Origin of the sequence: Cryobacterium zhongshanensis, from assembly GCF_022760445.1 — a bacterium.
GTDB classification, from domain to species: Bacteria; Actinomycetota; Actinomycetes; order Actinomycetales; family Microbacteriaceae; genus Cryobacterium; species Cryobacterium algoricola.
The window spans coordinates 467309-523237 of sequence record NZ_JALGAR010000002.1; the positions used below are offsets into that span (position 1 = coordinate 467309).

54 protein-coding genes, 2 tRNA genes and 1 pseudogene (1 of these 57 running past the window's edge) are annotated in these 55929 nt (G+C 68.3%); 35 read left to right on the forward strand and 22 right to left on the reverse strand.

Annotated features, from left to right (window positions below; all coding sequences use genetic code 11):
* Positions 1-1417, reverse strand: a 1417-nt coding sequence (locus MQH31_RS10580; protein WP_243012009.1) for a cell wall-binding repeat-containing protein, incomplete at its 3' end; no start/stop codon positions are given.
* 662 nt (positions 1418-2079) lie between these two features.
* A complete protein-coding gene (gene galU / locus MQH31_RS10585) occupies positions 2080-2973 on the reverse strand; it encodes a UTP--glucose-1-phosphate uridylyltransferase GalU (RefSeq protein ID WP_243012010.1) in 894 nt (297 codons plus the stop codon).
* 218 nt (positions 2974-3191) lie between these two features.
* On the opposite strand from galU, the gene MQH31_RS10590 reads away from it, so the two are divergent.
* The gene (locus tag MQH31_RS10590; RefSeq protein ID WP_243012011.1) at positions 3192-4217 is read left to right on the forward strand and encodes an LCP family protein; all 1026 of its coding nucleotides are present in this window, start codon (positions 3192-3194) and stop codon (positions 4215-4217) included.
* Positions 4218-4242: 25 nt separating this feature from the next.
* Here MQH31_RS10590 and MQH31_RS10595 read toward each other — a convergent pair whose 3' ends face one another.
* Entirely contained in the window at positions 4243-4770 is a 528-nt protein-coding gene (locus MQH31_RS10595; RefSeq protein WP_243012012.1) for a VanZ family protein, read from the reverse strand.
* Positions 4771-5026: 256 nt separating this feature from the next.
* On the opposite strand from MQH31_RS10595, the gene MQH31_RS10600 reads away from it, so the two are divergent.
* Complete coding sequence (locus MQH31_RS10600) at positions 5027-7159, forward strand: O-antigen ligase family protein (RefSeq protein ID WP_243012013.1); 2133 nt, start codon at positions 5027-5029, stop codon at positions 7157-7159.
* A 17-nt stretch (positions 7160-7176) separates the two neighbouring features.
* Here the strand turns inward: MQH31_RS10600 and MQH31_RS10605 are convergent, their stop codons facing one another.
* Entirely contained in the window at positions 7177-8196 is a 1020-nt protein-coding gene (locus MQH31_RS10605; protein ID WP_243012014.1) for an ATP-binding cassette domain-containing protein, read from the reverse strand.
* A gap of 223 nt (positions 8197-8419) precedes the next feature.
* Here MQH31_RS10605 and MQH31_RS10610 point away from each other — a divergent pair, with 223 nt between their 5' ends.
* The 3 genes from MQH31_RS10610 to MQH31_RS10620 all read left to right on the forward strand — a co-directional run bounded on the left by MQH31_RS10610 (position 8420) and on the right by MQH31_RS10620 (position 11588).
* Positions 8420-9448 carry an LLM class flavin-dependent oxidoreductase gene (locus MQH31_RS10610; protein ID WP_243012015.1) on the forward strand — a complete coding sequence of 343 codons (1029 nt, stop codon included), beginning with the start codon at positions 8420-8422 and terminating at the stop codon, positions 9446-9448.
* Between the two features lie 272 nt (positions 9449-9720).
* On the forward strand, positions 9721-10620 hold the full coding sequence (locus MQH31_RS10615) for a hypothetical protein (RefSeq protein ID WP_243012016.1): 900 nt from the start codon (positions 9721-9723) through the stop codon (positions 10618-10620).
* Between the two features lie 158 nt (positions 10621-10778).
* Positions 10779-11588 (forward strand): hypothetical protein, encoded by an 810-nt coding sequence (locus tag MQH31_RS10620; protein WP_243012017.1) that lies wholly within the window; start codon positions 10779-10781, stop codon positions 11586-11588.
* 156 nt (positions 11589-11744) lie between these two features.
* Here MQH31_RS10620 and MQH31_RS10625 read toward each other — a convergent pair whose 3' ends face one another.
* From MQH31_RS10625 to MQH31_RS10645, 5 genes are all read right to left on the reverse strand, one after another.
* Positions 11745-13265, reverse strand: coding sequence for a DHA2 family efflux MFS transporter permease subunit (locus MQH31_RS10625; protein ID WP_243012018.1), 1521 nt, complete (start codon positions 13263-13265; stop codon positions 11745-11747).
* Between the two features lie 2 nt (positions 13266-13267).
* Positions 13268-13831, reverse strand: a complete 564-nt coding sequence (locus MQH31_RS10630) for a PadR family transcriptional regulator (protein ID WP_243012019.1) — start codon at positions 13829-13831, stop codon at positions 13268-13270.
* 134 nt (positions 13832-13965) lie between these two features.
* A tRNA-Pro gene (locus MQH31_RS10635) sits at positions 13966-14039 on the reverse strand.
* Positions 14040-14255: 216 nt separating this feature from the next.
* On the reverse strand, positions 14256-15242 hold the full coding sequence (locus MQH31_RS10640; RefSeq protein WP_243012020.1) for a metallophosphoesterase: 987 nt from the start codon (positions 15240-15242) through the stop codon (positions 14256-14258).
* Positions 15239-17737, reverse strand: a complete 2499-nt coding sequence (locus MQH31_RS10645) for a transglycosylase domain-containing protein (RefSeq protein WP_243012021.1) — start codon at positions 17735-17737, stop codon at positions 15239-15241. Before MQH31_RS10645 ends, MQH31_RS10640 begins: the two co-directional genes overlap by 4 nt.
* A 110-nt stretch (positions 17738-17847) precedes the next feature.
* On the opposite strand from MQH31_RS10645, the gene sp36 reads away from it, so the two are divergent.
* Together sp36 and MQH31_RS10655 are read left to right on the forward strand one after the other, a co-directional pair.
* Positions 17848-18009, forward strand: coding sequence for a Sp36 family protein (gene sp36, locus MQH31_RS10650; RefSeq protein WP_166787392.1), 162 nt, complete (start codon positions 17848-17850; stop codon positions 18007-18009).
* A 2-nt stretch (positions 18010-18011) separates the two neighbouring features.
* Positions 18012-18482, forward strand: coding sequence for a RidA family protein (locus MQH31_RS10655; protein ID WP_243012022.1), 471 nt, complete (start codon positions 18012-18014; stop codon positions 18480-18482).
* Here the strand turns inward: MQH31_RS10655 and MQH31_RS10660 are convergent.
* Positions 18479-19762, reverse strand: a complete 1284-nt coding sequence (locus MQH31_RS10660) for an acyltransferase family protein (RefSeq protein ID WP_243012023.1) — start codon at positions 19760-19762, stop codon at positions 18479-18481. The two genes, MQH31_RS10655 and MQH31_RS10660, sit on opposite strands and share 4 nt — an antisense overlap.
* A 63-nt stretch (positions 19763-19825) precedes the next feature.
* Entirely contained in the window at positions 19826-21781 is a 1956-nt protein-coding gene (gene acs / locus MQH31_RS10665; protein WP_243012024.1) for an acetate--CoA ligase, read from the reverse strand.
* Between the two features lie 451 nt (positions 21782-22232).
* Between acs and MQH31_RS10670 the strand changes: the two genes are divergently transcribed.
* The 5 genes and pseudogenes from MQH31_RS10670 to MQH31_RS20995 form a co-directional block, all read left to right on the forward strand.
* Positions 22233-23309, forward strand: a complete 1077-nt coding sequence (locus tag MQH31_RS10670; protein ID WP_372488149.1) for a TadA family conjugal transfer-associated ATPase — start codon at positions 22233-22235, stop codon at positions 23307-23309.
* Positions 23309-24559 (forward strand): pilus assembly protein, encoded by a 1251-nt coding sequence (locus MQH31_RS10675; protein ID WP_243012169.1) that lies wholly within the window; start codon positions 23309-23311, stop codon positions 24557-24559. The genes MQH31_RS10670 and MQH31_RS10675 overlap by 1 nt, the downstream gene beginning before the upstream one ends.
* 658 nt (positions 24560-25217) lie before the next feature.
* Complete coding sequence (locus tag MQH31_RS10680) at positions 25218-25457, forward strand: DUF4244 domain-containing protein (protein ID WP_134535283.1); 240 nt, start codon at positions 25218-25220, stop codon at positions 25455-25457.
* Positions 25438-25857, forward strand: a complete 420-nt coding sequence (locus MQH31_RS10685; RefSeq protein ID WP_243012026.1) for a TadE family type IV pilus minor pilin — start codon at positions 25438-25440, stop codon at positions 25855-25857. The genes MQH31_RS10680 and MQH31_RS10685 overlap by 20 nt, the downstream gene beginning before the upstream one ends.
* Before the next feature lie 59 nt (positions 25858-25916).
* A pseudogene (locus MQH31_RS20995) lies at positions 25917-26123 on the forward strand (Rv3654c family TadE-like protein); the annotation flags it as partial.
* Positions 26124-26240: 117 nt separating this feature from the next.
* On the opposite strand, the gene MQH31_RS10695 reads toward MQH31_RS20995, so the two are convergent.
* Entirely contained in the window at positions 26241-26483 is a 243-nt protein-coding gene (locus MQH31_RS10695; protein WP_134535327.1) for a hypothetical protein, read from the reverse strand.
* Between the two features lie 141 nt (positions 26484-26624).
* Here MQH31_RS10695 and topA point away from each other — a divergent pair, with 141 nt between their 5' ends.
* From topA to MQH31_RS10725, 6 genes are all read left to right on the forward strand, one after another.
* Positions 26625-29663, forward strand: a complete 3039-nt coding sequence (gene topA / locus MQH31_RS10700) for a type I DNA topoisomerase (protein WP_243012028.1) — start codon at positions 26625-26627, stop codon at positions 29661-29663.
* A gap of 50 nt (positions 29664-29713) precedes the next feature.
* Positions 29714-30367: a dTMP kinase gene (gene tmk / locus MQH31_RS10705; protein ID WP_243012170.1), complete on the forward strand. Its 654-nt coding sequence runs from the start codon at positions 29714-29716 to the stop codon at positions 30365-30367.
* Positions 30368-30544: 177 nt separating this feature from the next.
* On the forward strand, positions 30545-31786 hold the full coding sequence (locus MQH31_RS10710; RefSeq protein ID WP_243012029.1) for a DNA polymerase III subunit delta': 1242 nt from the start codon (positions 30545-30547) through the stop codon (positions 31784-31786).
* A 99-nt stretch (positions 31787-31885) separates the two neighbouring features.
* A complete protein-coding gene (locus tag MQH31_RS10715) occupies positions 31886-33466 on the forward strand; it encodes an alpha/beta hydrolase (protein WP_243012030.1) in 1581 nt (526 codons plus the stop codon).
* Between the two features lie 75 nt (positions 33467-33541).
* Positions 33542-34180: a TetR/AcrR family transcriptional regulator gene (locus MQH31_RS10720; RefSeq protein ID WP_134535280.1), complete on the forward strand. Its 639-nt coding sequence runs from the start codon at positions 33542-33544 to the stop codon at positions 34178-34180.
* A gap of 52 nt (positions 34181-34232) precedes the next feature.
* Positions 34233-34308 (forward strand) — tRNA-Thr (locus MQH31_RS10725).
* A 15-nt stretch (positions 34309-34323) separates the two neighbouring features.
* Here the strand turns inward: MQH31_RS10725 and MQH31_RS10730 are convergent.
* Entirely contained in the window at positions 34324-35481 is a 1158-nt protein-coding gene (locus tag MQH31_RS10730) for a site-specific integrase (protein WP_243012031.1), read from the reverse strand.
* A 683-nt stretch (positions 35482-36164) separates the two neighbouring features.
* On the opposite strand from MQH31_RS10730, the gene MQH31_RS10735 reads away from it, so the two are divergent.
* The gene (locus MQH31_RS10735; RefSeq protein WP_243012032.1) at positions 36165-36857 is read left to right on the forward strand and encodes a hypothetical protein; all 693 of its coding nucleotides are present in this window, start codon (positions 36165-36167) and stop codon (positions 36855-36857) included.
* A 318-nt stretch (positions 36858-37175) separates the two neighbouring features.
* Here MQH31_RS10735 and MQH31_RS10740 read toward each other — a convergent pair whose 3' ends face one another.
* The gene (locus tag MQH31_RS10740) at positions 37176-37637 is read right to left on the reverse strand and encodes a DUF6278 family protein (RefSeq protein WP_243012033.1); all 462 of its coding nucleotides are present in this window, start codon (positions 37635-37637) and stop codon (positions 37176-37178) included.
* A gap of 97 nt (positions 37638-37734) precedes the next feature.
* Here MQH31_RS10740 and MQH31_RS10745 point away from each other — a divergent pair, with 97 nt between their 5' ends.
* The 6 genes from MQH31_RS10745 to MQH31_RS10770 all read left to right on the forward strand — a co-directional run bounded on the left by MQH31_RS10745 (position 37735) and on the right by MQH31_RS10770 (position 41108).
* Positions 37735-38028: a hypothetical protein gene (locus tag MQH31_RS10745; RefSeq protein WP_243012034.1), complete on the forward strand. Its 294-nt coding sequence runs from the start codon at positions 37735-37737 to the stop codon at positions 38026-38028.
* A 599-nt stretch (positions 38029-38627) separates the two neighbouring features.
* Positions 38628-38990, forward strand: coding sequence for a PadR family transcriptional regulator (locus MQH31_RS10750; RefSeq protein WP_243012035.1), 363 nt, complete (start codon positions 38628-38630; stop codon positions 38988-38990).
* Positions 38987-39805, forward strand: a complete 819-nt coding sequence (locus tag MQH31_RS10755) for a hypothetical protein (RefSeq protein ID WP_243012036.1) — start codon at positions 38987-38989, stop codon at positions 39803-39805. The genes MQH31_RS10750 and MQH31_RS10755 overlap by 4 nt, the downstream gene beginning before the upstream one ends.
* Before the next feature lie 141 nt (positions 39806-39946).
* Positions 39947-40168 (forward strand): type II toxin-antitoxin system RelB family antitoxin, encoded by a 222-nt coding sequence (gene relB / locus MQH31_RS10760; RefSeq protein WP_134535271.1) that lies wholly within the window; start codon positions 39947-39949, stop codon positions 40166-40168.
* Positions 40165-40431, forward strand: a complete 267-nt coding sequence (locus MQH31_RS10765; RefSeq protein ID WP_243012037.1) for a type II toxin-antitoxin system RelE family toxin — start codon at positions 40165-40167, stop codon at positions 40429-40431. Before relB ends, MQH31_RS10765 begins: the two co-directional genes overlap by 4 nt.
* 386 nt (positions 40432-40817) lie before the next feature.
* Positions 40818-41108, forward strand: a complete 291-nt coding sequence (locus MQH31_RS10770; protein WP_243012038.1) for a hypothetical protein — start codon at positions 40818-40820, stop codon at positions 41106-41108.
* 86 nt (positions 41109-41194) lie between these two features.
* On the opposite strand, the gene MQH31_RS10775 is transcribed toward MQH31_RS10770, so the two are convergent.
* Together MQH31_RS10775 and MQH31_RS10780 are read right to left on the reverse strand one after the other, a co-directional pair.
* Complete coding sequence (locus MQH31_RS10775) at positions 41195-41701, reverse strand: DUF6278 family protein (RefSeq protein ID WP_243012039.1); 507 nt, start codon at positions 41699-41701, stop codon at positions 41195-41197.
* A 21-nt stretch (positions 41702-41722) separates the two neighbouring features.
* Positions 41723-42409, reverse strand: coding sequence for a hypothetical protein (locus MQH31_RS10780; RefSeq protein ID WP_134535269.1), 687 nt, complete (start codon positions 42407-42409; stop codon positions 41723-41725).
* Positions 42410-42531: 122 nt separating this feature from the next.
* Between MQH31_RS10780 and MQH31_RS10785 the strand changes: the two genes are divergently transcribed.
* Positions 42532-42789 (forward strand): hypothetical protein, encoded by a 258-nt coding sequence (locus MQH31_RS10785; RefSeq protein ID WP_134535268.1) that lies wholly within the window; start codon positions 42532-42534, stop codon positions 42787-42789.
* A gap of 72 nt (positions 42790-42861) precedes the next feature.
* Here the strand turns inward: MQH31_RS10785 and MQH31_RS10790 are convergent, their stop codons facing one another.
* Genes MQH31_RS10790 through MQH31_RS10800 form a run of 3 tightly spaced genes read right to left on the reverse strand, consistent with a single transcriptional unit; the run spans position 42862 to position 44623 of the window.
* A complete protein-coding gene (locus MQH31_RS10790; protein WP_243012040.1) occupies positions 42862-43824 on the reverse strand; it encodes a hypothetical protein in 963 nt (320 codons plus the stop codon).
* A 2-nt stretch (positions 43825-43826) separates the two neighbouring features.
* Positions 43827-44174 carry a GntR family transcriptional regulator gene (locus MQH31_RS10795; protein ID WP_134535266.1) on the reverse strand — a complete coding sequence of 116 codons (348 nt, stop codon included), beginning with the start codon at positions 44172-44174 and terminating at the stop codon, positions 43827-43829.
* A gap of 50 nt (positions 44175-44224) precedes the next feature.
* Positions 44225-44623: a MerR family transcriptional regulator gene (locus MQH31_RS10800; RefSeq protein WP_243012041.1), complete on the reverse strand. Its 399-nt coding sequence runs from the start codon at positions 44621-44623 to the stop codon at positions 44225-44227.
* 49 nt (positions 44624-44672) lie between these two features.
* Here MQH31_RS10800 and MQH31_RS10805 point away from each other — a divergent pair, with 49 nt between their 5' ends.
* The 4 genes from MQH31_RS10805 (at position 44673) to MQH31_RS10820 (ending at position 47383) form a co-directional block, all read left to right on the forward strand.
* Positions 44673-45656, forward strand: coding sequence for an oxidoreductase (locus tag MQH31_RS10805; protein ID WP_243012042.1), 984 nt, complete (start codon positions 44673-44675; stop codon positions 45654-45656).
* 278 nt (positions 45657-45934) lie between these two features.
* Positions 45935-46195 carry a hypothetical protein gene (locus tag MQH31_RS10810; RefSeq protein ID WP_243012043.1) on the forward strand — a complete coding sequence of 87 codons (261 nt, stop codon included), beginning with the start codon at positions 45935-45937 and terminating at the stop codon, positions 46193-46195.
* Positions 46196-46266: 71 nt separating this feature from the next.
* Positions 46267-46488 carry a hypothetical protein gene (locus tag MQH31_RS10815; protein ID WP_243012044.1) on the forward strand — a complete coding sequence of 74 codons (222 nt, stop codon included), beginning with the start codon at positions 46267-46269 and terminating at the stop codon, positions 46486-46488.
* An 82-nt stretch (positions 46489-46570) separates the two neighbouring features.
* Complete coding sequence (locus tag MQH31_RS10820; RefSeq protein ID WP_243012045.1) at positions 46571-47383, forward strand: alpha/beta fold hydrolase; 813 nt, start codon at positions 46571-46573, stop codon at positions 47381-47383.
* A 1-nt stretch (position 47384) separates the two neighbouring features.
* On the opposite strand, the gene MQH31_RS10825 is transcribed toward MQH31_RS10820, so the two are convergent.
* Positions 47385-48017, reverse strand: coding sequence for a TetR/AcrR family transcriptional regulator (locus MQH31_RS10825; protein ID WP_243012046.1), 633 nt, complete (start codon positions 48015-48017; stop codon positions 47385-47387).
* A gap of 74 nt (positions 48018-48091) precedes the next feature.
* On the opposite strand from MQH31_RS10825, the gene MQH31_RS10830 reads away from it, so the two are divergent.
* A complete protein-coding gene (locus MQH31_RS10830; protein WP_243012047.1) occupies positions 48092-49507 on the forward strand; it encodes an MDR family MFS transporter in 1416 nt (471 codons plus the stop codon).
* Here the strand turns inward: MQH31_RS10830 and MQH31_RS10835 are convergent.
* Entirely contained in the window at positions 49504-49998 is a 495-nt protein-coding gene (locus MQH31_RS10835; RefSeq protein ID WP_243012048.1) for a 2'-5' RNA ligase family protein, read from the reverse strand. The two genes, MQH31_RS10830 and MQH31_RS10835, sit on opposite strands and share 4 nt — an antisense overlap.
* Positions 49999-50021: 23 nt before the next feature.
* Positions 50022-50927, reverse strand: a complete 906-nt coding sequence (locus MQH31_RS10840; RefSeq protein ID WP_241976320.1) for a LysR family transcriptional regulator — start codon at positions 50925-50927, stop codon at positions 50022-50024.
* Between the two features lie 116 nt (positions 50928-51043).
* Between MQH31_RS10840 and alsS the strand changes: the two genes are divergently transcribed.
* The 4 genes from alsS to MQH31_RS10860 all read left to right on the forward strand — a co-directional run.
* Entirely contained in the window at positions 51044-52819 is a 1776-nt protein-coding gene (alsS, locus tag MQH31_RS10845) for an acetolactate synthase AlsS (protein ID WP_243012049.1), read from the forward strand.
* The gene (budA, locus tag MQH31_RS10850) at positions 52816-53550 is read left to right on the forward strand and encodes an acetolactate decarboxylase (protein WP_243012050.1); all 735 of its coding nucleotides are present in this window, start codon (positions 52816-52818) and stop codon (positions 53548-53550) included. Before alsS ends, budA begins: the two co-directional genes overlap by 4 nt.
* A gap of 151 nt (positions 53551-53701) precedes the next feature.
* Complete coding sequence (gene hemG / locus MQH31_RS10855; RefSeq protein ID WP_243012051.1) at positions 53702-55255, forward strand: protoporphyrinogen oxidase; 1554 nt, start codon at positions 53702-53704, stop codon at positions 55253-55255.
* On the forward strand, positions 55252-55929 hold the 5' portion of the coding sequence (locus MQH31_RS10860) for a TIGR04053 family radical SAM/SPASM domain-containing protein (protein ID WP_243012052.1). 615 nt of this gene lie beyond the right edge of the window; 678 of the gene's 1293 nt are visible here — the first part of the coding sequence; the start codon lies at positions 55252-55254; its stop codon lies off the right edge, out of view. Before hemG ends, MQH31_RS10860 begins: the two co-directional genes overlap by 4 nt.

A 55929-nucleotide genomic window follows, 5' to 3' on the forward strand; every position in this document is an offset into this window, starting at 1 on the left:
GTGCTGCCGACAGGGCGTCGGGGAAGTTGTACCCGTTGGCGATGTAGACGACGGGCACGCCGGGAGTGAACGCGGTCTGGGAGATCGCGGCGGATGTGCCGAACCGGTCGGCGCCGAAGGTGCGTGTGACTGTTCCTCCCGTGTACGTCTTCAACGACTCGGCGACGGCATCCGAGACGGAGCTGGCGCTGCCGAGGACGACGATGCTTTTGGGCTTGAGCCGGAGGAGTTCCGTTTGCACGGCCGGGGGTATTGTTTCGGGCAGGACCAGGAGAACAGGGGACTTGTCTTTTCCGGCGACCGGGGCTGCGGAGAGCGCGTCGGGGAAGTTGGCTCCGCTGGCGATGTAGACGACGTCGACCCCGGGGTCGAAGTTGTTGGCTGAGATCGCCGACGAGGTGGCGAAACGATCCTCACCCGCCAGACGCTCAGCCGGGGTCGAGACGATCGGCTGGTTACTGATCTCGCCGTTGATGTCGCCGACGGTCGTTCCGCTTCCCACTATGATCGTCCTCGCTGATGCGATGTCTGCCACGTTGTCGAAGTACTCGGGGAGGTAGCTCAAGGATGACCCCGAGCCGTATTGGTTGAAGCCGACCTTGTAGGTGCCGGCCATCAGAGACCCGAGGGAGAACGTCCCATCGGCGTTGGCGGCCTCGGCACCCACATAGCTGCCGTCGTCCGCCGCGTAAATTGACACCGGGAGACCAGCAGCAGGCGTGACGACATCGCCGACATTCTTGGTCATGGTTCCAGTGACGAAACTTGCCTCTTCGAGATTCACGTTGATGTCGGCTGTGATCGTATTATCACCCACAGGGACGAGAACGGCGGCCGAGGCACGTGCGGCATTCGGATAGTACTTGGAAACGGTGCCCTTATCGATCGAGACGAACTCGATCGTGTAACTACCGGCGAAGAGACCGTCGAGGACGTAGCGACCCGCAGCGTCCGAAACGGCGGACGCGTAACCCATCCCTCCGACGGTCGACGCCCAGACTCGGATGCCAGGTGCAGGCGCAGTGTTCACTCCGAGGTCTTTGGTCACGGTGCCGGTGATTGAGGAAGCGAATCCGAGTAGCGCGTCGATGCTTGTGACCGTGGCTCCAGCGGCGACGACGACTGGTTTCGCAGACATGAAATTACTGGCGTTGTCGTAGAACTCTCGATAGGAGTTCCCGTCGTGTTGCATAGTGAAGCTGAGGTAGTAGGTACCGGCCGGCAGCGAACCGATCGAATAGTGTCCGGATGAGTCCGACACAGCGCTCCCGGAGACGGAGCCCATCAGGAGCTGCACGCTTGCTCCGACTGCCGGCACGTTCAGGCCGCCGACGGTTTGGGTCAGCGTGCCGCTGATTGAGCCTGTTCCCGGATCAGCAACCGCACTGGCCGGTGCGGCTCCGGCGAGTGTTCCCATAGCGAGTACTGCGGTGGTGACCAACGCGAGAGCAAATCTGCTTGCCCTCGTTCGATGAAAAGAGTTCCCCATTGCTACCTTCGACTGTTCCAACGCGCCGGAACGGCATGGATGCCGCCGTGTGCGCGCGGAGGTATTCCCCCGGTTCGAGCCTATTGGGGGGTGCGGCGGGAGAATTCCGACTTCCGGCCGCTGACCATACCCAAAACCGGTGCCGCCAGAACAGGGGGTACCTGCTTGAGCAGCAGCAGTGGACCGAAGCGACACGATACGTCTGGATGAGGCTCAGTCCCGCTGATCCGCAGCTAGGCGGCACGGTGCCAGACGTTGGCGCAGTTGCAGACTTCGGTGTGGTCTACGAGTGCGTCCTGCTCAACGTCGACGTGACAGCACCGGGTCAGGCGCTGCTTAGTGAAGGGCCACACCCAGGAACCGCGCGTCACGCGAGCGTCGACGTTGACGTGATCGCAGATCGGGCAGCGGGGCATCTTCCGAACGCTACGCCGGTGGACTGGCCCTCTCCGCCGCTGTGGTACCCCAGTTCAAGTGCCCCCCGAATCACCACGCCCGGAGAAGTTAACGGGTCTGGTCGGGGTTCACGCGGGCGAAGGGGAGCCGCGCTGTCCCGATCAGCCGCGGTGAGAGCGGAGTGCGTTTGACTGCTAGTCGAGGGTCGCGGCGAACTCCTGCAGCCAGACGCGGAGGTCCGGGCCGAGGTCGGGGCGGTCGACCGCGAGCTGCACGATGGCCTTGATGTAGTCGAGCCGGTCGCCGGTGTCGTAGCGGCGACCGCGGAAGATGACGCCGTAGACGCCGCCGGTGAACTGCGGGTTGACCGCCATCACCTGGAGGGCGTCGGTGAGCTGGATCTCGTTGCCCTTGCCGGGCTTGGTGTTCTGCAGAACCTCGAAGATCTCGGGGCGGAGCACGTAGCGACCGATAATGGCCAGGTTCGACGGGGCATCCGCTGCGGAGGGCTTCTCGACGAGGCCGGTCACCTTCACCACGTCGGGGTCGTCCGTGGTCTCGACGGCGGCGCAACCGTAGAGGTGAATGGCCTCCGGCTCGACCTCCATCAGGGCGATGATCGTGGCGTTGCGCTTGCCCTGCTCGGTGAGCATCTTGGACAGCAGCACGTCGCGGTCGTCGATGATGTCGTCGCCCAGAAGCACGGCGAAGGGCTCGTGGCCGATGTGCATCTTTGCACGCAATACGGCGTGGCCGAGGCCGAGCGGGTCGCCCTGGCGCACGTAGTGCACGTCGGCGAGGCCGGTGGCGAAACGCACCTTGGCGAGGCGGTCCTGGTCGCCCTTCTTCTCGAGCAGGTCCTCGAGCTCGGTCATCCGGTCGAAGTGGTTCTCGAGCGCGTTCTTGTTGCGGCCCGTGATCATCAGCACGTCGGTGAGGCCGGCGGCGACGGCTTCCTCCACGACGTACTGGATCGCGGGCTTGTCCACAACCGGGAGCATCTCCTTGGGCATGGCCTTGGTGGCTGGCAGGAAGCGCGTGCCCAACCCGGCTGCGGGGATGACGGCTTTCGTTATCTTCGTGGTCATGCCACTCAGGGTATTGAACAAAGGTTACGGCGTCATTACGCGGTGATAGACGGCGTGTCGTCCCCCGTTTACGGGTGTTTTTGGGCCTTCGGTCCCCGGGACAGGGCTTGCGGCCCGAGCTATATTGTTTCCACCTGAAACGCACCGTTCTTGCACCGCGACTGCTGGAGGCCCACCGTGTCGAACCCGAATCGAGAATCGTGACGGAGGCGGCCGCTGTGCGCCAGCCGTCGGGGGTGTGGCGGGTCACCTCCATTGTGATCGTGCTCGTCCTCGCGGCGGCGGCGGGCGTTGCGAGCATCGGATCCATCGTCGGGCGCCTCTTCGACCTCAAGCTGAATACCCTTTCCGACCCGTTTCCGGCGGAAGCCGCCCGGCCACCGGCATCGACCGGGCTCGCTGCCGGTGCGCAGAACATCCTCCTGCTGGGCTCCGACACCTGGGACGAGGTCAATGGTTCGCTCGTGAATATCAGCAAACAGCGCTCCGACACCATCATGGTTGTACACATTCCCGCGGACCGGCATCACGTTTACGTGATGTCGATCCTGCGGGACAGCTGGCTCGACCTACCGGGCCACGGCCCGGACAAGATCAACGCCGCGCTCTCCTATGGAGGCGTGCCGCTCGCCGTGCAGACGATCGAGGGACTCATCGGAACACGAATCGACCACGTCGCCCTCGTCGACTACGCCGGATACAAGGGGCTCACCGACACGCTCGGCGGGGTGGACATCCTGAACCCGGTCGGGTTCCAGTCCTCCGCGAGCGACCACTATTACCCGGCGGGGAAGCAGCACCTCACCGGTGATGAGACTCTCGCCTTCGCGCGGGAGTGGCGCGCGTTCCCCGATGGGGACTTCCAGCGGGTGCGTAACCAGCAACTGGTGATGCGCGCCACGCTCACCAAAGCGATGCAGCCGGAGACGCTCACCGACCCCGGCAAGGTATCCGCGTTGCTGTCTGCGGTGCGCCCGTTCATTGCGGTGGACGAAGGCCTCAACGTGGACTACCTGACGGTGCTCGCGGGGTCGCTGGCCAGCATCCGCTCGACGGACTTCACTTTTTTCACCGCCCCGACGAAGGGCATCGGGGTATCGAGTGACGGGCAGTCGATCGTGAACCTCGACCTGCAGAAGTTCCAGACGGTGCAGCACGCGTTCCAGACCGACGCTCTCGACACCTTCGAACCCGAGTATCAGACTATGCAGACGGTGGCGCCGGTGCCGGTGCCGGTGCCGTAGCCGCTGCTGTGGAGGTCTGAAGCGCTCAGCGCGGGATCGGTGCCGGGAATTCCGCGGGTGGGCTTGTCGGTTCGAGGCTGTCGGAGGCCAGGTGCAGCACCAGCAGACCGAGCAGCACGCCGATGACGGAGCCGCTCGTGTTGGCCAGGACATCGTTCAGCGTGGCGAACCGCGCCGGCAGGAAGATCAACTGGCCGAGTTCGATCGTGCAGCTCGCGGCGAAGCCGGCCGCGATGCCCAGCCACCAACGGGATTTCCCGGCCAGGACCACGATGAACAGTCCCACCGGGATGAAGAGAGCGATGTTCGCCGTGAATTCGACCAGGCTGTAGCTCAGCCAGTGCGGGGCGCCGTGAGCGTGCACCCACCTGAGTAGCTGGCTGAGGGTGCCTTCCAGGCTGCCATCCACCGGCGTCGGCCAGAACGCGATGAGCGTGAGGAACAGTAGGTAAGCGGCGGCGAGGCCGATCATCCAGTGGCGCAGGCGGGGATGCCGGTGGGCGTTCCGATCGAGGTCTTGTCGTCCTCGGCGTTCAGCGACCGTGTCCAACATCAGAGCACCTCCCGGACACGAGCGGGTGAGCGACCGGTCCGACGGCGTCGGGTTGTGGACCACGTCACCATCGATCCGTCCACTGTATTCCTCCTCGCTGGTAACGCGCTGCCCGGCCGGGCGCGGGTTTGCGGGCCATCGGGGCAGCGGATACGGTGGGCAGGTCAGAATTGCTCAGGCCGGGGGCCCGAGATCGCGATTTCTGAGGGGTCCACGTGTGAGCGTGGCGGTGCGCGAGCACCGGAGGACTAGGTACATGAGCCGATCCGGCCGCGCCCGCGAACGGCTGGGCGCACTCTCGATCTGGCTGCTCGTGCTCGCCTCGATCGTGCTCTGGCCGGACGCGTTCGTGCGTTGGTTCCTGCCCAAGGACGCCCTCGCCGCCATTGCGGTCGTCTGCGCCGCGTTGTCCGGCGCGCGCGGACGACTTCCGCGCTGGTTCGTCGCCGCGAGCGCGGCGACGGCGGCCCTCGCACTGATCGCCGTGCTCCTGTCGGCAGCACCGGCCTCCCAGCTCTGGGGACGGTGGCCGCGCTACGAGGGCCTCGTTACCCTCCCCGTCTACTTCGGTGCGGTCTGGGCCGGGGCGCGGTTGTTGGGCCCTGGGCCCGACTCGGCGGTCGCAGACCGTGCTGGCGCCGGGGTCGAGGCGTCGGGGAGGCCTGTGAACCGGTCCCTTCCGGCTCGTGCGGCCGACGTGGCTCGTGCCGCGGCGCTGCTCGGGGCGTCGCGAACCCGCACGCTTGTGCGCGCAGTGGCCGGTGCGGCCCTGTTGCTGGGTATCGTCTCGGTGCTCGAGGCGTGGGGCGCCCGGCCGTTCTCCTCCGACCTCGCCCGCCCCGGAGCCCTGACCGGCAACGCAACGGACCAAGGTGTCCTGGGCGCCCTGTTCCTCGCGCTGCTCGCGCTTCCTGTACTGCGGGCGTGGATGCCGCATGGCGTTTCTTTGATCGGCGGCGCGGCATCCGCTGCCCGAACCAGGGTCGTGGCGACCGCCGTGAGCGCGCGCGAGCGTGCCGTGCTGAGCGTGGCCCTGGTCTTGGCGCTGGCGACAGTCGTTCTATCGGCGTCGCGTGCGGGACTCGTCGCCGCGGCCGTCGTGCTCGTCACTCTCGCGGTACTGGAACTCGCCCGACTGCGTCTTGCCCGGACCCGAATCGATTCGACGGAGTCTGCGGGCAGGGCGGGCAAGAACAGCCTTCCCGCGCGGGTTTCGGGCAAGAAGTCCGTCGGGTTGATTCACCCGGATCGTGGCGCGGGGCGCAGCGGAGGCCGCGGGCGGGGACTTCGCATTGTCATCGTGGCGGGCGGCGCCGTGGTGTTCCTCATGGGCGGGGCCCTTGCCGTGCCGTTCACCCGCGATCGCCTGCTCGGTGCGAGCCCGCTCTCCGGGTCCTCCCTCGCCGCCCGGTTCGCGTATTGGCAGCAGAGCCTCGACGCGATCGCTGGGCGGCCGTTCGGTGTGGGCGCGAGCGGGTTCCTGAATGCGAACGCCACCGCCTCGACAGGGGCGGACACTCTCGATTCCCCGCACAACTGGATCTTCCAGGTTCTGATGGCCGGTGGCGTCCCCTTGCTTCTGGTCGTACTGGCCATTTTGGTCTCGGTGGGCGTTGTCGGGGTCCGGGCCTGGCGTCGGGCCGCGACCGGGCTGGCGGATGCCGCCCGCGCCGACGTTCTCGCCGCCGCCGGCGCCGGTCTGGCCGGCTACGGGGTGGCGCTGCTGACCCACTTCACGGCACCGTCGACGACCCTCGTCGCCGCTCTGCTGCTCGGAATCCTGGTGTCACAGGCGCCCAGGGTGCGGGTGCCGTCTCCGTCCGCAGGCGCGGGCGCAGGCGCAGCACTGGGGCGAGGTGCCGCGAGCATTCGCTCGGTGCTGCTGGTCGCCTGGGCGGTGTGGCTGGTCGTGCTCGTCGGTTCGGATGTTCCGCTCGCCGCGGGGGTGAGCGCCGCCTCTCGCGGTGACGTCGCCGGCGCCGCGGCATCGTTCGAGCGGGCGCAGGCGCTGCGGCCGTGGGACGGCGATCTGGCGAGCATCGCGGCGCAGTCGTTCGCGGCGGAGGCCGACGCGCAGGTGGCGGGTGCCGCCGGGATGGCCGTGGCGTGGGCGGAGCGATCGCGCGCCCTGTTGCCGGGCACGGTCGCAACCGAGCGGGCGCTCGCGGTCGGGCAGGTCGGCATGGGGGATCTCACCGGCGCGCAGGCAACGCTGGCGGACCTCTCCGCCCGGGCCCCGAACGATGTCGCGGTCGCCGTGCAGCACGCGGTCGCCCTGTATCTGGGCGGCGACGCGGACGCGAGCGGCCGCGAAGTGCGTCGAGCCCTCACGCTCGACCCGGCAGACCCTGCCGCGCTCACGGTGCGCGACTTCCTCGCCGCGCACTGACGCTGCGGTCCCTGGTGTCACCCGGTGAGGGCGTCCACACCGGGGTAGAACGCCGAGGCGCCGATGGAGTGCAGCGCGACGACGAGCGGTACGCCGGCGCCGAGCGCCGGGTGTTCGGGGCCGAAGCTGTATGGCTGGCGGGCGTCGAGCATCCGCTGGGTGTGCGGATGCTGCGGGGACGCGAACAGCTCGTCGACCGCGCCCTGTTCGACGATGCGCCCGGCCTGCAGCACCGCGATGCGTTCGCAGCACTCAGCGGCGATGCCGACGTCATCTGTGACGAGGATGAGCGCGAACTGGTGCTTGCTCTGCAGGGCCCGTACGAGGCGGAGCAGGTCAGCGAGGGGACGTGCGTGCGCGGGGTCGGCGGGGATCGTGGCGATCAGGAGCTCGGGGTCGAAGGACAGCGCCGCGGCGACCGCGACCCGCTGCACGACGACGGGGGAGAGGTCGCCCGGGTAGGAGAGGGCGACGACGTCGGAATTGTCGAGGCCGACCCGGGCGAGGGCCTTCAGGGCGCGCTCCCGGGCGGCGGGGCGATCGAGCCCGAGACGTCGCCGGAGCGGGGTTGCGAGCTGGCTGAGGATGGTGCGGGTGGGGTCGAGAGACCCCAGCAGGTCGGGTGGGAGGTATCCAATGTTGGCGCCGAGGAGCCGGGCCTGGGCGCGGCGGTTCAGGCCGACGAGCTCCTGGCCGTTGAACAGGATCGACCCGTTCGTCACGGTTTTGCCCGGGGGCAGCAGGCCGGCGATGGCGAGGGCCGTCGCGGTCATGCCGCTGCCGGACTCGCCGACGAGGGCGAGCGACTCGCCCTGCATGAGGGTGAGCGCGACCGCGGACACCTCTGGTTCAGCGGCCGTTACGATGCGGCCGCGTCCGCTCGGACTGGTGGCGGCCACGGTGAGTCCGCGCGCATCGAGCAGGGCCATCGCCCGGAACGCGTGGGAGGGCACGGGGTCCTGGTCGGCGCGTTCGCACTGCGGAGTAGCGGACTTGGTTCCGGCATCCCTGACGGTGTGGTCACGTAAATGGTTCATGGCCGGGCCTATCGTGTTGCGTTGGTGATTTACTGTATCCAATTGACCGCAGATCTCACCGGTTCTAGAGAGATTCTCAGGAACGGCATAACTCCTGCAGATTCTGCCGAAACGGGTCGAAAACGTGCCCAGTGCGGGGTTTTCCGGAAATTTGCAGGAGTTATGCTCCGTGGAAGGCCGGAAAGCGGGAATCAGGCATGGTCGAACGAGGTTGGAACAGACGATGAAGACTTTGCCGATCAGCGTGCTCGACCTGGCCGCCCGCCCCGCGGGCGGCACCAACGCGGAGGCCGTGGCCGGCAGCGTCCGCCTGGCGCAGCGTGCGGAGGAGCTCGGCTACGACCGGTTCTGGGTGGCCGAGCACCACAACATGCCGGCGATCGCCTCGAGCGCGCCGCCCGTGCTGATATCCGGGATCGCGGCGCGGACGACGCGGATCCGGGTGGGGTCCGGCGGCGTGATGCTGCCCAACCACGCGCCGCTCGTCGTCGCGGAGCAGTTCGGCACCCTGCACGCCCTCTACGGCGACCGGATCGACCTGGGGATCGGGCGCGCGCCCGGCACCGACGGCGCGACCGCGCTCGCCCTGCGGCGGAGCGCCGAGGGGCTCGGCGTCGACGACTTCCCGCAGCAGCTCGTCGACCTGATCGGGTTCTTCCACGGGGGCATGGCCGCAGACAACCCGCTGCGCGGCATCACCGCCTACCCCGGGCTCGGCGACGCCCCCGAAATGTGGCTACTCGGCTCGAGCGGGTTCAGCGCGCAGCTCGCCGGGGCGCTCGGGCTGCCGTTCACGTTTGCGCACCACTTCGCCGGCGAGCACACCGAGGAGGCCCTCGACCTGTACCGGGCGCACTTCGAGCCGAGCGCGTTCCTGGCCGCCCCGCACACGATGATCGCGGTCGGGCTGATCAGCGACGACGACCCCGAGGTGGTGCGGCGGGAGTCGCTGCCCGGGCTGATCACCTTCCTCCGGATGCGGCAGGGCAAGAAGCCCGCCCCGGTGTCGCTTTCAGAGGCGCTCGCCTACCGGTTCACCGAGCACGACCTCGCGTTCGTGGCCTCCCGAAACCGCCGCCAGGCCGTGGGCACCCCGCCCGAGGTGGATGCCCGGCTCAGCGCGCTCCTCGCCGCCACCGGGGCCGACGAGCTCATGCTCAGTGCGCAGTCCGCGACACTGGCCGGGCGCATCCGCTCGCTCGAGATCGTGGCCGCCCTGCGCGCCGACCCTGCGGAGCCCGCCGCGGCATAGCGCGGGTGCGTGAGGTGTCGCAGATCGAGGTTCCCCGGGCCTGCGAAGGTCGATAGGCGACACCTCAGCGCCGGGTCCGGCGCTGGCAGCGCGGCATAATACCCCTGTTCGGGGAAGAAACTGAGGGGTAGTCACGTCCCGCTGACCGGGATTTACTGACTGGGCCGTCCCCACCCGAACCGGGGCGGCACGGGCAGGTTGCTATGGACGCGCCACACCACCGGTCGTGGTTTCGCCGAGCGGTCGACCGGTGCGCCCGGGTGGCCGGGGCCGTGAGCCTCGTGCTCGTCGCGGCGACGCCCACGCTCGCCGCCGCCCGCATCACGGCGGATGCGCCCCCGCCCGACCCCGCCTCCGCGTCGGCGGCCGTCGCGCCCGGCTCCGGCACCGCGTCGGCGTCTGGTGCTGCTGTCGGCTCCGCTGTCGGCGCTGCCGTCGGCTCCGGCCGGTACGCGAACCTGCAGCGGACACCGTTCCGGTCGAGAGTGACCTTTGTACCGGTCACTCTCGACCGGAAAGGTGCCTCTCGCGGTCTCGTCGAGTGGCAGTCCCCGCGGCAGGGGCTCGCCGGGGCGGTCGCCCGGCTCGCGTTCGGCGCCACGCAGTCCGCCGCCGCGCAGACGGATCGGATCGCGGAAGCCGTGCGCATCGCCGAAGTCGCCCGCGTCGCGGAAGCAGCGCGGGTCGCGGAAGCCGCCCGGGTTGCCGAGGTCGCCCGCGTCGCGGAGGAGGCGCGGCTCGCCGCGGCCGCGGCCGTTGCTGCCGAGGAGGCGCGGGTCGCCGAGGCCGCGCAGGCCGCTGCGGATGCGGAAGCGGCAGCATCCGCCGCCGCGCAGGGCGCGCCCAGCTACACGAAGTACGTCTGGACGAGCGGCTGGCAGGCCGAGATCGACAGCTGCCAGGGCGCCGTCGACCTCAGCGGCAACTACGGAGTCGCGGTGATCGCCGAGCACTGGTCGTGCGGCGGCTCGCACTTTCCGGCGGACGGCACGATCATCGCGCTGACCGGAGTGCGGTCGGGCACCTACCGGGTCGGCCCGGTCGTCGCGATCCTCAACGCCAACACCGAACGCACCGACGCCATCCCGCGCGGCTACGACCTGCTCTACCAAACCTGCATCAACGGCTCCAACGCGACCATGTCGTTCACCGAGCTCACCCGGGTCGGCTGACCGCCGCATCCGCCCACGCAGGTGCGACCGATATTGTTGAGGTGACCAAACCGTATGCGCCCGCGCGCACGGTACCCGGCCTCCGCCGACGTTCCAGTGCGTCGTTCGGCCGGCGATGCGCTCCGCATCGACCAGCGGCCCATCGAAAGAAAAAGGGCATGACGCAACCAGCCACGGCGCCGACCGACGGTGACCCCGATGGTCCCCGTGGTAACCGCGGTGTGCGTGACGCCGACAATCCCGCGGGAGCGACGCGCGCGGAGATCGCGCGCCGTCTCCGCCTCGAGGCCGCGGCGATGGACCCCTACGCGGTCGTCCTCACGTCACTCGAGGACGGCATCGGGCGGTGGCTGGAGCTGGGTACCGGGGAGCACACCCGGGTGGCTTTCGCCGAATCCGCCGAGTACATCTATCCGAAACAGGTCGAAGCCCGCGGGTCGACGAACGCGACCGCCGTTGAGTTCATGGTGGAGAACGCGGCGGGCGACGAACGTCGCGCGGGACGCCCGTACACGGTGGCCATGGGCGACCGGTTCAGACTCGCGACGGACGTGCAGGTGTTCGAGTGGATCGACGCGAGCCTGAACGTCGGCCGGTCATCCGAGCGCCCGCCGTTCAAGCGCCTGGTCATGTGGTGGTTGGTCAGCGCCGTGGCAACCGTCGCGACGATTTCGCTCTATGCGCTCGCCGACGTGGGGGCCAACGCCGGCGGGTATCTCGGCGTCATCGCCGGTGCGCTCGCGATCGTCTTCGGTGCCTCGGCGACCATCCAGTGGAATGTCCGGAGCTCGGTGCGCGATCGGAGAGCGGCGTTCGCAACCTGGCAGGTGGCACGGGACGCGCAGCTCTCCGTGATCTACGCGCGAGAACGCGTCGACCCCGAGGCCCCGGAAGCGGTCGTCGACGACGACACGCCCCCGCTCCCGGAACCCTCGGGGTCACCAGACGGGCGGATGCCGCCGCTCTAGAAGCGCGCGTCGACCCGTTTTCCCTGATGCCCGCACCGGTTTTGGCAGGCCGCGCCTGTTTTCCCTGACGCCGGCGCCGGTTTCGGCAGGCCGCGCCCGAAACGGCGGTAGCGGTCTGCGGAAACCGGCGCGGCGGCGAGGGCGGATGCCGCCGCTCTAGAAGCGCGCCTCGACCCGCTTGGGCAGCACGAAGACGAGCAGCAGGGCCAGCACGCTGAACGCGGCGCTGACGGCCATCGCATCCGTCGCAGCACTCGTGAATGCGGACGCGAGCGCGTCCTTCCCCGGCCCGGTGACGACGAGGTTGCCGAAGAGCACGCTGCCGATCACGGCGATGCCGGTGGCCGCACCGACCCGCTGCATCACGCCGACGACACCGCTCGCGGCGCCGGCCTCCGCACGGTCGACCGTCGCGACGATGAACTGCGCGTTCGGGGCGATGAAGAACCCGCTGCCGAGTCCCGCGATGAGCAGCGGCGGCAGCAGCTCCCAGTTAGTGATCGACGGCCCGATCAGGAGCAGCGCCAGGTAGATCCAGATCAGGCCGATCGTGACGAGGGTCACGCCGATCACGAGCACCGTGCGGCCGAGCCGCTGGGCCAGCCGGTTGCTCTGCGAGGCGCCGACGATGTTGCCGATCGCGAACGGGATGGAGACGAGCCCGGACTCGAGCGCGGTGTGGCCGAGACCGGCCTGCCAGAGGATCGAGATCGTGAAGAAGATGCTCGTGAACGCCGCGAAGTAGACGAGGGCGAGCACGACGCCACCGGAGAACGCGGGGTGCGAGAACAGGTGCGGCGGCACGAGCGGGCTCTTGCCGCGACGGGTGTAGGCGACTTCCCAGGCGCCGAACGCGACGAGCAGCACCGCGCCGAGCGCGAGGGTGAGGTACGTCCAGAGCGGCCAGCCCTGGTCCTGGCCCTCGATGAGCGGCACGAGCAGGGCGACGAGGCCGCCGGAGAGCAGCACGAGGCCGACGAAGTCGATGCCGGAGCTCGCCTTGTTCGGGTCGCGCTCGGCGCCGGAGGGGAGCATGAACACGGCGGCGACGAGGGCCACGATGCCGATCGGGAGGTTGACCCAGAACACCAGTCGCCAGCCGTTCTCGTCACCGAAGGCCTGGATGATCAGGCCGCCGAGGATCGGGCCGAGCGCGGTCGAGACGCCGATGACCGAGCCCATGATCGCGAAGGCCTTGCCCCGCGCCTGCGGCGGGAACACCAGCTGGATCACGGCCGTGACGGCGGGCACGAAGATGCCGCCGGCAAGGCCTTGCACGACGCGGGCGATGATCATCTGCAGGTCGTTCTGCGCGAGGCCGCAGGCGAGGCTCGCGAGGGTGAAGAGCGCGAGTCCGGTGAAGAAGACCCACTTGTGGCCGATCCGGTCGCCGAGCCGCCCGGCGGGGATGAGCGCGAGGCCGAACGCGAGCGCGTACCCGGAGATGATCCAGGACAGCGTCGCCTCGGAGGCGTTCAGGCTCTCGCGGATGGTCGGCAGGGCGACGTTCACGATCGTGGTGTCGAGCAGCGCCATGAACATGCCGGCGAGCAGCACGATCAGGGCCTGCCAGGCGTGGCGGGGGATCACGACGGGGGGTCGGGTGCCGGGCGTGCCGGCGCCGGCGGGACCGCCGGCGGTGCCGCCAGTGGTGGCGGGAGCGTTGGTGTCTGACATGGTCAGTCGGCCTTTCGGGCTAGTTCGTCCGCGACGATGTCGGGGAGGACGGTGACGAGGTGTTCGTGCCAGGCGATTTCGGCGCGCAGGCGGGCCGCCTTGTGCTGCATGACGAAGGCTTCGCTGGCGGTGAGATAGGGCAGGGCGTGGGCCGTGGTGGCCTCGGAATCGGTGAGCAGGGCGCGCAGCGCGAGCAGGCGTGCCTCGATCATCCGGGGGAGTTCGTCGAGTAGTTCGGGGTCGAGCCGGGTCATGGCGAGGTCGAAGGGGTCGGGCTTGAGCACGATCGTGCGCAGCCCGTCGAGCCGGAGGGCCGCGAGGTCCCGGCGCCCGGCATCCGAGATCTCGTAGACCTGCCGCTCGGGGTAGCGGCCCGCGCGTTCGACGCGGGCCACGTGGATCAGCCCCTCGGTCGCGAGCCGCTTGATCGCGCCGTACACCGCGCCGACGGAGATGTCCGTCCACATGTGCACGTGCTCCTCCTCGGCGAGCAGCCGCAGCTGGTGCCCGTGCATCGGCCCCCGCTCGGCGAGGGAGCCGAGAATGAACAGACGGATCGAGGACATGCGCTTACTCTCGCATGAGTAGTCTCGCGAGTCAAGGCCGAGGGTGATGCGCAATTCCCGGCGGATGCCTCCCGTGCGCACAGCAGAAAACCCCCACTCTCGCGAGTGGGGGTTTCTGTTTCTGTGTTGTGCTGTCGGGGTAACAGGATTTGAACCTGCGACCTCGTCGTCCCGAACGACGCGCGCTACCAAGCTGCGCCATACCCCGATGGCCCGTAAGCCTTGTCAAGTATAACCCCATGCGCACGGATGCTCGGTGCACCCTCCGAACAGATCCCGCGCTCGCCGCGCCGCGGCATCCGCTCTCGCCACCGCGCCGGTTTGCGCAGGCCGCTACCGCCGTTTCGGGCGCGGCCTGCCGAAACCGGCGCGGGCGCAGGGGGAAAGGGGCGCGGCCTGCCGAAACCGGCGCGGGCGCGGCCGGCTACGCGGAGGCGGTGAGGGTCAGCAGGGTCGCCTCGGGCGGGCAGGCGAAGCGCACCGGGGCGTAGATCGAGGTGCCGAGGCCGGCCGAGACGTTGAGGTACGCGCTGCGGAGCCCGGATCCCCAGAGGCTGAGCCCCTTGACCTGCGACCGGGGAATGTCGCAGTTCGTGACGAGAGCGCCGAACCCGGGGACGCAGACCTGGCCGCCGTGGGTGTGTCCCGCGAGGATCAGCTGCGCGCCGTGGTTCACGAACGAGGTGAGCACCCGGCGGTATGGCGCGTGCGCGACGCCGATCGTGACCGTCGGCCGCGGCTTGCGGTGCTCCGCAGAGTCCGGCCAGGTCTCGTCGCCGAGCGGGTCCTCGCCGCGGAGGTCGTCCACGGCCCGGGTGATCAGGTCGAGGCGGTCGCGTCCGATGTGCGGATCGTCCACGCCGAAGACCTCGAGGTGGGTGCCGTTGATGTCGAGGGACTCCGCGGCGTTGTTGATGTCATTCCAGCCGAGGTTCGCGAAGATCCCGTGCAGCCGGTCGGTGTCGAGCCGGTTCTGCGGGGCGGCCTTGAGCAGCGACGGTCCGCCGAAGTACCGGAACGGGTTCTTCAGCTGCGGGCCCCAGAAATCGTTGGAACCGTTGACGAAGATCCCGGGGATGCCCGCGAACGGCTCGAGTGTGTATGCGAGGGCGTCGAAGGCATCCGTGTGCCCGAGGTTGTCGCCGGTGTCGACGACGAGGTCGGGCTTCAGCGCGGCGAGGCCGCGCACCCACTCCTGCTTGTCCTTCTGCCAGGGGGCGAGGTGCAGGTCGGAGATGTGCAGCACGCGAATCGGTGCCGAGCCGGGGGCGAGCACGGGCACGGATGCCTCACGCAGGGTGAACATCCGGCGTTCGAGCAAAGACCCCCAGGCGAACGCGCCGGCACCGGTCGCGGCTAGCGCGCCCGTGCCGACGAGGAGGGCCTTGGCCCCGGTGCCGAGGGCGCTCATCCGCCCGCCTTGGGCGTGGCCGCGAGCTTTCCGATCACGATCGTGATGGTGTCACCGGGCTTGGCGCCGGTCCCAGCGGCCGGGGTCATCGAGACGACCTTGCCCGCCTGTGCGGGGTCGGACACGGCGGACTCGTTCTTGACCACCGCGAAGTTGCCGAGCGTCGTTCTCGCCTCGCCCTCGCTCTTGCCGACGACGTCGGGGACCACGACCAGCGCGGCATTGCTCGTGAACACCGTCACGGTCGAACCGCGGTTGGTGCTGGTCCCGCCGGCCGGGTCGGTCTTCGCGACCGTGCCCGCGGGGAGCTCGGAGTCGGTGATCCCGCCGTTGATGAACAGGAATCCGGCGGCCTCGAGGGTGGTCTGGGCTTCGGCGATGCTCTTGCCGCGTAGGTCGGGGATCGGGACCTGGACGGCGTTGACGATGGCGCCGGAGGCGACCGGGAAGGCGTCTCCGCCGTACTTGGCGTTGGCGACGCTCATCACGTCCGGCCACATCCGGTGCCGGGCCGTGGCCGCGGTGCCGCTGTCGAACCGGGTGGTGCGCTGGTCGCGGTCTCCGGTGACGCTCATCACGCCGACGACAGTGGCGACCTTGGTCGTCGCACCGCTCATCCAGGTGTCCTTGTTGCCGTCCGTGGTTCCGGTCTTACCGATCATCGGCACCTTCGGGCTCGTGGCTGCGTTTGAAGCGGTCGCCGTTCCCCTGGTCATGACCTGCTGCATCGCGGTCGTCATGCCCGCTGCGACGGCGGGATCGACGGACTGGGTGCACGTGCTCGCGGGCACCGGGATGGCGGTTCCGTCCGTGCCGGTGATGTGGTCGATCACGATGGGGCTGCAGGTGGTGCCCTTGTTGGCGATGCCGGCGAAGGCGACCGCCATGCTGAGCGGCGCGACCTCGTTGGTGCCGAGCACCGCGGAGGCGCCCTGCTCGAGTGGCGCGCCGTCGGCCCGGGTCACACCGAACGCCTCCGCGGTCTTGCGGATGCCGCACAGGTCGAGTTTCTTGGCCATGCCGATGAAGCCGGTGTTGATCGACCCGATCGTGGACTCGAGGGCACTGTAGTTCGCGCCGGCCTCACCAGAGTCGTTCTTGGGGTTGTACCCGGGGAAACTCACGGTGCCGCCGGTGGCGCAGCTGTCCCGGAAGGTGCCCCAGTTGGCCTTGCGCCGGGAGTCGACGCGTTCGTTGAGCGAGTGACCCTCGGTGAGCCATTCGGCGAGGGTGAAGACCTTGTACGTCGATCCTGGCTGGAAGCCGTGCGAGCCGCCCTGGTCGACGTTGGTGTTGTAGTTGATGCCGGTGTAGTTGGCTCCGGTGGCCTGCACGGCCGGGTCCTGGCTGTAGTCCTTGTTCTGTGTCATCGCGAGCACCTTGCCGGTGCCGACGCCGACGCTGACGATCACGCCACCCACGTCCCAGCCGGGGTAGGTGTCGGGTACATTGGCCTTGATCGTGGTCTCGGCGGCGTTCTGGAGGTCCAGGTCGAGGGTTGTGTACACGTTGTAGCCGCCGCGACGGAAGTTCGCGAGGCGCGTGGCCTCATCCGCTCCGAAGGTCGTGTCGTTCTGCAGGGTGTTCACGACGAGATCGCAGAAGTACGCGCTGCCGGCGGCGGTCTGGCATCCGGTCGAGGGCTCGTGGATGCTCGGCTCGATCGGCGAGGCGATTGCGGCGTCGTGGTCGGCCTGGTTGATCTTGCCGTACTTGAGCATCTCGTCGAGGATGTAGTCGCGGCGGTCCTTGTTCGCGGCGTAGCCGTTCGCGGCGCCGTTGGTCGCGCTGTCCGGCTGGTCGAGCTGGAACTTGACCGGGTTGTTGACGATCGCGACGAGGCTCGCCGCCTGCGGGAGCGTCAGCGTCAGCGCGGTCGCGCCGAAGTAGTACTCCGCGGCCGATTCGATGCCGTAGACGGTGCCGCCGAAACCGGTGATGTTCAGGTACGAGCGGAGGATGTCGTCCTTCGCGTACTTCTTCTCCACGCCGATCGCGAGCCGCATCTCCTTGAGCTTGCGGTCGGGAGTGGTTGCGGTCGCTGCGTCATAGCAGTCCGACTTCTTCTGCGCATCCGTGAGCACTTCGCACTTCTGCACGAGGACGTTCTTCACATACTGCTGCGTGATCGAGGAGCCACCGCGGGTGCCGCCGCCGGCGAGAGTGGAGACGAGTCCGCCGACGGTGCCCTGCAGGTCGACGCCGCCGTGGTCGTAGAACCGGGGGTCTTCACCGGAGGTTGCGGCGTCCTTGACGAACTGGTTGATCGCGTCGGACCCGACCTCGACCCGGTTCTGGTCGTAGAACGACGCCAGAAGTGCCTCGGATCCGTCGGAGCGCGTCGCGTAGATGTTGCTCTTCTGCGAGAGCTGGTCGATCTTCAGATAGTCCGGCAGGTTCTCGAAGACGTTGATCGTGTTCGTCGCAGCCATGCCCGACAGAGCGAGAGCGGGAGTCACCGCAGCCGTCACGAGAACACCGACGATTGCACTCATTCCAACGAAACCCAGGAGACCGCCCAGGGAGCCGCTGACCGTTCGATTTTTGGCAGACATACAATTGAGCGTAAGGGACAAATCTGAAAAACCGCCTGAATCGGAGTCTTATGCCTGCCTGGGAGTACCTCACCACCCCGCTGATGATCCACAACACCGCCGCCATCCTGAACAGCTGGGGATCGGACGGCTGGGAGCTCGTCCAGGTCGTGCCCGGGCCGGAGGGTGGCCTCGTCGCCTACCTCAAGCGCCCCGTTGTGAAAGAGGCCTGAACATGTCGATGATTGATGCGCGTCTCGCCGAACTGGGAATCGAACTGCCCAGCGTGGTTCCCCCGGTTGCGTCCTATGTTCCCGCCGTCGTGTCCGGCAATCTCGTTTTCACCTCCGGCCAGCTGCCGATGGTGTCCGGCGTCCTGCCGGAGACCGGCAAGGTCGGCGACGGCCACGGTCTCGTTCCCGCAGCGGACGCCCAGGAGTACGCCCGCCTGTGCGCGCTCAACGCCCTCGCCGCCATCAAGGATGTGATCGGGTCGCTCGACCGCATCACGCAGGTCGTCAAGGTCACCGGTTTCGTCGCATCCGCCCCCGACTTCACCGGCCAGCCCGGCGTCGTCAATGGGGCGTCGCAGGTGCTCGGCGAGATCTTCGGCGACCGCGGCGTGCACGCCCGTTCGGCGGTTGGGGTCGCGGTGCTGCCGCTCGACTCGCCCGTCGAGGTGGAGCTCATCGTCTCCTTCGCCTAGGCGTTCGCGCGCTCCTCTTCGGGCGCGCGGGCCGGGGCGGCAGCGGATGCCGCGGCATCCGCTTGCCTGCCGCCGCTCCGTCCGAGCGCCCCGGCCTTCTCGCTCGCCCACCGGCCCGTCCAGTTCGCGAGGCGTTGCGAGGGCAGCTCGACCCACAGGTACATCAGCTGCGCGAGCGCGAGGCTGAGCGGCACCGACACGAGCGCGCCGAGCCACCAGCGGCCAGGGCCGAACATCGTGCCGAAGGCGACGACGACCGGGAAGTGCACGAGGTAGAGGCTGAAGCTCACCCTACCGAGCCAGACCAGCGGCCGGGCGGACAGCGGGCGCTGCAGCGGAGGCCAGAGCGCGACCACCGCGACGACGAGCACGGCGCCGGGCACCCGCAACGCGAGCGTCAGGTCGCCCCAAAGCCCGCTCAGTTGCGGGCGCAGCAGCCAGTGCGACACGAGCAGGGCCGGCCCGAGGGCGGTGAGCCCGATCCAGAGGGCGGTGCCGCCGCGTCGTGCGGCGACGCCGGCCGCCCAGGTGCGCAGCGACTCGTAGTTCGCGGCGAGCAGGGCGCCGAGGCCGAACGCGGGCAGGTACATCAGCGGTTCGATGCCCGTGACGTACCCGGTCGCACTCACGGCGAGGAAGGCCGCGGCCCAGAGCGCGGGCAGCCGGCGGGTGGCCACGGCGAGCAGCACGCAGATGGGCAGCAGAAGCGAGAACCACATTTCCCAGGTCAGCGACCAGAGTGGCGGGTTGACATCTGGCCGGCCGGAGCCGCCGATGACGCTCGCCTCGCCGAGCAGGTTCGGGAGGCCGATGTCGGGGCTGTCCTGCCGGGCAAGCCAGCTGCCGCCGACGTCGATGCCGGCGCGCGGCACGAGCAGGATCCACGCGGCGGCGAGGGCCACGGAGACGACGACGGGAATCGCCAGGCGGATGATGCGACGCGGGTAATACGCCACCCAGTCGTAGCCGCGGGCGGCGAGCCCGTTCGCGTGGCTCGCGGCCCGGCTCGCCGCCCGGCTCGCGAGCGGTGAGCGCACGAGCACGAAGCCGCTCAGCACGAAGAAGACCAGCACGAACTCGGGGCCGGCGACGAGGAACTTGAGCGGGGTCAGGGTCGACCACCAGCCCGCCGAGCCGGTGTTGACGCCGACGGTCGACTGGTATGCGGCGGCAATACCGGGAGCGGTCATCGAGACGTGGTGCACGAGCACAATGCCCGCGGCGACGCCACGGAGGGCATCGAGCGCGACCAGGCGACCGGACGAGGGAAGTCGAGGCATTGTCCCCACGATAGGGGGGCCGCTTGTGAAAACCCTCACTGCCCCCTCGTCCGGCCCGCGCGGCTACCGCAGGGTGCTCTTGATCACCTGCATCACCGAGGTGTCCGCGAGGGTCGTCGTGTCGCCGATTTCACGGCCCTCTGCGACGTCCTGCAACAGGCGGCGGATGATCTTGCCCGAGCGGGTCTTCGGCAGCTCGTTCACGATGAAGATCTGTCGCGGACGGGCGATCGCACCGATCTGCTGCGTCACGTGTGCGCGAAGAACCGCCTGGATGTCCTCGTGTGAGCTCTCCTCGAGGTGGCTGTACTTGATGATCACGAACGCGACGACGGCCTGGCCGGTCGTCTCGTCGTGCGCGCCGACCACGGCGGCCTCGGCCGTCATCGGGTGCGACACGAGCGAGGACTCGATCTCCGCGGTCGAGAGCCGGTGCCCGGAGACGTTCATCACGTCGTCGACCCGGCCGAGCAGCCAGATGTCCCCGTCTTCGTCGAGGCGGGCGCCGTCGCCGGCGAAGTAGCGCGGGTTCTCCTCGCCGAACTTCTCCCAGTACGTCTCGATGAACCGCTCGGGGTCGCCCCAGATGCCACGGAGCATCGACGGCCAGGGCTCGGTGACGACGAGCAGCCCGCCGTTGCCGTGCCCGACGTGCACGCCGGCCTCGTCGAGAACATCGATCGCCACCCCGGGGATCGGCACCTGCGCGGCGCCCGGCTTCGTGACGGTGACCCCGGGAAGCGCGGAAATCATGATCGCGCCGGTCTCGGTCTGCCACCAGGTGTCCACGACCGGGGCGACGTTGCCGCCGATCACCTCGCGGTACCACATCCACGCCTCGGGGTTGATCGGTTCCCCGACCGAGCCGAGCAGCCGCAGGCTCGACAAGTCGAAGCCCTGCGGAATCTGGCGACCGAGCTTCATGAACGTGCGGATGGCAGTGGGTGCCGTGTAGAGGATGCTGACCTTGTACTTCTCGACGATCTCCCACCAGCGGCCCGGGTGCGGGGTGTCCGGGGTGCCCTCGAAGAGCACCTGCGTCGCCCCGTTGGCGAGCGGGCCGTAGGTCACGTAGCTGTGGCCGGTGATCCAGCCGACGTCCGCCGTGCACCAGTAGACATCCGTTTCGGGGTGCAGGTCGAAGACGTTCTTGTGGGTGAAGGCGACCTGCGTGAGGTACCCGCCGCTCGTGTGCAGGATGCCCTTGGGCTTGCCGGTCGTGCCCGACGTGTAGAGGATGAACAGCGGATTCTCGGCGGGGAAACCCTCTGCCTCGTGTTCGGCGTCGACGCTCGCGAGCTCGTCGTGCCACCAGAGGTCGCGGTCGGTCCACTCCACCTCGTTGCCGGTGCGCTTGACGACGAGCACGTTCCGCACGGTCGTCGGCACGCCGGTCAGCGCCATGTCCACGGCGGGCTTGAGCGGCGTGACCCGGCCCTTGCGGTAGCCGCCGTCCGCGGTGATCACGAGCACCGCGTTCGCGTCGTCGATCCGTGAGCGCAGGCTTTCGGCGCTGAAACCGCCGAAGATGACCGAGTGCACGGCGCCGATCCTGGCGACGGCGAGCATCGAGATCACGGCCTCCGGAATCATCGGCAGGTAGATCGCGACCCGGTCCCCGGCCTGCACACCGAGCTTTGTCAGCACATTCGCAGCCCGCTTCACCTCGGCCGTCAACTCGGCATAGGTGATCGCGCGGGAGTCCCCGGGCTCGCCCTCGAAGTAGAGCGCGACCCGGTCGCCATGGCCCGCGAGCACGTGCCGGTCGAGGCAATTCCAGGCCACATTGAGGTGCCCGTCCTCGAACCATTTCGCGAACGGCGGGTTGGTCCAGTCGAGCACCTTGGTGAACGGCTTGTGCCAGTGCAGCAAGTCTCGGGCCTGATCAGCCCAGAATTCGAGGCGGTCATCCGCGGCATTCGCGTAGAGCTTCGATGTGCCGATGGCCTGGTTCGCGAAGTCAGCGGTCGGTGCGAACCTGCGGGTTTCGTTGAGAAGATGGTCGATCTGAACGCTCATAGCTTGTCGCTCCTTTGCGATGACGGCCGGGTGCGTAACAAGCCCCCCGAGCACCATACCCTGACGATCCGCTAACCCACGTTGCGGGGAATTGCGGTGCGGCTCTCTTTCCGGAGAACCCCGCGTGATCGCCGGAGGAGCCCCCTGGATAGGGGGCACGGAATCGTGTCCTCATTTATGAGGACACCGGGGACTTGCGCATCTGGATTTTCCTTATACACTTGGACTCGTCCGAACGAAAGTTTTGACCTGCATCACGTTTGGTTCCCCCCAATCAGCGTGATGCCGAGGCGGCACCTGTTCCCCCCAATAGGTGCCGCCCCCCTTTTTTTAACGACCGGTCGGTTGTGCGGCAGTCCGGCGGCCCTCCCCAGCCGTCGTGCGGGTCGAGTTGTCCGCAATCGTGGTTGCGGCCGCCGTGCAGGCACCCCTCGCCGCCTACCTTCAGGGCATGCTGCAACCGTTCATCGCCGTCCCGTCGTTCGGGCGTGAACGGATGCCTGCCGCCACGGGTCCGGGGGAGCGTGTGCCTGTGCCTGTGCCTGTGCCTGTGCCTGTGCCTGTGCCCGAGCGGGACCTGGCCGGGCTGGGCCCGCTCGCGCCCTATGCGGCATCCGCTGGCGTGACGGACCTCTTCGTCAACGGCGAGGCCGGCCTCTGGGTCGACGCCGGCCTCGGCCCGGTGCAGGAGCCGGGCTGGCGGCGTGCCGAGGCCGAGGTACGCGCGCTCGCCGTGCGGCTGATCGCACTCGGCGGCCGGCACATCGACGAAGCGAGCCCGTGCGTCGACGTGCGGCTTGCCGACGGCATCCGCGTGCACGCCGTTCTGCCGCCGGTCTCGAGCACGGGCACCCTGCTCTCGATCCGGCTGCCGCGGCCGGACCGGCCGCGACTGGCCGCGCTCGCCGCCGGCGGGCTCTGCGGCTCAGGGGCGGCGGGCCTCGCGCTCACCGGGCGCCTGCGCGCCGCGGTGCAGGGCAGGGAGAACCTGCTCGTGACCGGGGCGGCCGGCAGCGGGAAGACCACCCTGCTGGCCGCACTGCTCGGCGAGGCGCCGCCGGGGGAGCGCATCGTGGTCATCGAGGACGTCGCCGAGCTCCGCATCGACCACCCGCACGTCGTTGCGCTCGAATCGCGGCAGCCGAACCTCGAGGGCGCCGGCGGGGTCGGCCTCGACGCGTTGCTGCGTGAGGCGCTGCGGATGCGCCCGGACCGGCTGGTGCTCGGTGAATGCCGCGGCGGCGAACTGCGGGAGCTGCTCGCCGCGCTCAATACCGGGCACGACGGCGGGGCCGGCACCCTGCACGCGAACTCCCTGGGCGACGTGCCCGCCCGGCTCGAGGCCCTCGGAGCGCTCGCCGGGATGAGCCCGGCGGCCGTCGCCCGGCAGGCGGTCAGCGCGATCGGCCTCGTGCTGCACCTCGAGCGTCGCGGCGGTGAGCGGCGGCTCGCGCAACTCGGACGGTTCGAGCTCGACGCCCGGGGGCTGCTCGTGGCGGTGCCGGTGCCGGTCCGGTTTGATCCGTGATGCGCAACGGAGCGGGCGGGCCGGCGAGGCCGACGGGGAGCGCGGGGCGGGCCGGGAGCATCGCGCCTGCCGGTCGTGCAGCGCGCGCGGATGCCGTGGGCCGCCCACGCGGGACGCCTCGCCGCAGGGCTCGCGGTCACGCCCACGGCGACGCCGATATCGAGGACGCGGCCCGCATCGTGCAACGTCTGGCCGTGCTCCTCTCCGCGGGGGTGTCGCCGGTGACCGCCTGGGGATACCTGGACGAGGGTGCCGGCCTGGAGGTCGCTCACGCCGGCCTGGAGGCTGCTCACGCCGACCTTGCTGGCGCGGCCGGCCCGCGTTGGACGCGGCCGCGCGGGAACCGAGCGGGTGCCGGGTCGCCGGCCGTGGGCATCCGTGTCGTGCGCGCCGCCGGTCTCGCCGCACGCCGCGGCGACAGCGTTGCGGAGGCCATTGCGGGGGAGGCTCGGGCCCTGGGCGGCCAGCCAGGGGACGCCTGGCTCGCGGTCGCCGCCGCATGGGAGGTGGCGACCCGGTCCGGGGCGCCGCTCGCCGCGTGCCTGCGCCGGCTTGCGTCCAGCCTGCGCGATCTCGGCCAGCTGCACGCCGACCTCGAGACGGCGCTCGCCGGCCCCGCCGCGACGGCCCGGCTGGTCGCCGTCCTGCCGCTCGTCGGAATCCTGTTCGGTGTGGTGCTCGGGTTCAACACCGTCGCGACGCTGTTCCTGACGGTGCCGGGCTGGCTGTGCCTCGGCAGCGGCACCGGGCTGATGCTCGCGGGGAGCCGGTGGAATCGCCGGCTGGTCCGGCGGGCCCGGGTGCGGGCGCCGACGCCGGGCCTCGAACTCGACCTGACCGCGATCGCGATGAGCGGTGGCGGTTCGGTGGAGCGTGCCCGGGCCCTGGTGACCGAGGTGCTCGACCGGTACCTGCCAGCCGACCATGGCCGGCGCCCGGAGCGTGGCCGTGGGTCTGGCTCCGGAGGCACCGGCCGCGCGGACCCTCGGGGTGCCGCGGACGTGGGTCGAACTGCCGCGGACCGGGTGCTGGACCTCGCCGTGCGCGCCGGCGTGCCCGCCGCGGAACTCCTGCGCAGTGAAGCCGAGCAGCTGCGCCGCGACGCCCGAACGGCGGGCCAGCGGCGGGCGATCAGTCTCGGGATCGCCCTGCTGGTTCCCCTCGGGGTGTGTGTGCTGCCGGCCTTCATGCTGCTCGGCGTTGTCCCGCTCCTCGTGACGGTGCTGTCGACGACGCTCTCGGAGTTCTAGCCGGCGGCATCCGGACACGAAAAAAGAGCCGGACCCTCGGGTCCGGCTCTTTCGAAGTCACGGTAAATCTGTCCAGCTGCTCTAGTCCTTGCGCTCCGGACGAGCTTTCTTGTCGGCGCGTTTTTCCTTCAGAGTCTTCGCTGCGGCAGTCTTGCCGGTGCTCTTCTTAGGGGATTTGTCTGCCATCAGCGCCTCGTTCCCCGGACCCTTGTGGGTGCCGTTGGGAAGACACTACGCTCATCTTTCGCCAAAGGTAACCCCTTTCTGAAATTGGTCGACCGGGTCCACAAATCGGGTCCGAGAATCGTCCCCCGTCCTCCCGCGAGAGCGTACTTTTGGCCCTTAAACCGCGGGTTTAAGGGCCAAAAGTGCGCTCTCGCGGGGGCTGCGCGGGGTGGCGTGTCCTCAACAGGACCGGGACGGGCGGGGTTGTGCACGGGTCCCGGACGGGAGCCGGCACCGGGGACCGGCAGGGCGAATCTGGACTCGATCGTGCCGCCGGACTAGCGCGTCGATGGACGCGAGAGGAGAAGAACCGATGCCGAGCACCACAACCACGTCGCAAAGCCAGACCGGGTCCAGGCCTGCCCCCTGTGTGCCCGAGTTGCGCGCTTCAGAGAGTGCGCTTCCGCCGAAACCGAAAAGGCGGGTGTCCGGCATGGCCGATGCTGCGGCCGGCGCGGTGCCGCACGGCATCGTGCGCACCCGCACCGTGCCGACGAACACGTCCCGCGCCCTAAGACGGCTGCGCGACGAGGGAGGCGCCGCGACGGCCGAGTATGTGATCGCGACGATGGCGGCCGTCGGCTTCGCGGGGCTGCTCATCCTCATCCTGCGGGGAGACGAAGTGCGCGGCATCCTCACCGAGCTGGTGCGCCATGCCCTCACGGTGGGGTAGCCGGAGGGGCGCGGCGTGCCGTTCCTGTTCCCGTGCCGCGGTCCCCCGTGCCGCGACCCCCCGTGCCGAGGGGAGCAGCGCCACGGGGGAGCGCGGCAGCGTCACGGCCGAGTTCGCCGCCGTCGTTCCGGCCGTCCTCCTCGTGCTGCTGCTGTGCCTCGGCGGGGTGCAGGTGAGCGGTCAACAGGTCCGGCTGGCGGATGCCGCGGCCCAGGCCGCCCGTTCCCTCGCCCGGGGCGACGGGCTGGTCCACGCGACCGCGCTCGCGCGGCAACTCGTCGGCGGAGCGAGCGTCTCCGCGGACCAGCGCGGCGACGCGGTCTGCGCCCGGCTGAGTGCGCCCGGCGCGCTCGGCATCACCGTGACGGCGGCCTCCTGCGCCCTCGGCGGCGCCACGTGACCCGCGACCGCGATCGTGGCTCCGGGTCGGTGCTCGCGGTGGGCGTCCTCGGGGCGGTCGTGCTGCTGACCGCCTTGGTGCTCCCGCTCTTCGCGGTGCTTGTCGTCGGCCAGACCGTGCGGGCGGCGGCGGATGCCGCGGCGCTCGCCGCAGCGGACACGCTGTCGGGGCTCGTGGCCGGGGTGCCCTGCCAGGCCGCGGCCGAGATCGCGGCCCTGGACGGGGCATCCGTGGCGCTGTGCACAACGGAGGGTCCGCTCGCGAGTGTCACGGTCACCCGGCACTTTCTCGGCTGGAATCTGAGGGCGCGGGCCAGGGCCGGTCCACCGGGTGCGGCGGACGGCGGGGCGTCGCCCGGCGTCGGGCGGGGCGGAGGGCCCGGTTCAGTCGAAAATGGCCTCGAGGTAGCGGTAGTCGACGGCCGTCGGCCGCTCGGGAAATTCCGTGGAGTCGAACTCCAGGCCGGCTCCGCGGGTATAGAGGTAGCGCTTGCCACCGGACTCCGCGGGAATCTCGAGACGAGGCCGGATATCGCCCGTCTCGAGGAACTCGGTGGTGATCGTCTTGCCTTCGAGGGGGCCGTCCGTAAGCTTCGCGGTGTACGTGCCCGTAGCTGCTGTACCCATGCCTCCATTGTCCTCACCCAGGCGCGGCTGGCAAGTCCCAAAGCCCTGTGTGACGTGTGGCCGATTAGGTGGGCACCGTCTTTCTGTGTGTATGGTGTGCCTTGGCCCTTCAACGGGCCGATACCTATAAAGAGGAGTCTGGTGCCAGGCACTAAGAAGCTGGTCATTGTCGAATCGCCGACAAAAATGAAGTCGATCGCCGCGTATCTCGGCGACGGCTACGAGGTGCTGTCCTCGGTCGGCCACATTCGAGACCTGATCGAGCCCAAGAACCTGCCCCCCGAATTGAAGAAGGGGCCCCTCGGCAAGTTCTCCGTCGACGTCGACAACGGCTTCGAGCCGTACTACGTCGTCTCCGACGCCAAGAAGAAGACCGTCGCCGAGCTCAAGCGGGCGATGAAGACGGCCGACGAACTCCTGCTCGCAACTGATGAGGACCGCGAAGGCGAGGCCATCGCCTGGCACCTCCTGCAGGTCCTCCAGCCCAAGGTCCCCGTGAAGCGCATGGTGTTCCACGAGATCACGAAGGAAGCGATCCTCAAGGCGAAGGACAACACCCGCGACCTCGACACGGCCCTCGTCGACGCGCAGGAGACCCGGCGCATCCTCGACCGGATCTACGGCTACGAGATTTCCCCCGTGCTGTGGCGCAAGGTCGGTCCCGGCCTCTCCGCCGGGCGCGTGCAGTCCGCCGCGACCCGCCTCGTCGTCGACCGCGAACGCGAACGCCTCGCCTTCGTGTCCGCCGGCTACTGGGACCTCTCCGCACAGCTCGCGTCCGGGACGGCGACCACCGATGCCGCGTTCCAGGCCAAGCTCGTGCGCCTCAACGGCGAGCGCATCGCCTCCGGTGGCGACTTCGACGATCTCGGCCGCCTCAAGCCCAAGGTGACGGCGACGACGCTCGATGAAGCATCCGCCCTCGCCCTCGCCGACGCGCTCAAGGACCCGAACGTCGCGATCACCGTGACCAAGGTCGCGTCCAAGCCCTACCGTCGCAGCCCCGCCGCCCCGTTCACGACGTCGACCCTGCAGCAGGAAGCCGCCCGCAAGCTGCGCTTCACCGCCCGGCAGACCATGAGCGTCGCCCAGTCGCTCTACGAGAACGGCTACATCACCTACATGCGTACCGACTCGCCGTCGCTCTCGCAGCAGGCGATCAATGCCGCCCGCAACCAGGCGTCCTCGCTGTACGGCCCCGAGACGGTGCCGGCCCAGCCGCGCCTCTACAAGGGCAAGAGCAAGAACGCGCAGGAGGCCCACGAGGCCATCCGCCCGTCCGGCGACACGTTCCGGACGCCCTCCTCGCTCGCGAACACCATCCGCGGCAACGACTTCCGCCTCTACGACCTGATCTGGAAGCGCACCGTCGCCTCGCAGATGGCCGACGCGACCGGTTCGACCGCGAGCGTCACCATCGCGGCCGGCCCGACCGGCGTCTCCCCGCACCCCGCGGCGTCCGGCGTGCTCGCCGAGTTCTCCGCGAGCGGCACCGTGATCACCTTCCGCGGCTTCATGCTCGCCTACGAGGAATCCCGCGACGAGGAGCGCAACGCGCCCACCGACGCGACCGAGTCCAAGCTGCCGCCGCTCGAAGAGGGCCAGTCGCTGTCCCTCCTCGAGGTCGAGGCCAAGGGCCACGAGACCACCCCGGCCGCCCGGTACACCGAGGCGAGTCTCGTCAAGAAGCTCGAAGAGCTCGGCATCGGCCGTCCGTCGACGTATGCCTCGATCATCTCCACGATCACCGACCGCGGCTATGTCACCCCGCGCGGCCAGTCGCTCGTGCCGAACTGGATCGCCTTCTCGGTGGTGCGCCTGCTCGAGGAGTACTTCACCGATCTCGTCGAATACGACTTCACTGCCGAGATGGAGGACGACCTCGACCGCATCGCCGACGGCAAGGCCGACCGCGTCGACTGGCTCAACAGCTTCTACTTCGGCTCGGAGAAGCACCGCGGTCTCCGCCAGGTCGTCGACAACCTCGGCGAGATCGACGCCCGGTCGATCAACTCGATGCCGATCGGTGACGACATCACCCTCCGCATCGGCAAGTACGGCCCCTACCTCGAGGTCATCGACCCGAATGCGGCAGCGGATGCCCCGCCGCGCCGGGTGAACATCCCGCCGGAGCTCGCACCCGACGAACTGACCCCCGCGAAAGCACGTCAGCTCATCGATGCGCCCGTCGTCATCGACCGCGTCATCGGGGTCAACCCGGAGACCGGCAAGAACATCGTCGCCAAGGACGGTCGCTTCGGCCCGTACGTCACGGAGCTCGACCCGGCACCCGCCGAGCCCGTCGTCGTCGAACTCGTCGAAACCCAGACCGAGTCCGCCGGCGAGACCATCGACCCGCTCACCGGTGAGGTGACCCAGCTGGTGGATGCCGGAGCTCCCGCAGCGAAGCCCAAGCGCAAGCCGGCCGCGAAGAAGGTCGCTCCCGCCGACAAGCCGCGCACCGCGTCGCTGTTCAAGTCGATGGACCTCGCCACGATCGATCTCGAGACCGCGCTCCGGTTGCTCGACCTCCCGCGCGTCGTCGGCCTCGACCCCGAAACGCAGACGGAGATCACCGCCCAGAACGGCAAGTTCGGCCCGTACCTGAAGAAGGGCGTCGACACCCGCTCGCTCACGAGCGAGGACCAGATCTTCGAGATCGACCTGCCCGGAGCGGTTGAGCTGTACAACCAGCCCAAGTACGGCGCGCGTCGCGCGTCGAGCGCCCTGAAGGAATTCGAGACGCCCGACCCGGACAGCGGCAAGGCGATCAAGATCAAGGACGGCCGTTTCGGCGCCTACGTCACCGACGGCGTCACGAACGCGACGATCCCGAAGGCGGAGACGGTCGAAGAGGTCGATTTCGATCGGGCCGTGCAGCTCCTCGCCGACAAGCGTGCCAAGGGACCGGCCGTCAAGAAGGCGCCCGCGAAGAAGGCCCCGGCCAAGAAGCCCGCCGTGAAATCGGCGGCCGCCAAGAAGCCGGCCGTGAAGAAGGCCACCGCGACGAAGGCCACGGCCACGAGGACCACAGCCACGAAGGCCACCGCGACGAAGACCACGGTCACCAAGACCGCGGTCCGCAAACCGGCCGTCACCAAGACCGGGACCTCCACCAAGACCGCGACGACCAGGACTGCAGCGACGAAGACTCCCGCGGGTTCGACCACCCAGTCGTGACCGCACCAGACGTGACCGGGGCAGCCTCCACCGAGGCCGCCCCGACCGGCCTGGCAACGACCGGCCCGGCAACGACCGGCCAGACCCCGACCGGGCTCTTCATCACCCTCGAGGGCGGCGACGGTTCCGGCAAGTCCACCCAGGCCCGGCTGCTCGCCGAGTGGCTCGGCGAGCAGGGGCGCACGGTCCTGCGCACCCGGGAGCCGGGCGGCACCGTCGTCGGAGTCGAAATCCGGGAGATCGTGCTGCACCACACCGGCGAGGTGTCCCCGCGCGCCGAGGCACTGTTGTACGCGGCCGATCGCGCCCAGCACATTGCCACTGCCGTGCGTCCGGCGCTCGCCCGCGGAGAAGTGGTGGTCCAGGACCGCTACCTCGACTCATCCGTCGCCTACCAGGGCGCCGGGCGGGTGCTCGGTTCCGCCGAGATCCGCGACCTGTCGCTCTGGGCCGCGGAAGGCCTGCTGCCGGAGCTGACTATCCTGCTCGACCTTGATGAGACCGCCGCGCGCGGCCGGCTCGACGCGGCCAACAAACGTTTCGACCGCCTCGAGGCCGAGAAGGGCGACTTCCACCGTCGGGTGCGTGCCGCCTTCCTCGACCTCGCCCGCGCCGAACCGGACCGCTTCCTGGTCGTGGATGCCGAACGCCCGGTCGACGATATCGCCGCGCTCATCCGCGCCCGCGTCGCACCCCTCCTCTGACCCCGCCCCGCCTCCCATTCGCCGCCCCGCGACCCCGCGCTGTTCCGAATTCAGGAGTCGAGCCCGGATTCGGGCTCAAGCCGGAGCAAAAACCGGTTTAGGCTGACCCAACTCCTGAATTCGGCACGGGCGTGATGCCCGGGGCGGGATGTCAGCGGCGACCGGTACCCTGAGGGAATGAGCGTGTGGGACAACCTGACCGGCCAGGCGGATGCGATCGCGATCTTCCGCGCCGCCGCGGAGCCGCGGCAGAGCGCGGCTGACACCCCCGCAAGCACCACCGGCGGCAGCGCTGCCGCCGACACCGGCACCGCCCGCGGCACGTCGGCGTCCAGTGCCTCGGCGTCCAGTGCCTCCGCGTCCATGACGCACGCCTGGCTCATCACGGGTCCGCCCGGTTCGGGACGGTCCAACCTGGCCTTCGCCTTCGCCGCGGCCCTCCTCAGCCCGGGAACGCCCGCCGAAGACGCCACCGCCGAACGGCTCGTGGAGGCCCGCACCCACCCCGACCTCGTCGTGCTCGCCACCGAGGGCGTCATCATCAAGATGGAGTCCGTCAAAGAAGCCGTCAAGCGCTCGCAGTACTCGCCCTCGGTCGGCCGCTACCGAGTGATCGTCGTCGAAGACGCCGACCGCATGGTCGAGCGCACCTCCAACGTGCTGCTCAAGGCCCTCGAAGAGCCACCGGAACGCACCGTCTGGATCCTGTGTGCGCCGAGCGAGGCCGACCTGCTACCGACCATCCGGTCCCGGGTGCGCACCGTGCGGCTGCGCGTGCCGAGCGTCGCCGACGTCGCCGCGCTCCTCGTCGCCCGCGAAGGCGTCGACCCCGCCATCGCCGAGCGCTGCGCCCGCGAGGCGCAGAGCCACATCGGCATGGCGCGGCGGCTGGCCACGAACCCCGAGGCCCGTGAACGGCGCGAGGAAACCCTGAAGGCCGCGCTCGGCATCCGTGGGGTGTCGTATGCGGTGAACGCCGCAGCGCGACTGCTCGCGATCGCCGGAGACGACGCGAAGGCGATCACCCTCGAGCGGGACGCCGCCGAGCGCGAGAGCGTATTGCGCTCCCTCGGCGTCGAGCCGGGCAAGTCCGTGCCGCCCGCGCTCCGCGGCCAGATCAAGGCGCTCGAAGACGACCAGAAACGGCGCGCCACCCGGAGCCTGCGCGACGGGATCGACCGCATTCTCGTCGATCTGACCTCACTGTACCGGGATGTGATCATGGTACAGTTCGGCCGCGAGAATGAAGTGATCAACCGGGAGCTCCTCGTCGGAGTGCGTGCCGCAGCCGCGGCGTGCGCGACCGTCACGACGCTCGCGACCCTGGACGCCATCGCGATCGCCCGGCAGAGAATCGAATCCAATGTGGCACCCGCACTGGCCCTCGAGGCCATGCTGGTGTCCGCCATTCGACGATGACGCCGATGACCACGAAGACCACGACGATGACGCCGCCCACCCGTGGCGCTCGTGAGAGCCTGAGCACACCTGCCCGACAAGACCAGTAATGAGGAACCGTTGACCACACGCATCCGCCAGCGCCCGGCGTCGAATGGTACACTGACGCGCCGCCCGGCCGCCCGTCGCTTCGCGATCCTGGCCGCCGCCGTCGTCGTCACGATGGGGTTGAGCGGATGCGTGCCGGCCTTCCTGCCGCAGCCCTCCGCCTCGACGTCGTCCCCCACCGGCGAAACCGTCAGCAGCGCCCTCGACCCGTTCTACACCCAGGTGCTCACCTGGACCGACTGCGGCAACAGCATGCAGTGCACCACGGCGAAGGCGCCGCTCGACTGGACCGCGCCCGGAACCGACACCGTCGACCTCGCCCTCGTGCGGCATCTCGCGACCGGCACCCGGGTCGGCTCCCTCCTGGTGAACCCCGGCGGGCCCGGCGGCTCCGGGTACGACTTCGTGAAGGCCTCCCTGGACTACGCCACGGATGCGAAGTTGCAGGCCGGGTTCGACATCGTCGGGTTCGACCCGCGCGGGGTCGGGCGCTCGTCGGCGGTGAAGTGCTATGACCCGGCGCAGATGGACGACTACCTCTACTCGATCCCCACGGCAGCCCGCGGCACCGACGCCTGGATCCAGGAGGTCGAGAAGTCCTCGACCGACTTCGGGGCGGCCTGCGCCACGAACTCCGGAGCCCTGCTCGCTCACGTCGACACCGTGAGCGCCGCCCGCGACCTCGACATGCTGCGGGCCGCGCTCGGCGACAAGAAGCTCAACTACCTGGGTTACTCCTACGGCACCTTCCTCGGCGCGACCTACGCGAACCTGTTCCCGGACAAGGTCGGCCGACTCGTGCTCGACGGGGCGCTCGACCCCTCGACGAGCAACGCCGAGGTCACCCGGGTGCAGGCCGTCGGCTTCGAGAACGCGCTGCGGTCCTACCTCGCCGATTGCCTCGGCGGGTCGACGTGCCCGTTCAAGGGCACCGTGGACCAGGCGATGTCCACGATCTCCGCCCTGCTCGACTCGGTGGATCGGAGCCCGCTCGCCGCGAGCAACGGCCGGATGCTCGGCGCCAACACCCTGCTGACGGCGATCATCTACCCGCTGTACCAGGCATCCGCGTGGCCGAACCTCAGTGAGATGTTCCGGAGCGTGATGCAGGGCAACACCAAGCTCGCCTTCCAGTTCGCCGACTCGTATAACGGACGCAACTCGGACGGCAGCTATCTGGACAACTCGACGGAGGCCTTCCTCGCGATCAACTGCCTCGACTACAGCTACAACGACGACCCGGCCGTGATGCGCGCCGACGCCGCCGCCATCGAGGCCGCAGCACCGGTGATCGGCAAGTACATGGCCTACGGCGACACCGGCTGCGCCAACTGGCCGGACAAGTTCACCGGCACCCGTGGCGAGATTCACGCGCCGGGAGCGGCGCCGATCCTCGTCGTCGGCACGACGAATGACCCGGCGACCCCGTACGTGTGGGCGCAGAGCCTGGCGAAGCAGCTCGACAGTGCGCAGCTCGTCACCTACGCCGGCGAGGGCCACACCGCGTACAACAAGTCGAATGCCTGTGTGAACAACGCGGTGGACTCCTACCTCCTGCAGGGGACGGTGCCGGCCGCGGACCCGAAGTGCTGATGCCCGGGGGCGGCGCCGCGGCATCCGCTCGTCGCCCTCGAGGTGCACATTTGCGCACCGTGTAAGAATGTGACCATGGTGGATGTTGCGGAAGAACCCGGCCTGCGTGAGCGGAAACGTCGGGCGACCCACCGGGCCATCCAACTCGCGGTGCTCACACTCGCGGCCGAGCGCGGGGTCGACAAGGTCACCGTCGAAGACATCAGCCGGATCGCCGACGTGTCCCCGCGCACCTTCTTCAACTACTTCCCGTCGAAGGAAGCCGCTCTCGCTGGCGACGATCTCGCCCTCGGCTCCGAGGCCGAGATCGAGGAGTTCGTACACGGCAGTCCTGCGGGAGACATCCTCGCCGACCTCGCGGTGCTGCTCACGACGAGTCTGCAGAATTCGGAGGATGACCGGGAGGTTCATCACCTGCGGCGTCAGGTGATGAAGGAGAACCCCTACCTGTTCGGGATGCGGATGGCCACTCTCCGCAACTTCGAGGGACACCTCGACGAGGTCATCAGTCGGCGCCTCGCGGCCGACGATCCGGTACTCGCCGCGGATCCCGTCGCGCTGCACCAGCGCGCCCTGTTGCTCACGCTCGTCGCGGTCGCCGCCCTGCGGCACGCCTGGCGTTGCTGGGCCGAGGGGGACGAATCCTTGCCGCTCGCCGATCGGGTGCGGGCCTCATTCGCCGGACTGTACGAGTTGACCCTCCGGACCAGCTAAGCTTTGTTGCTGTGTCACCGCGCGTTTCCGGAAGGAAGCATTCGGGCGTCACGCCGCCTTAGCTCAGTTGGTAGAGCATCTCACTCGTAATGAGAAGGTCGTCAGTTCGATTCTGACAGGCGGCTCCAGATAAATCCCTGGTCCTAGGCTGTTTCTGAGCCCGACGAAATCGCAGATTCCGACGATTCTCCGGCCCGTGCCCACATTTTGCCCACATCTGTACGACGCGCCCTGTCGTCGAGGGCGGTCGCAACGGCATCCAGATCGTCGTCGAACAGGTCGCTGTACACGTCGAGCGTCATCGCCGCCGAGGCGTGGCCGAGCATCCGCTGCACCGAGAGCACCGTCGCTCCCGCCGAGATCGCGAGCGATGCTGCCGTGTGCCGCAGCGAGTGTGGCGTGATCTTCGGCAACTCCGGATAGCGCTGGCGCAACACCGCGACCGCGGCGTCGAAGCGGCGATTCCGGAAGTTGCCGCCACGCAGCACCCCGCCTGTCGCGGACGTGAACACGAGGTCGTCGGCACGCTTCCCGGCGCACTGGGCGGCCAGGAGGTCGGTGAGGAACGACGGGAACGGCACCGAGCGGCGCTCGTGGTTCTTGGGCGTGCCCCAGATGATCGCACCGGTGGGCTCGGTGACGGCCTCGGCGACGTCGAGACGCCGGCGCTGGAGGTCCACCCGCTTGACCTTGAGGGCGGCCAGCTCGCCCCAGCGCAGGCCAGTGTAGGCGAGCAGGTAGATCACCGTGCCGTCGGTACCGCAGAGCTCGGCCAGCTCGGCGACCTGCTCGTGCGTGAGGTAGCCGCGCGGGTCGGCGGTCACCCGCGGCAAGCGGATGTTGTCGCACGGGTTGTGCGGGATGCGGCGGTCCTGCACGGCGTACTTCATCAGCCCGGAGAAGATCACGTGGATCTTCCGCACGGTCGAGGGCGCGAGCGTGGCGCTCAGGCCGGTGACCCAGACCTGAACGTCGACGTGCGTGACGGCGACGAGCGGCACGGCACGCCACTGGGGCAGCACGTACCGGGCCAGGATCCACTCGTAGGCGCCGCGCGTCGTCGGCTTGAGGTTGGAACGGGACGCGAGCCACGTCGTGGACCAGGCGCCCACGGAGACGCGCGACAGGGTCGGATCGACCCACTCGCCGCGGCCCTTGGCGACCTCGACGCTGGCGAGGAATTGCTCGGCGTCGCGTTTGGTCCGAAAGCCGCGCTTATCCGTCTGGCGACGATCCGGAGTCCGATATCGGACCCGATAGCGCTTGCCGCTTTGCGTCGTGTACGTGTGGATGCTGCCCATGGCTCCATCTCGATTTCGTCGTCGGTCGGGAGGTTGCGAGAGGTCGTGACACTGGAAGTATCGCCGGAACGTCCGACGCTGAGTCGAGGGCTTCCGGAGTTCCGGGACCGGTCCGCGGATGTCTAGGGGGTCGCTCAGCGTCCACCTCAGGGGTACGGTCCCCGTCCCCTTCAGGGGTACGAAAACTGACCCAGCAAGGGGACGCTCACCGTCCCCTTTAACAGTAAAGAACAGGAAGAACATAACTGGAGCAGTACGCGCGCGCGAGACGAGCCTGTGGATAACTTCTCCGAGAACACCGGATGCCCCGGCCAGCGAGGAAAGCTCGAACGACGAAAAGCCGCTGAAGGTCATTGGCGCTAGGGCTTCTCTAGAGGGACCTCGAGGCGAGTGCGCACGCACCTGCCCGGTCGTTTGCCCCGTCATCTAGAGCGAATAGGTAAACGACTACCCGAGGGCACTCTTTCCCTGTCCCACCGCCACCCCCTCGCTGCGCTCGCTTCCCAACCCCCCACACTCAACGGCTTTGTGTGGGGGGTTGGGAAGTAAAGGGGAGGTGGTGGGACAGGGAAAGAGTCAGAGGTAGATGAAAGAAATATGAATGAAAGAAAAAGAAAAAACAAAGAGAAAAGGCAAGAAGAAGAAACGGTCAGTGGCTGAAGTTCTGAGGGACGGGGAACGACATGGTGCAGGTGACGGAGCGTGATCTGGCGATGGTCGACTGGCTGGGCATTGTGCGTCTGGCTGAGGTCGATGCGATCCGGTGGGCTCTGGGCGCGATGCTCGGTTCAGCTGAGCCGATCAGTACAAGGAAGGCTCAGCACTGGGTGATGCGGATGGTGGAGGCCGGGCTTGTCGATCGGGCAAGGCCGACATTCCAGAGCGCGTCGATCGTCTGGGCGACACACGATGCGGTCGGGAGACAGCCGCCGAACCTGTTTCGGCAGACCACTCGGCATGAGGTCGCGGTCGCGTCGGTATCGTCCCGGTATCTGGCTCTTGGCTTCGCCTGGCAGCGCGATCGTCGGCCGGTCGGTATGTTCGACCACCAAGCCGATGGCGTCGCGACGCGCGACGGCCAGGCGGAACTAGTTGAAGTGGAACTGACCGCGAAGTCCGCGCCGCGCTACAAACAGATCCACGAGAACCACGCGAGGCGCCTCACCCAGGAAGGGATGTCGAAGGTCGTCTATTTCTGCACCGCGGATGCCTACCGGGTCGTGAGTCGGGAGGCGGACAGGTTCATCTTCCGTACCGAACGCCCGCGACTCGTCTCCACGATCGCTTTCGATAAGCGCGGCCACTGGATCGGGTCTCAGTCCGACCTCGTCACGCCAGTCCAAAGCACCCCAGGTGTGCCGGAGATCGCGAGGTGAGAGGCGGTCGTGGGAGTGTGAGACCGGGGCTATTTCTCGGCGCTACTGGCTCTCCGAGCACCGCTCGCCTTCACCTACCCTTCGCGCGGATGCTGCAGTAGGTTCAGACCATGATGATGCTCGTGTTGGTCGGGGCCTTCGCAGCCGTGTGCCTGGCCATGGTGGGCTTGGTTCTCGTTCTATCTGCGGAGCAGACGGCCCGGCGACAGTCTCGCGCAGTGCACCATATCGCGGGGCGTGAGGTGCGCTAACACGATGGGGCTTCCGGCGTCGGCACGGTACACGTAACCCACTAGTGCGAATGCGAGCCAGGCGCTTTCAGCCGTCGCTGCCGGCTGCGAGTTCTTGGGCATGGTTGTAGTGATCGATAAGGCTCCGCGCATTGGATTCCAATCGCGACAGGGCCACACGCCCAACGTCAACGCTGATGCCCGGTGCGATCCGAACCTCCGGGCGGGAGGCGTCGATGACTATCCACTGGGATCCAGCGATTGTATGGGTGAGGACGTCGCCGTAGAACATCCCGATCTCGCCTGCGAGGTCTCGGGCGTGCTGAGGGGACGCATCAATGAAGTCGTCCAGGGTCCTCAGCCCGTTGGCGTCACGGCTGAACTTCGCGTCCGCGGCGGCCCCGCATGCGGTCAGGTCGTCGTAGCCGCCAACATTCCTAATGGCGATGTCCTCGAGCCGCGGCCCTCCGAACGCATAGGGCGCGCGATTGCGGCTGATCCCCAGAGGAAGCCGTTGTATCGGTTCTTTCGCACGTGGGTCTTGGGCCATTGTCAAGCGTCCGATGTTTGGAATGGTTGGGTTCGAATGGTGAGGATATTGTCTCTCCTCCGATGGAGACCCGCAGCACGTCGCGTTCGGCAACCACATGACCAGTGTGCTGTTCCGGTTGGCTACGCTGGCTCATATGAACGCAGGGGAGCGCGCGCGGGGGCTTGATCGGTTGGAGCGGCTGAGAGCGCTGCTCGCGGCTCGGAACCGCATCGAGGAGGTCGCCCGGGCCGTCGTCGAGGCTTCGAGTGATGAAGATGCCGCGGACCGTGTGCGCCGTCTCCTTGGATGCTCAGAGATCGCTGCGCGCCACGTCATCTCGACACCGTTGCGCATGTACCGTCGCGGTGAAGAACTCAAACGCGAAATCGCGGAGGTCGAGCAGTACTGAAACGGTGTGGTGCTTCCGGATCCGGCGGTGTCTAGGCGCGCTCTGGCTGACGACGCCGCGGACCTAGCGGCGTCGCATGCGGCGCGTGCGGAGCTGGGCGAAGGCGAGCCCGGCATCCCTCTCGAAGGTATCGGGTGAGCGCGATAGTGCGACGTGGGTCCGTGCTCGGAGCATTCGGGCCGGTCAGACAACGGACTAGCGATTCTCGTCGGGACGTGCCCTGAATCCCAGGACCGACCGATTTTGACCACTGGCAGTGCTGTCCCACGGTCCGCGAGTCGCCAGCGCGACGAGCGCAAGTCCGACGGGAATCAGCACCCAGGTGAAACCCGACGCCGAACTGAGAACGCAACGAAGGGCGAATGACGCGAGTGCCATAACGCCGGCCAAGAAGACCGTTCGCGTCACCCACCAGGGGAAAATCCCTCGACCGCTTCTCATGTCTTCACCCTACTTGCCGCACGGGCCGAGTGGCCAGCCGCAATCTGACTATCTGCGAGCGCGTGGAAATGCCTGCTTGAGCGTCGACGCAGGGCCCTGGCTTGACCAAATCACTTGCACCTTATACTTACCTTGCGTCACAAGGTATAGTCGTCCGCATGGCCGAGAATTCCACCAGTACCCAGCTCCGCAGGGGAGTCGTCGGCCCCTGCATTCTGGCTCTGTTGTCGACCGCTCCACGCTTTGGCCTTCAGCTCGTCCGCGACTTGGATGAGGTCGGACACTTGCTCTCGAGCCAAGGAACCGTCTATCCGTTGCTCAACCGCCTCCACGACGCCGGCCTGGTCACTAGCTATTGGGACGTGACGGAATCCGAGCGGCCACGTCGTTATTACCGGATCACGGATGCCGGTCGCCGGGAGTTGGAGACGTTCCGAACTGACTGGGAACGATTTGCTGGCTCCGTCGGCACGCTCCTGGCAACCGTCCCTCAGCAGTCCGTAGAAAGAGAGCAGCGATGACGACCGAATCCGACCACCCGTTTGTGACTCGGTACCTCCAGCAGTTCGATGAGGTTGCCGAGCCGATCCCGGGCGCGCGTCGGGCGCTTCTTCGTGAAGAGGTTGCGGAGCACCTTCGGGAGGCCGTTCCGGCCGGATCAAGCAACGCGGATGCTGCGGCAGTGATCGCCCAATTCGGCTCCCCGGCAGAGATCCTGGGGCAGGAGCTCGATGGTGCTGGACAGGCGTTGCGGGCGAAGCAGCCCGGTCATGTGGTGCGAAATACGGTTGTGATCGTCGTCGCGGTGATCGTTGCCGCAATCCTCAGCGTGCTGGCATCGCACCTATTGATAGGTTCTCAGGTGACCGCAAATCCCGGCACGTCCGTCGTGAACAAGCATCCCGAGGGGCCCGATCGCATTACGACGGGTGAGGGCTATTTCGAGTACGAGGCCGCTATCAAAGCGATGCCGGATCCGTTACCAGCCGGAGCGGAGTACCCAGACGGCGTCCCTGTGGGATTGGATTCGGGAACCAGCGATTCCGGCACGCTGGAGTCCGGCGCCGGAACGGTCGTTGCGCATTTCACCTGGCTCTGCGCGTGGGAATCCGAGTACCTGATCGCAATGTCCAAGAAGGACGCTGAACGGCAAGTCGCGGCCGAGTCGATGATCACGAAGTGGTCAACGAGCGCTTTCTATCTCAACGTGATTTCAGATCCGGACAAGGGGTGGACGACCAGTGTCATAAATCCCATGAAGTTCGGTGACCCGTCGGGAGTGAGACAAGATCGTCCCCGAACCTGCGCGCAGGCCTCGATCATCAACGTGGGGTAGCTGACTGTCGACGTCGACTCTCGGCGATGGAAGTCCTCAGTCGAACTCTGTAGAGCGGATCCATTGGACTAAATGCTGGACGGGATTCAGCGACCGACGTACCATATGCGTAAACATGTCTTACATCGGAAGGGTGGCGTCATGACGATCTCGATCCGGCTCACACCCGAAGAGGAAGAGCGTCTCGAGAAGCTGTCGCAACGCACGGGCCGTTCGAAGAGCTTCTACGTCCGGGCCGCTCTCCGCGAGCACCTGACCGACCTGGAGGACGCGTTCGCTGCGGACGAGTCGCTGGGCGCTTTCGAAGCTGCTGGGAGCCGCTCTCGGCCGCTTGCGGCGCTGAAAGCCGAGACTGAGCTGTGACCGCGCGGTGGCACGTTGAGACCACCGAGCAGTTCGATCGCCAATTCAAGAAGCTGGACCGCGCTGTGCAGCGGCGGGTCCTCTCGTACCTCGAGGACATCGAGAGCCTCGAGGATCCGCGCCAACGCGGCAAGGGGTTGACGGCGAACCACTCCGGAGTGTGGCGATATCGGGTCGGAGACTACCGCGTGCTCGTCCAGATCCTGGACGATGCTCTGGTCGTCCTGGCGGTGAACGTCGACCACCGCAAAGACGCGTACTGAAGGCATCGAATGGCTTGGCCGAACCCCCATTCTCTGCCCACATTTTGCCCACATCTGTGGGCAAATCAGGCGTTTTCTGGTGATTGAGCTGTGCTCTAAATGGCCTATCTATCAGGCGTTTCAGATTTTGCCCGCGCAGGATCAAGGGCTCCGAGGTCACTCGTAATGAGAAGGTCGTCAGTTCGATTCTGACAGGCGGCTCCAGATGCAGGCTGCACTCTCGATTCGCCGGGAAGACGTACGCCTAAGCTGGGCGCATGAAGCGAAGAGCTCTGTTGGCGGCATTTGTGTCATTGTTCGGGCTCGCTCTCACCGGATGCGCAGCCATCCCAGAGTCCGCGGCCATTCGTACGTTCGATGGGGTACCGAGCGACTACCGCGGGGGGATGGACGACCTGCTCGACGAGAATTACCACGCAGAATGGGCCGACGACGGGGATGTGCTGTTGGTTTCCGCAGTGTTTGCAACAACGTGTGTCGCTGTTCCAACGCGAATCGTCAGTGACAGCGATCAGGTTATTTTCATTGCTTTGGAACCCCATCAGGCGGAGTTCCCCTGCCGAGATGACCTCCACGCCGTCACCTTCGAGTTTCACAGACCATGGAGTGTCGACTCCTCAAAGTCCGCCGCGCTTGAGATTGACAATGTGCGAGTAGCCATAGTGCCTAACTTCTGAACCTCGATCCAGGGCAGCAGCCCGCTCTGATATGCATGGGCCACGATCTGGGCCCGGGACGTAAGTCCCAGTTGGCCTGGGCACGGTCAGCCGTCGCTGCCGGCCGCGAGCGCTCGGGCATGATCGTAGTGATCGAGCAGGCTCCACGCATTGGATTCCAATCGCGACATGGCCACACGTACAACGTCAATGCTGTTGCCGGGTGCGATCCGAACCTCCGGGTGGGAGGCGTCGATGACTATCCAATGGGATCCAGCGATTGTGTGGGTGAGGACATCGCCGTAGAACATAGCGATCTCGGCTGCGAGGTCTCGGGAATGCTGAGGCGATGCATCAATGAAGTTGTCCAGGGTTCTCAGTCCGTTGGCGTCACGGCTGAACTTCGCGCCCGCGGCGGCCCCGCCTGTGGTCAGGTCGTCGTAGCCTCCAATGTTCCTGATGGAGATGTCCTCGAGCCGCGGCCCTCCGAGCGTATAGGGCGCGCTATTGCGGCTGATCCCCGGGGGATGCCGTTGGATCGGTTCTTTCGCACGTGGGTCTTGGGCCATTGTCAGGCGTCCGATGTTTCGGTTGGGTTCGAGCGGTGAGGACATTGTCTCTCCACGAGTCGGTGCCTAGCGGTCTGCGACGAGCAGGTTGAGCCGTTTTCCTGTCGGCGCGGTTTGCTTGTCCGTACCCATCAACTGGGCATCGTTCAAGTAGGTGAGGTCGTCGACGGTGATTCCGAATCGGGCGGCCACGTCCGCGCGATATTCATTCGTTGCGGGGGTGTAGCCCGCGGGCGTGCCGTCGATGACGTCGACCGTGCCCCGGGCGCCGGGCGTCTCACCGGAGTCCACGGGGTTGAGGTAGCCGCGGACCGGTTCGAAGGTCCAGCGGATGTCGGCGCGCGCGAGGACGGTCTGACGGCAGTCCGGGTCCTTCGTGTCGGGTTGGGCGGAGGGTGTGACCAGGATGACCTGGTCGATTCCGCTGGGATCTCCGCTGAGAATGCTGAGGTCACCCCAATCGGAGGCGCCGCTTCCGCTCGTGAACTGCCCGAAGTCCATGCGGAAGCCGCTGTCGTCGCAGGTCTGGTTCGCCGGTAGAGGCTGGGTCGCGGTCACCGCGTCGACCGTCGCGGCTGCCGGCGAGATGAGGTCATCGACGTGGAGCGTGAGCACGGTTCCGTCGAAGCCGAAGCTCACACGGCCGGTGGTGCCGTTGTCGGAGGTCAGAGTGCCCGTTCCGATGGTCCCGGTCGGGATCGTCCCTGGAACGTTTGGTCGGGTCGCCGGTGAATCCGTGGATGCAGGCGGCATTGGGGCTGGTGTGCCGACAGCTCCACCGCTCGAGCAGCCCGTAAGAAGCACCAGCACCGATATTAACCCGCATGTTGCCGCGATTCCGCGCATCGCACACCCCCGTGTGCAGATCATAGAGGATGGAACGCCTGACCACATCAACTATTGTGTTGCTCTGGCGCATTTCGGCGATGACTGACAAGATTGCACCGCGCCGAGCAGGAGTCGCGATATTCGAACTCGAGGGGGACGCAGTGGCGGAACACGAACCGTGGTTTGGTCCGAAGAAACTGGGTGGGGGCTGGGGTCCGCGCACGTGGCAAGGCTGGCTGATTGTCGCCGTGTTCACGATCGCGGTGGTTGTGATCACGGTCATCGCAACGACGCATACTGGCTGACGATATGGCTCGGCCCGCTGGTGATCGGTGTTCAGCTTGGCTGGGCCGGGATGTGGCGATACCGGTCGGGGACTATCGCGTGGATGTGCTGAGGGTGGAGAGAAGTGCTGCGGGTATCTCAGGCGAATTGAGGGAGACTGCGAACTGCTTTCCGTTGGTGAGAGTGACGACGACCCCTGGTCCGGTGCGGAGGATGATCGCTGACCGCCCGGGCATGAATCGGTAGCCCCAGCCTCCCCACTGCAGGGGTTCCAGAGTGTCGGTGTGTACGGACTCGATCTCCGTGAGTGGGATTGTCTTCAGTGCGATGCCCAGGAACCAGGTCACGACTTTCAGGCCGCGCCAGTCCACGCTGATCCGAAGTCGAGCGAACCCAAGCAGAAGGACGCCGAGAACCAGAAGAACGACGCCGCCGAAGGCATCCGCCCCAGATCCGCCGTCTCTTCCCGTCACGATGAGCAGCGTCGCGGCGGCGGCGAACGAGGCCAGGCTCGCGATCGCGAACAACGGAACCGTGACAGTTGTGATCCAGGCGCCGGTCTCTGTCGGAGCTAGCACGACCTCGACCGGACGCTCTTCGGGTTCTGCAGCCACCCACCGGTGCGCGAGAAGAAAAGGAATGAGGCCGTACCCGAACAACGCCATGAGAAGCAGTGGCCACGCACCGACCCGCGGTTCGGCGCCGGGACCGGCGGTGATCGTTGAGCCGGCGGTCATCAGCCACGCCCCGGTTGCCAGCCCAGCCGCGAAGCCGCTCCACAGGAACGTCTTGCGGCGAGTGGGGGCCGCGCCCTCCCGCAACGCCAAGGTCGCCAGGACGGCCGAACCCAGGCAGACAACGGAAAAGAGCGCAATCGCGACCCCCGTCGGCCACGTCGAACTGACGCCATCATTGCCCCACTGCCGGGGCAGGTCAGCCGGAAGCTCTGCCCGCCAGACGAGCCAGGTCGTGACCACCACGGCGAGGGGGATCCAGACAGTGGCCGCCGCGAGGATGTCACGAGCGCGTGCGCGTCCGGAACTGCGTGAAGTCATGGTCAGGCTCCTTCGATCAGTCGGCGGATCTCGGGCTGTGACAGTCCCAGTTTCCGTGCTTCGGTCAGGAACTGCCCGGCGAGTTCGGTCAATCGCACGAAACCGGGTTCGACGTCCTGGCGGACCCAGGCTCCACGGCCCTGACGCATCTCGATGATTCGTTCATCGCGGAGCACGCCGTATGCGCGGAGCACGGTGTGCATGTTGACCCTCAACGCAGCGGCCAACTCGCGGGCCGGCGGAAGACGCTCCCCGGCCTTGAGTTCATCGTTGAGCACCGCCAGACGCACTTGGACGGCGATCTGCTCCGCCAGCGAGACCGTGGATGCAGCATCCACTCGAAACAACATGTTCTAAATACTAGTAGAACAATCCGCCAATGCGGGGTTCGAACGGGCAGTCATGTCCGGCTTGCCACTGCCTGACGGTAGAAGGTGATCTTGTCCCGGATGACCTCGCGGCTGGCGATGAGTTCCTCGATCTGGGCATCGAGAGAACGGGCGTGCGATTCCATCAACGCGATCCGGTCTGCCTCGTTGCCCTCGCCGGCGCGAACGAGTTGAGAGTACCTGGCCATGTCAGCCACGGGCATGGCCGAATCGCGCAGCCGGTTCAGCAGCGCCAACCAGCGCACGGCCTCGTCGCCGAAGATCCGCTGACCGCCGGGGGTGCGTGGGATGTCGCGGGGGAACAAGCCTTGCGCCTCGTACCAGCGCAGCGCATGAACGCTCAGGCCGGAAATGGCGGCAAGTTCGCCGATCGTGTAGGTGCGTTCGGCGATGGTCGCCTCTGCCGTCATGAGATCCGTCCTTGACCTAGAGTGAACTCTAGAACTTAGCATGGCGGGTATGACTGCAACGCACGACATCACCGCCCGCCAGCAGCCGCTGGCCACCGAGTTCGGCTACCGCACCACCGCCGCCGAAGTCCTCGCCGGCCACGACCTCGGGGGGAAGACCGCCATCGTCACCGGCGGCTACTCCGGCCTCGGACTCGAGACCGTCAAGGCGCTCGCCGCCGCGGGGGTCGCCGTCACGGTGCCGGCCCGCCGCCCGGACGCCGCCACGGCTGCACTCGTGGAGGTGCCCGGCGTCACCGTCCGTCAGATGGATCTCGGCGATCTCGACTCGGTCGCGGCCTTCGCCGCCGCAGTGCGCAACGCGGGCACTCCGATCGACATCATGATCAACGCCGCCGGGGTGATGGCCTCGCCGCTGTCGCGCACGCCGCAGGGATGGGAGTCTCAGTTCGGCATCAACCACCTGGGGCATTTCGCTCTCGTCGCAGGGGTGGCTGGCCAGCTGCGCCCGGGTGCCCGCGTCGTGGCGTACTCCTCGACGGCCCATTACCTCTCCCCGGTGCTGTTCGACGACATCAACTTCGAGCACACACCGTACGACCCGTGGATTGCGTACGGCCAGTCCAAGACGGCGGACGCGCTGTTCGCTGTTGCGCTCGATGCGCGCTCCGCCGCCCACGACATCCACGCGTTTTCCGTGAATCCCGGTGGCATCATGACGGACCTGCAGCGGCACATGCCGCGTGAGGAGTTGCTCCGGCGGAAGTGGATCGACGAGAACGGCGACCCGAACCCGTTGTTCAAGACCGCCGCCCAGGGTGCCGCGACCGCGCTGTGGGCCGCGACCGCCCCCGAACTGGTCGACCGTGGAGGGGTGTATTGCGAGGACTGCTCCATCAAGGGCATCGTCTCGCCCGACCACACCGACGCGATCGCCGGCGGGGTCAAAGAATGGGCCATTGACGCGGACGCCGCCGAGCGCCTGTTCGCACTCTCGGTCCAGGCGACCGGGCTGGACCCGTTCGCCGACTGACGCTTGGTGGGTATGCCCGCTTGAGCGCTCGGCGAGGAGCAGGTTGAGTCGATTTCCTGCCGGCGCGGTTTGCTTGTCCGTGCCCATCGATTGCGCATCGTTCAAATAGGTGAGGTCGTCGACGGGGGTGCCGAATCGGTCGGCCACGTCCGGAGGCACGGGTGCTGCGGTCCCTATCGCTCGGGCGCAAGCGGCGGTACGGTCGCCGCGATCGCTGATTCGCGCGCGAACGAGCCGATCACCCTCCTGTCCCAGCGTCGGAACCGAGAGAGGCAATCATGACAACGGTGTTGATCTTCCACGAAGTCGATGACGTCGAGCACTGGCTCAACTCACCCAGGCGGGAAGAGATCTTCGGGCCGCTGGGCATCACCGTCCAGACCTTCATCGACCCGACCGACGACCACAGGGTCGGGCTGATCGCCGACGTGCACGACATGGACGTCTTCCAGAGGGTGATGGCATCCGAAGTCGCGGCGGAGGCCATGCAGTTCGACGGCGTCCGACCGGAAACCGTCGTGATGATGGTGGAGTCCTGACGATGTATGCCCGAATCAGCACGTTCACGACTAGCCCCGACACTGACCTTCACGCAAATGAGAATGCCACCATGCTGCGGGTGCTGGCGAATCCCGGTTGCCGCGGGATGTATTTCCTGAAAGGCACGGAGAATAACACGGCCCTGGCCATCACGCTCTGGGACTCGGAGGACTCCCTCGCGGGGAGCCGGGAGGCCTCTGACACCATCCGCGCGGACACGATCGCAGAGCAGCACCTGACGATCGTGGGTGTCGAGGAGTTCGAGGTGACGACGAGCACCTTCATCGGCTGAGCCCGGCGGCGCCCGCCGGCGCAGGGCCGTGCGGCACCGCTCGTTACGATGGGGAGTCCCACGCCCCGCTCGGAAGGCAGCCATGGAGTACGCCCCCGCGCCCGACGGCGCCCGCATCGCCTGGTCGTCGACCGGCGCAAACGCACCCGACGACGCACCCGGCGATCCCGTCGTGCTGATCGCCGGGCAGGGCGTCTCGAGCCAGTCGTGGTCTCCGTTGCTTCCGGCGTTCGGCGCCCGGCACCGGGTGATCACCTTCGACACCCGCGGGGTCGGCGGCAGTGAGCCCGGCAGCGACGCGCGCTTCACGACCGCGGCGCTCGCCGAGGACATCGTCGCGGTGCTCGACGCCGCCGGCATCGACAGGGCGCACGTGTACGGCCACTCGATGGGCGGTCGGGTCGCACAGTGGTTCGCGATCAACCACGCCGATCGCCTCGGCGCCCTCGTGCTCGGAGCGACGAGCGGCGGCGACGCCCGCGGCCTGACCAGGTCGGCTCCCGTCGCCCAGGGCATGGCCAGAGGCGACGCGCTCTCGATGGGCCCGCTGTTCTTCACGGATGCCTTCATCACGTCTCACCCGGAACTCGTCGCCGCCATGTTCGTGCGCCCGACCTCGATCCACATCCGACGCTTGTTGTTCGACGCGAGCACCGCGCACGATGCCTGGGACCACCTGCCGAGGATCGCCGCGCCGACGCTCGTCCTCCACGGCGATGCCGATGAGGTCACGCCGCCCGCGAACGGCGAACGCCTCGCCGAACATATTCCGAATGCCGCATTCGGGGAGCTGCCCGGGCTGCGGCACGGGTACTTCCTCGAGAGTGAGTGGGCGACGGATGCCGTCCTCAGGTTCTTCGCGGCGCATCCGCTGGACGGGCCGCCAGCGGCATGACTTACGGCGTGACGTCCGCCGCACTCGCCCGGGTGACCGGCGCCGCGACCAGTGGGAGGAAGACGTCGTCGACGATCTCGCGGATCACCTCGGCCGGCACGGCGGTCAGGGTCATCATGGCCTCGTTCCGGAACAGGTCGAACGGGACCCCGGCCACCCGCTCGCTGATCGGCCCGGGTCGGAGTTCGCCCCGTGCCCGGGCCCGCTCGAGGATCGTGACCATGGAGAGTTGCCGGTCGCCGATGAACTCGCGGCGCAGGTCGGCCGGGGTGAGCGTGCCCTCCTGGTAGTAGGCCGACAGGCGGGCGCTCAAGAGTGCCGCCATGCCCGTGCGGCGTTCGCTCGCTGCCGAGAGCAGGGCCATCACGTCGCCGCGGAGGGATCCGGTGTCGGGAAGGGGGATGGCATCCGCCGCCCCGCGGTGCCGCAGGACCGCGAGGAAGAGCTCCTCACGGGTGGACCAGCGCCGATAGAGCACCGGTTTGCTCGTGTGGGCGCGCTCGGCGACGGCCTCGAAGGTGAGCGCGCCGTAACCCGCCGCGAGCAGCTGTTCCCACGCTGCGTCGAGGATTGCGGACTCCAGTTCGGCGCCGCGACGCCGCGACGCCGGAACGCGCTCGATTACAGGATCCATTTGAGTATCTTATCCAACCGGCCTATGCTCTGAGGAAACGAGACAGTTTCTTATATCGGTTGGAGAAGGCCACGATGACACAAGCCACGGACCCGGACGTCCTCGACCCGCAGACGAAGCGGGCCCTGACCGCGTTGATCACCGGCGGGGTCGCCGCGGTGCTCGACACAACCATTGTCACGATCGCTATCCACACCCTCGCGAGCGAGTTGAACACGACGGTCGCCGTCATCCAGTGGGTGAGCACCGGGTATCTGCTGGCGCTCGCCGTCGCGATCCCGCTCGTCGGTTGGGCACAGGCGCGGTTCGGCGGCAAGCGACTCTGGATGCTCGCCCTGGTCATCTTTGTGCTCGGTTCCATCCTCTGCTCGCTCGCCTGGGACGCGCCGAGCCTGATCGGGTTCCGGGTCGTGCAGGGGTTCGGCGCCGGGATGATCTTCCCGCTGATGCAGACCCTCGCGATGCAGGCATCCGCCGGGAAGGCCCTCGGCAAGATCGCGGCAACGGTGAGCCTGCCAATCGCGGTCGGACCCATCCTCGGCCCGGTGCTCGGCGGTTTCATCCTGAACTGGCTGAACTGGCGCTGGCTGTTCCTGGTGAACGTGCCGATCGTCGCGGTCGGCCTCATCCTCGCGTGGCGAGCCCTTCCCGACGACCGCCCGGGCCGGGGCGTGGCGCGTCCGCGGCTGGATGTCGTCGGATTCGTCCTCCTGACGCCCGCGCTCGTGGGAATCCTGCTCGGTCTCTCGAATGTGCACGGAGATGGCGGTTTCGGACGGACCGACGTGTACCCGCCGGTGCTGCTCGGCGTGGCACTGCTCGTCGGCTTCATCGTCTGGGCGTGGCGCCGGGGCGACGCGGCGCTCATCGACATCCACCTGCTTGCCACTCGGCCCGTGGGCGTCGCGTCCGTGATCCTCTTCGTGACGGGCGCCTGCATGTACGGGGCGATGCTGCTCCTTCCGCTTTACTGGCAGAGCCTGCGCGGCTTCGACGTGCTCGGGGCGGCGTTCCTGCTGATTCCGCAGGGCGTCGGCTCGCTCCTGTCGCGCACCATCGCCGGGTCGCTCACCGACCGGTTCGGGGCGCGCTGGATCGCCGTGGTCGGCTTCCTCGTCGTGGGGCTCTCGACGGTTCCGTTCGCTTTCGCCGGCGCAGACACCGACCAGTGGTGGCTCGCGGCCGTGTTACTGGTGCGCGGCCTGGGCCTCGGCGCGGTGTTGATCCCGACGATGACCGTCGCCTACGTGGACCTCGACCGGGAGGCGATGCCACACGCGTCGATGATCACCCGGATCAGCCAGCAACTCGGCGGCTCGTTCGGGGTGGCCATCGTCGCTGTCGTGCTCCAGGGTGCCGTGGTCTCGGCCCCTGGTGGCCTCGCTGGGGGGTTCGCGGCGGCGTTCTGGTGGACGATCGGCTTCGCCGGGTTCGCGGCCGCGATCTCACTGCTGCTTCCGGTTCCCCGGGCGGCGCATCGCCGAGGCTAGGGGCGGGGCGGGCGCGGGCGCAGCGGGATCGTTGCAAGAACGGCACGGCCGGCCGGGTCGGCCCGGGGCGCCATGTCGACGAGCGCGAGCTGGCCGAGCTCGAGGGTCCCGCCGGTCGCCACGCGCGCGGGGTGCTTGTCGGTGACGTGCGCCCGGAATTCGGTCCCGGTGAACGCCGCCTCGTCCGGGGCGGCTGCGAACGGGCGCACCGCGGCGACCACGAGGTCATGCAGCGCGGTCAGTCCGGGGTGCGGCTCGAGCACGGTCACGGGAATGTCGTGGCGGCGCCCGAACCGTTCGGCGCCGCCGGCGACCAGGCTCAGCGCGGGCAGAGCGGATGCCGCGGCCGCGAGAGCCTCCGCGATGGCGCCGGGCGCGGCATCCGTCAGGAACGGCGCCAGCACCGTCACGTGCAGGGGCCAGTCGCGCACCAGGAAGGTGTCGCCGACGTTCAGCGGCGCCAGCGGGAGGACCACGACGAGCCGGGGCATCACTGCATCACCGCGCTACCGCGTCACCGGATCGCGCCGGTCTCGTCATCGGCGAGGGCCAGGTCGATGAAGGCCCGCACCGCCGCCGAGAGCCGCCGCGTGCGCGAGGCCGCGAGATAGACGGTGAAGTCGGGCATGCCCGCCACGGGGAGGCGCCGCACGTTGCGGGCGTCGCGGGCGGCGAATTCGGGCAGCAGGGCGACGCCGAGGCCGTTGGTCACGTACTCGGCGGCGGTGCCGATGTCGGACACCTCGATCATCACCCGGCGCTCGAGGCCGGCCGCGGCGAAGGTCTCGTCCACAATCTGCCGGCTCGCGTAGCCGGGCGGCAGGTCGATGAATTCCTCGGGGGCGAGGTCGTCGAGATGGTCGAGGCCGACGTGTCCCGCCGTGGCGAGGCGGTGGTCGGCGGGCACCACGAGGACCATCGGCGATGAGGAGATCGGTGCGGCCACGAGCTGGGTGGGCACCGGCCCGCTGAGCGCGAGGAACGCGAGGTCGAGTTCGCCCGTCGCGAGCTCGTCGAGGAGTCCGGCCGAACCGCGCCTCGCCGCCCGCAGCCGCACGCCGACTCCCGGGTGGCCGGTGCGGAACAGCCCGAGCAGTCGCGGCACGTTGACGAGGGTGACGGAGGTCATCAGGCCGATCACGATCGAGCCCGTGATCGCGTGGGTGGTCTCCTCGGCGGCGTCGCGCACCCCGTTGACGGCGTCGAGCGCCTCGCGCACCTTGGGCAGCAGCAGCTCACCCGTCGAGGTGAGCCGGATCTGCCTGCGGCTCCGGTCGAAGAGCTCGACGCCGAGTTCGTTCTCGAGCGCGCGCACCCCCGCGGACACTGCGGACTGCGCGATCGTGAGCCGGTCGGCGGCGCGCGTGAAGCTCAGTTCGCTCGCCACCGCGCTGAAGAATTCGAACTGTCGCACATCCACCCATAAATCATCTCATTTGGAGATTGGTTCCATCACCATTCGGCGTTGTTTCTTATCTGTTGGAGCGGGACGATAGATAGAGGGAGCCGCTCGAACGGCGAACCGGAAGGCATGACGTGACGAACAATTCAACTGTCCTGGGCAGCGGCCCCGTGGCGGAAACCCCGACGCCGGCAGTGGCGGCACACACCTCGAACTCGGCAGTAACGGATGGCCTCGGCGTGCCCGCAGCGCCCCGCCGCTCGGCCGACCGGGTCGTCGAGGTGCTCAAGGCCCACGGGGTGAAATGGGTGTTCGGCGTGCCCGGCGCCAAGATCGACCCCGTCTACGACGCCCTCGTCGACGACGGCCCCGAACTCATCGTCTGCCGGCACGAGCAGAACGCGGCCTTCATGGCCGCCGCCGTCGGCCGGCTGAGCGGGGAGCCCGGCGTCGTGCTCGTCACGAGCGGGCCCGGCACCTCCAACCTCGCGACCGGCCTGCTCACGGCCACGACAGAGGGCGACCCGATGGTCGCCATCTGCGGTGCGGTCTCCCGCGCCGACCGGCTCAAGCGCACCCACCAGTCCATGGATGCCGTCGGCATGCTCTCCGCCGTGACCAAGTCCGCGGGCGAGGTCAGCGTCGCCGACAACGTGCCGGAGGCCATCGCCAACGCGTTCCGCCGCGCGACCCAGGAGCCCAAGGGCGCCGCCGCTGTCGTGCTCCCGTACGACGTGCTCGTCGACACCACGACCGTGTCGATGACGGGCCCGCACTGGGTGCCGCGCCTCGGCGCCGCACCCACGGAGAGCGTCACGCGCGCCGCCGAACTGCTGAAGAACGCGGAATTCCCGGTCATCCTCGCCGGAGCGCGTGCGGGGTCAGACCGGGCCACTGCCGCCCTGCATCGCCTGCTGGGCGTCGCCGACCTCCCCGTCGTCGAGACGTTCCAGGCGGCCGGCGTGCTATCCCACGAGCTCGAAGAGCACTACCTCGGCCGGGTGGGTCTGTTCCGCAACCAGCCGGGCGACATCCTGCTGCACAAGGCCGACCTCATCCTCACGATCGGCTACGACTTCGTCGAGTACGAGCCCTCGAAGTGGAACAAGGACCACCAGCGCCGGATCATCCACCTCGACGAGCTCTCCGCCGACCTCGACGACTACTACCGTCCGACGGTCGAGCTGCGCGGTGACGTCGCCGAGACCATCGACGCGCTCGCCCGGCAGATCGACGGCCTCGAGCTCGGCGCCGCGGCATCCGTTGTCGTCGCCACCGAGCGGTCCCGCCTCGCCGAGGCCGACGAGCCGCACTGGAACGAGGACGAGTCCGAGGGCGTGCACCCCGCGGCACTGACCCTCGCGATGCGGAAACTGCTGCCCGACGACACGACCGTGCTCTGCGACGTCGGCTCGCACTACATCTACATGGCCCGGCACTTCCGCACCTATCACCCGCGGACGCTGCTCTTCTCGAACGGCCAGCAGACGCTCGGCGTCGCGCTGCCGTGGGCGATCGCCGCGACCCTCGTGCGGCCCGGAACGCCGGTCGTCTCGGTGTCGGGCGACGGTGGCTTCCTTTACTCAGCGATGGAACTCGAGACCGCGGTCCGCCTCGGCTCGACGTTCACGCACGTGATCTTCAACGACGGCACCTACGACATGGTCGCATTCCAGCAGCAGGGCAAGTACGGCCGCACCTCCGGCGTGCAGCTCGGCGACTACGACGCGGTCCAGTACGCCGAGTCCTTCGGCGCGCACGGCTACCGGGTCACCCACCTCGACGATTTCGCGGGCGTACTGAAGCAGGCCATGGCCGAGCCGGGGCCGAGCATCATCGACGTGCGCGTCGACTACCGAAACAACCGGGATGAGCTCATGGCTGATCTGGAAAGCGATGTGCTGCAGTGAGTGAATTCACGGTCTCCCGACACGAGATCTTCCAAACGAGCCTGATGAGCGCCCTGCTCGACGGCGTCTACGAGGGCGAGATGACCGTGCGCGACCTGCTCGGTCACGGCAGCTTCGGCATCGGCACCTTCAACGGGCTCGACGGCGAGATGCTGATCCTCGACGGCAGCTGCTACCAGTTGCGCGCCGACGGCGGCGTCTCCAAGGCCGACCTCGGCGCGCACACCCCGTACGCGGTCGTCACGAACTTCGTCCCCCACGTCGAGAGCGACCTGCCCGACGGCGCGCTGCGGGCCGAGGCATCCGCCTTCATCGACCACATGACCTCGTCAGAGAACTACATGTACGCGCTGCGGATCGACGCCGAATTCGAGTGGATCACCATGCGCACCGTGGTCAAGCAGGAGAAGCCGTACCGCCCGATGGTCGAGGCGACCGACGAGGACGCGATCGTCGAACTGCACAACGTGACCGGCACCATCGTCGGCTTCCGCACCCCGCTCTACGAGCAAGGCATCGGCGTTCCCGGCTGCCACGCCCACTTCGTCACCGACGACCGCAGCGCCGGCGGCCACGTGCTCGACTTCAAGCTGAAGTCCGGCCACGCCGCCCTCTGCCTCGGCACCGACCTGCGCCTGCAGCTGCCCTTGACGGATGCCTTCCGCGACGCCAATCTCTCGCCCGACGACCTCGAGTGGCAGCTGCAGAAGACCGAGTCGCACGCCAAGTAGGCGCAGCCGCGGTCTGGGGTCACGGGGCGCGGCGGAACGGGGCGCCGACACTAGTGTCGGAAAACCCTTTCCGGCCGAGCCGTAGGATCGATGGAACGGTGTGCTCCAGCCTTCCGACTGTGCCGGTCCACCGGCAACGGAAGGACCTTACGTGCTCTCTCGACCCCGGGTCGTCATCGTCGGCGGCGGAATCAGCGGACTGGCGACAGCCCACTATCTGCACCAGTCGCTCGGGGACGGGGTGCTGATCACCCTGGTCGAAGCCTCGCCCCGCCTCGGCGGAAAGATCGTCACCGAGGAGTTCGCCGGGCACTCGGTCGACGCCGGCCCCGATGCGCTGATGGTGCGCGCCCCCGTCGCCGTCAACCTCCTCACCGACCTGGGCCTCGCGGACCTCGTCGTGGCACCCGCGAGCGGCGGATCACGGATCTGGTCCCGCGGCCGCCTCCGCACGCTGCCCACCGGAACCGTGTTCGGCATCCCCGACCGCCTCCTGCCGCTGCTTCGGTCACGCCTGCTCACCCCGCTCGGCTTCGCCCGGGTGCTCGTCGACCTGGCCCTGCCGGTCGGGCGCACACTGCCGGCCGACCCCACCATCGCCGAGATCGTGGTCCCGCGGATGGGCCGTGAGGTCTTCGACCGGCTCGTGGACCCGCTCCTCGGCGGCATCCACGCCGGCCGCGCCGACGAACTCAGCGCGCACAGCACCGCCCCCGACATCGAAGTGCTCGCCCGCGGCAACCGCAGCCTGAACCTCGCGCTCCGCCGCCGGCGCCGCGCGGGGGCCGCGAAGGCCGCCGCCGCGCTCGCCGCCGGCACCGGTGCCACCGTGGCTCTCTCCACCGCGGGGGATGCCGCGGCCGGGTCTCGCGCAGCGGCGTCCGCCGGTGCAGCGCCCCGGCTCGCCCGGGCCGGCGGGGCTACGCTCGTCACTGTCGAGGGCGGACTCGGTCGCGTCATCGACGCGCTCGCCGCGCGTGCGGCGGGCGACGACATCCGCCTCGGCACGGCCGCGACGAGTCTCGCCCGCGAGGGCGCCGGCTACCGCGTTGGACTCTCCGACGACACGAGCGTCGAGGCCGACGTCGTGGTGCTCGCCGGCCCCGCGTTCGTCGCCGCCGACCTGCTCAGGGACGAGAACCCCGTGCTCGGGGCCGCGCTCGCCGGGATCCCCTACACGGATGTCGCCACGATCTGCCTCGCCTACCCGCGCTCGGCGCTCGGTCGCCCGCTCGGCGGCAACGGTTTCCTGGTTCCGCCGGTCGAGGGCAAGCTCGTGGTCGGCTGCACCGTCTCGAGCAACAAATGGCCGCACCTGGCCGATGAGGCGACCGTCCTCATCCGCTGCATGGTCGGTCGCGCCGGGGACACCCGCTGGGCCGGGCTCGACGACGAGACGCTCGTCGCGCAGGTGCACGCCGAGCTCGTGGACGCCCTGGGCATGACCGGGAGACCGACCACTCACCACATCGAGCGCTGGCCGCTCGGGATGCCGCAGTACGTCGTCGGGCACCAGGGCCGCCTCGACACCGCCGAACGGGAGCTCGCCGGACTGCCCGGGGTACACCTGACCGGGTCGGCGTATCGCGGGGTCGGACTCGCGAGCTGCATCGCCGACGCCGAACGCGTCGCCACCCGGATCGCCGCAAGCAGCGCCGCGGGCACCATCGCCGCGGCGCAGGCACCGAGCGAGGTCGTGTCATGAGCACCGCCACCCAGACCACCCAGACCACCGGGGCCGTCGAGACCACCGGGGCCGGCGCATCCGCTGCGATCGGTGTCGACGTCCTCGACCCGACCCGCAGCCACGTGCTCGGCCACCCCGCCGTGCTGCCGACGCTGCCCGCCGCCCGCCGCGGCCCCGGGCCGGACTACTCGAAGCGCCCGATGCTCGTCTTCTGGGAGACGACCCGCGCGTGTGCCCTCGCCTGCAAGCACTGCCGCGCGAGCGCGACGATGCAGGCGCTGCCCGGCGAACTCAGCACGGCCCAGGGCAAGGACCTGATCGACCAGATCGCCGGCTTCGGCCGGCCGTACCCGATCCTCGTGCTCACCGGTGGCGACTGCCTGATGCGCCCCGACCTGTTCGAACTCGTCGAGTACGCCACCGGGCTCGGCCTGCCGACGGCGCTCTCGCCCTCGGTCACGCCCACCCTGACCGCCGCGATGATCGAGAAGATCGTCGCGAGCGGGGTCAAGGCCGTCTCGATCAGCCTCGACGGGGCGAGCGCACCGACCCACGAGGGCGTCCGCGGCATCCCCGGCCACTTCGAGGACACCGTCAACGCCATCCGCGCCCTCGCCTCCGCCGGACTGAGCGTGCAGGTGAACACCACGGTGATGCGCGCGAACGTCGACGAACTGGCGGATGTCGCTGCC

Bases quoted from the DNA above. Each gene is read 5' to 3' on its own strand.
- MQH31_RS10640 (WP_243012020.1), bottom strand. From the start codon at position 15,242: ATGAGCGCCCTCGGCACCGGGGCCAAGGCCCTCCTCGTCGGCACGGGC.
- MQH31_RS10795 (WP_134535266.1), bottom strand. From the start codon at position 44,174: ATGTTGTTTCGAGTGGATGCTGCATCCACGGTCTCGCTGGCGGAGCAG.
- MQH31_RS10745 (WP_243012034.1), top strand. From the start codon at position 37,735: ATGACCAGTGTGCTGTTCCGGTTGGCTACGCTGGCTCATATGAACGCA.
- MQH31_RS10775 (WP_243012039.1), bottom strand. From the start codon at position 41,701: ATGTCCTCACCGCTCGAACCCAACCGAAACATCGGACGCCTGACAATG.
- MQH31_RS10695 (WP_134535327.1), bottom strand. From the start codon at position 26,483: ATGGGTACAGCAGCTACGGGCACGTACACCGCGAAGCTTACGGACGGC.
- MQH31_RS10630 (WP_243012019.1), bottom strand. From the start codon at position 13,831: ATGTCCTCGATCCGTCTGTTCATTCTCGGCTCCCTCGCCGAGCGGGGG.
- MQH31_RS10735 (WP_243012032.1), top strand. From the start codon at position 36,165: ATGGTGCAGGTGACGGAGCGTGATCTGGCGATGGTCGACTGGCTGGGC.
- MQH31_RS10825 (WP_243012046.1), bottom strand. From the start codon at position 48,017: ATGGATCCTGTAATCGAGCGCGTTCCGGCGTCGCGGCGTCGCGGCGCC.
- MQH31_RS10835 (WP_243012048.1), bottom strand. From the start codon at position 49,998: ATGCCCCGGCTCGTCGTGGTCCTCCCGCTGGCGCCGCTGAACGTCGGC.
- MQH31_RS10780 (WP_134535269.1), bottom strand. From the start codon at position 42,409: ATGCCGCCTGCATCCACGGATTCACCGGCGACCCGACCAAACGTTCCA.
- MQH31_RS10595 (WP_243012012.1), bottom strand. From the start codon at position 4,770: ATGTTGGACACGGTCGCTGAACGCCGAGGACGACAAGACCTCGATCGG.
- MQH31_RS10820 (WP_243012045.1), top strand. From the start codon at position 46,571: ATGGAGTACGCCCCCGCGCCCGACGGCGCCCGCATCGCCTGGTCGTCG.
- MQH31_RS10680 (WP_134535283.1), top strand. From the start codon at position 25,218: ATGGCCGATGCTGCGGCCGGCGCGGTGCCGCACGGCATCGTGCGCACC.
- MQH31_RS10790 (WP_243012040.1), bottom strand. From the start codon at position 43,824: ATGACTTCACGCAGTTCCGGACGCGCACGCGCTCGTGACATCCTCGCG.
- acs (WP_243012024.1), bottom strand. From the start codon at position 21,781: ATGAGCGTTCAGATCGACCATCTTCTCAACGAAACCCGCAGGTTCGCA.
- MQH31_RS10710 (WP_243012029.1), top strand. From the start codon at position 30,545: ATGAGCGTGTGGGACAACCTGACCGGCCAGGCGGATGCGATCGCGATC.
- MQH31_RS10730 (WP_243012031.1), bottom strand. From the start codon at position 35,481: ATGGGCAGCATCCACACGTACACGACGCAAAGCGGCAAGCGCTATCGG.
- galU (WP_243012010.1), bottom strand. From the start codon at position 2,973: ATGACCACGAAGATAACGAAAGCCGTCATCCCCGCAGCCGGGTTGGGC.
- MQH31_RS10605 (WP_243012014.1), bottom strand. From the start codon at position 8,196: ATGAACCATTTACGTGACCACACCGTCAGGGATGCCGGAACCAAGTCC.
- MQH31_RS10830 (WP_243012047.1), top strand. From the start codon at position 48,092: ATGACACAAGCCACGGACCCGGACGTCCTCGACCCGCAGACGAAGCGG.
- sp36 (WP_166787392.1), top strand. From the start codon at position 17,848: ATGCCTGCCTGGGAGTACCTCACCACCCCGCTGATGATCCACAACACC.
- MQH31_RS10755 (WP_243012036.1), top strand. From the start codon at position 38,987: ATGACGACCGAATCCGACCACCCGTTTGTGACTCGGTACCTCCAGCAG.
- MQH31_RS10675 (WP_243012169.1), top strand. From the start codon at position 23,309: ATGCGCAACGGAGCGGGCGGGCCGGCGAGGCCGACGGGGAGCGCGGGG.
- MQH31_RS10685 (WP_243012026.1), top strand. From the start codon at position 25,438: ATGCCCTCACGGTGGGGTAGCCGGAGGGGCGCGGCGTGCCGTTCCTGT.
- MQH31_RS10655 (WP_243012022.1), top strand. From the start codon at position 18,012: ATGTCGATGATTGATGCGCGTCTCGCCGAACTGGGAATCGAACTGCCC.
- MQH31_RS10750 (WP_243012035.1), top strand. From the start codon at position 38,628: ATGGCCGAGAATTCCACCAGTACCCAGCTCCGCAGGGGAGTCGTCGGC.
- MQH31_RS10720 (WP_134535280.1), top strand. From the start codon at position 33,542: ATGGTGGATGTTGCGGAAGAACCCGGCCTGCGTGAGCGGAAACGTCGG.
- MQH31_RS10810 (WP_243012043.1), top strand. From the start codon at position 45,935: ATGACAACGGTGTTGATCTTCCACGAAGTCGATGACGTCGAGCACTGG.
- MQH31_RS10805 (WP_243012042.1), top strand. From the start codon at position 44,673: ATGACTGCAACGCACGACATCACCGCCCGCCAGCAGCCGCTGGCCACC.
- MQH31_RS10800 (WP_243012041.1), bottom strand. From the start codon at position 44,623: ATGACGGCAGAGGCGACCATCGCCGAACGCACCTACACGATCGGCGAA.
- relB (WP_134535271.1), top strand. From the start codon at position 39,947: ATGACGATCTCGATCCGGCTCACACCCGAAGAGGAAGAGCGTCTCGAG.
- MQH31_RS10660 (WP_243012023.1), bottom strand. From the start codon at position 19,762: ATGCCTCGACTTCCCTCGTCCGGTCGCCTGGTCGCGCTCGATGCCCTC.
- MQH31_RS10740 (WP_243012033.1), bottom strand. From the start codon at position 37,637: ATGGCCCAAGACCCACGTGCGAAAGAACCGATACAACGGCTTCCTCTG.
- MQH31_RS10620 (WP_243012017.1), top strand. From the start codon at position 10,779: ATGACGCAACCAGCCACGGCGCCGACCGACGGTGACCCCGATGGTCCC.
- MQH31_RS10770 (WP_243012038.1), top strand. From the start codon at position 40,818: ATGGACGACCTGCTCGACGAGAATTACCACGCAGAATGGGCCGACGAC.
- MQH31_RS10785 (WP_134535268.1), top strand. From the start codon at position 42,532: ATGGAACGCCTGACCACATCAACTATTGTGTTGCTCTGGCGCATTTCG.
- MQH31_RS10645 (WP_243012021.1), bottom strand. From the start codon at position 17,737: ATGAGTGCAATCGTCGGTGTTCTCGTGACGGCTGCGGTGACTCCCGCT.
- MQH31_RS10670 (WP_372488149.1), top strand. From the start codon at position 22,233: ATGCTGCAACCGTTCATCGCCGTCCCGTCGTTCGGGCGTGAACGGATG.
- MQH31_RS10610 (WP_243012015.1), top strand. From the start codon at position 8,420: ATGAAGACTTTGCCGATCAGCGTGCTCGACCTGGCCGCCCGCCCCGCG.
- MQH31_RS10600 (WP_243012013.1), top strand. From the start codon at position 5,027: ATGAGCCGATCCGGCCGCGCCCGCGAACGGCTGGGCGCACTCTCGATC.
- MQH31_RS10815 (WP_243012044.1), top strand. From the start codon at position 46,267: ATGCTGCGGGTGCTGGCGAATCCCGGTTGCCGCGGGATGTATTTCCTG.
- MQH31_RS10625 (WP_243012018.1), bottom strand. From the start codon at position 13,265: ATGTCAGACACCAACGCTCCCGCCACCACTGGCGGCACCGCCGGCGGT.